At 33.7% G+C, this 57,671-nt stretch carries 49 protein-coding genes, 1 tRNA gene and 2 pseudogenes (2 of these 52 only partly in view); 40 read left to right on the plus strand and 12 right to left on the minus strand.

The genetic code is table 11. The annotated features are described in order from the left end of the window. The 21 genes and pseudogenes from Y10_RS05125 to Y10_RS05220 all read left to right on the plus strand — a co-directional run. Window positions 1-733, plus strand: the 3' portion of a protein-coding gene (locus Y10_RS05125; protein WP_281764289.1) for a sulfotransferase domain-containing protein. The gene continues 257 nt to the left of window position 1, outside the view; 733 of the gene's 990 nt are visible here — the last part of the coding sequence; its start codon lies beyond the left edge, outside the window; it ends in the stop codon at window positions 731-733. Then, window positions 726-1,730: a sulfotransferase domain-containing protein gene (locus Y10_RS05130; protein WP_281764290.1), complete on the plus strand. Its 1,005-nt coding sequence runs from the start codon at window positions 726-728 to the stop codon at window positions 1,728-1,730. Before Y10_RS05125 ends, Y10_RS05130 begins: the two co-directional genes overlap by 8 nt. 52 nt (window positions 1,731-1,782) lie before the next feature. Beyond that, window positions 1,783-2,739, plus strand: coding sequence for an O-fucosyltransferase family protein (locus tag Y10_RS05135; protein ID WP_281764291.1), 957 nt, complete (start codon window positions 1,783-1,785; stop codon window positions 2,737-2,739). 63 nt (window positions 2,740-2,802) lie between these two features. Then, on the plus strand, window positions 2,803-3,816 hold the full coding sequence (locus Y10_RS05140) for an NAD-dependent epimerase (RefSeq protein ID WP_281764292.1): 1,014 nt from the start codon (window positions 2,803-2,805) through the stop codon (window positions 3,814-3,816). 39 nt (window positions 3,817-3,855) lie between these two features. Beyond that, window positions 3,856-4,842 carry a hypothetical protein gene (locus Y10_RS05145; RefSeq protein ID WP_281764293.1) on the plus strand — a complete coding sequence of 329 codons (987 nt, stop codon included), beginning with the start codon at window positions 3,856-3,858 and terminating at the stop codon, window positions 4,840-4,842. Window positions 4,843-4,867: 25 nt separating this feature from the next. Further along, a pseudogene (locus Y10_RS16975) lies at window positions 4,868-5,155 on the plus strand (hypothetical protein); the annotation flags it as partial. Between the two features lie 120 nt (window positions 5,156-5,275). Beyond that, a pseudogene (locus tag Y10_RS16955) lies at window positions 5,276-5,488 on the plus strand (CatB-related O-acetyltransferase); the annotation flags it as partial. A 53-nt stretch (window positions 5,489-5,541) separates the two neighbouring features. Then, the gene (locus Y10_RS05155) at window positions 5,542-6,150 is read left to right on the plus strand and encodes an acyltransferase (protein ID WP_281764295.1); all 609 of its coding nucleotides are present in this window, start codon (window positions 5,542-5,544) and stop codon (window positions 6,148-6,150) included. Then, entirely contained in the window at window positions 6,147-7,409 is a 1,263-nt protein-coding gene (locus tag Y10_RS05160; protein ID WP_281764296.1) for a hypothetical protein, read from the plus strand. Before Y10_RS05155 ends, Y10_RS05160 begins: the two co-directional genes overlap by 4 nt. Beyond that, window positions 7,406-8,230 carry a glycosyltransferase family 2 protein gene (locus Y10_RS05165; RefSeq protein WP_281764297.1) on the plus strand — a complete coding sequence of 275 codons (825 nt, stop codon included), beginning with the start codon at window positions 7,406-7,408 and terminating at the stop codon, window positions 8,228-8,230. The genes Y10_RS05160 and Y10_RS05165 overlap by 4 nt, the downstream gene beginning before the upstream one ends. Next, on the plus strand, window positions 8,221-9,081 hold the full coding sequence (locus Y10_RS05170; RefSeq protein ID WP_281764298.1) for a hypothetical protein: 861 nt from the start codon (window positions 8,221-8,223) through the stop codon (window positions 9,079-9,081). The genes Y10_RS05165 and Y10_RS05170 overlap by 10 nt, the downstream gene beginning before the upstream one ends. 5 nt (window positions 9,082-9,086) lie before the next feature. Beyond that, window positions 9,087-10,196: a glycosyltransferase gene (locus tag Y10_RS05175; protein WP_281764299.1), complete on the plus strand. Its 1,110-nt coding sequence runs from the start codon at window positions 9,087-9,089 to the stop codon at window positions 10,194-10,196. A gap of 17 nt (window positions 10,197-10,213) precedes the next feature. Continuing rightward, on the plus strand, window positions 10,214-10,777 hold the full coding sequence (locus tag Y10_RS05180; protein WP_281764300.1) for an acyltransferase: 564 nt from the start codon (window positions 10,214-10,216) through the stop codon (window positions 10,775-10,777). Window positions 10,778-10,787: 10 nt separating this feature from the next. Beyond that, on the plus strand, window positions 10,788-11,819 hold the full coding sequence (locus Y10_RS05185; RefSeq protein ID WP_281764301.1) for an acyltransferase family protein: 1,032 nt from the start codon (window positions 10,788-10,790) through the stop codon (window positions 11,817-11,819). 17 nt (window positions 11,820-11,836) lie between these two features. Further along, on the plus strand, window positions 11,837-12,847 hold the full coding sequence (locus Y10_RS05190) for a glycosyltransferase family 10 domain-containing protein (protein WP_281764302.1): 1,011 nt from the start codon (window positions 11,837-11,839) through the stop codon (window positions 12,845-12,847). A 5-nt stretch (window positions 12,848-12,852) separates the two neighbouring features. Beyond that, the gene (locus tag Y10_RS05195) at window positions 12,853-14,154 is read left to right on the plus strand and encodes a hypothetical protein (RefSeq protein ID WP_281764303.1); all 1,302 of its coding nucleotides are present in this window, start codon (window positions 12,853-12,855) and stop codon (window positions 14,152-14,154) included. A gap of 6 nt (window positions 14,155-14,160) precedes the next feature. After that, window positions 14,161-14,994: a glycosyltransferase gene (locus Y10_RS05200; protein WP_281764304.1), complete on the plus strand. Its 834-nt coding sequence runs from the start codon at window positions 14,161-14,163 to the stop codon at window positions 14,992-14,994. A 114-nt stretch (window positions 14,995-15,108) separates the two neighbouring features. Next, window positions 15,109-15,879 carry a polysaccharide biosynthesis/export family protein gene (locus tag Y10_RS05205; protein WP_281764305.1) on the plus strand — a complete coding sequence of 257 codons (771 nt, stop codon included), beginning with the start codon at window positions 15,109-15,111 and terminating at the stop codon, window positions 15,877-15,879. A gap of 3 nt (window positions 15,880-15,882) precedes the next feature. Next, window positions 15,883-18,300: a GumC family protein gene (locus Y10_RS05210; RefSeq protein WP_281764306.1), complete on the plus strand. Its 2,418-nt coding sequence runs from the start codon at window positions 15,883-15,885 to the stop codon at window positions 18,298-18,300. Window positions 18,301-18,452: 152 nt separating this feature from the next. Next, window positions 18,453-19,385: a UDP-glucuronic acid decarboxylase family protein gene (locus tag Y10_RS05215; RefSeq protein WP_281764307.1), complete on the plus strand. Its 933-nt coding sequence runs from the start codon at window positions 18,453-18,455 to the stop codon at window positions 19,383-19,385. A gap of 36 nt (window positions 19,386-19,421) precedes the next feature. After that, complete coding sequence (locus Y10_RS05220; protein WP_281764308.1) at window positions 19,422-20,162, plus strand: tyrosine-protein phosphatase; 741 nt, start codon at window positions 19,422-19,424, stop codon at window positions 20,160-20,162. A 302-nt stretch (window positions 20,163-20,464) separates the two neighbouring features. Here the strand turns inward: Y10_RS05220 and Y10_RS05225 are convergent. Next, window positions 20,465-20,537, minus strand: a tRNA-Phe gene (locus Y10_RS05225). 101 nt (window positions 20,538-20,638) lie between these two features. Here Y10_RS05225 and Y10_RS05230 point away from each other — a divergent pair. The 7 genes from Y10_RS05230 (at window position 20,639) to Y10_RS05260 (ending at window position 29,005) form a co-directional block, all read left to right on the plus strand. Next, window positions 20,639-21,370 carry a type III pantothenate kinase gene (locus Y10_RS05230; protein ID WP_309297818.1) on the plus strand — a complete coding sequence of 244 codons (732 nt, stop codon included), beginning with the start codon at window positions 20,639-20,641 and terminating at the stop codon, window positions 21,368-21,370. Next, a complete protein-coding gene (locus Y10_RS05235) occupies window positions 21,367-22,641 on the plus strand; it encodes a hypothetical protein (RefSeq protein ID WP_281764309.1) in 1,275 nt (424 codons plus the stop codon). The genes Y10_RS05230 and Y10_RS05235 overlap by 4 nt, the downstream gene beginning before the upstream one ends. Window positions 22,642-22,654: 13 nt before the next feature. Further along, the gene (locus Y10_RS05240) at window positions 22,655-24,001 is read left to right on the plus strand and encodes a hypothetical protein (protein WP_281764310.1); all 1,347 of its coding nucleotides are present in this window, start codon (window positions 22,655-22,657) and stop codon (window positions 23,999-24,001) included. A gap of 1 nt (window position 24,002) precedes the next feature. Next, window positions 24,003-24,566 carry an LPS export ABC transporter periplasmic protein LptC gene (gene lptC, locus Y10_RS05245; protein WP_281764311.1) on the plus strand — a complete coding sequence of 188 codons (564 nt, stop codon included), beginning with the start codon at window positions 24,003-24,005 and terminating at the stop codon, window positions 24,564-24,566. A gap of 214 nt (window positions 24,567-24,780) precedes the next feature. After that, complete coding sequence (locus Y10_RS05250; RefSeq protein ID WP_281764312.1) at window positions 24,781-26,025, plus strand: hemolysin family protein; 1,245 nt, start codon at window positions 24,781-24,783, stop codon at window positions 26,023-26,025. 95 nt (window positions 26,026-26,120) lie between these two features. Then, window positions 26,121-28,217, plus strand: coding sequence for a peptidylprolyl isomerase (locus Y10_RS05255; RefSeq protein ID WP_281764313.1), 2,097 nt, complete (start codon window positions 26,121-26,123; stop codon window positions 28,215-28,217). A gap of 254 nt (window positions 28,218-28,471) precedes the next feature. Beyond that, window positions 28,472-29,005, plus strand: coding sequence for a hypothetical protein (locus Y10_RS05260; protein WP_281764314.1), 534 nt, complete (start codon window positions 28,472-28,474; stop codon window positions 29,003-29,005). Between the two features lie 4 nt (window positions 29,006-29,009). On the opposite strand, the gene Y10_RS05265 is transcribed toward Y10_RS05260, so the two are convergent. Then, on the minus strand, window positions 29,010-29,927 hold the full coding sequence (locus Y10_RS05265; protein ID WP_281764315.1) for a GYDIA family GHMP kinase: 918 nt from the start codon (window positions 29,925-29,927) through the stop codon (window positions 29,010-29,012). Continuing rightward, window positions 29,924-31,246 carry a hydroxymethylglutaryl-CoA reductase, degradative gene (locus Y10_RS05270; RefSeq protein WP_281764316.1) on the minus strand — a complete coding sequence of 441 codons (1,323 nt, stop codon included), beginning with the start codon at window positions 31,244-31,246 and terminating at the stop codon, window positions 29,924-29,926. Before Y10_RS05270 ends, Y10_RS05265 begins: the two co-directional genes overlap by 4 nt. 239 nt (window positions 31,247-31,485) lie before the next feature. Between Y10_RS05270 and Y10_RS05275 the strand changes: the two genes are divergently transcribed. From Y10_RS05275 to Y10_RS05290, 4 genes are read left to right on the plus strand one after another with little or no spacing between them, the layout of a single operon-like run. Continuing rightward, the gene (locus tag Y10_RS05275; protein ID WP_408733608.1) at window positions 31,486-33,651 is read left to right on the plus strand and encodes a S9 family peptidase; all 2,166 of its coding nucleotides are present in this window, start codon (window positions 31,486-31,488) and stop codon (window positions 33,649-33,651) included. A 19-nt stretch (window positions 33,652-33,670) separates the two neighbouring features. Beyond that, entirely contained in the window at window positions 33,671-35,236 is a 1,566-nt protein-coding gene (locus Y10_RS05280) for a peptide MFS transporter (protein ID WP_281764317.1), read from the plus strand. A gap of 38 nt (window positions 35,237-35,274) precedes the next feature. Then, window positions 35,275-36,846, plus strand: a complete 1,572-nt coding sequence (locus tag Y10_RS05285; protein WP_281764318.1) for a peptide MFS transporter — start codon at window positions 35,275-35,277, stop codon at window positions 36,844-36,846. A gap of 40 nt (window positions 36,847-36,886) precedes the next feature. Next, a complete protein-coding gene (locus tag Y10_RS05290; protein ID WP_281764319.1) occupies window positions 36,887-37,369 on the plus strand; it encodes a thioredoxin family protein in 483 nt (160 codons plus the stop codon). A 55-nt stretch (window positions 37,370-37,424) separates the two neighbouring features. Here Y10_RS05290 and Y10_RS05295 read toward each other — a convergent pair whose 3' ends face one another. Together Y10_RS05295 and Y10_RS05300 are read right to left on the minus strand one after the other, a co-directional pair. After that, window positions 37,425-39,452, minus strand: coding sequence for a ComEC/Rec2 family competence protein (locus tag Y10_RS05295; RefSeq protein WP_281764320.1), 2,028 nt, complete (start codon window positions 39,450-39,452; stop codon window positions 37,425-37,427). Between the two features lie 51 nt (window positions 39,453-39,503). Then, a complete protein-coding gene (locus tag Y10_RS05300; protein WP_281764321.1) occupies window positions 39,504-40,046 on the minus strand; it encodes a DUF4833 domain-containing protein in 543 nt (180 codons plus the stop codon). A gap of 346 nt (window positions 40,047-40,392) precedes the next feature. Here Y10_RS05300 and Y10_RS05305 point away from each other — a divergent pair, with 346 nt between their 5' ends. The 4 genes from Y10_RS05305 to Y10_RS05320 all read left to right on the plus strand — a co-directional run bounded on the left by Y10_RS05305 (window position 40,393) and on the right by Y10_RS05320 (window position 42,134). Then, window positions 40,393-40,755 carry a hypothetical protein gene (locus tag Y10_RS05305; protein WP_281764322.1) on the plus strand — a complete coding sequence of 121 codons (363 nt, stop codon included), beginning with the start codon at window positions 40,393-40,395 and terminating at the stop codon, window positions 40,753-40,755. 236 nt (window positions 40,756-40,991) lie between these two features. Next, window positions 40,992-41,282 carry a hypothetical protein gene (locus tag Y10_RS05310; RefSeq protein WP_281764323.1) on the plus strand — a complete coding sequence of 97 codons (291 nt, stop codon included), beginning with the start codon at window positions 40,992-40,994 and terminating at the stop codon, window positions 41,280-41,282. A 251-nt stretch (window positions 41,283-41,533) separates the two neighbouring features. Continuing rightward, window positions 41,534-41,716 (plus strand): type II toxin-antitoxin system HicA family toxin, encoded by a 183-nt coding sequence (locus tag Y10_RS05315; RefSeq protein ID WP_281764324.1) that lies wholly within the window; start codon window positions 41,534-41,536, stop codon window positions 41,714-41,716. A gap of 7 nt (window positions 41,717-41,723) precedes the next feature. Then, window positions 41,724-42,134, plus strand: a complete 411-nt coding sequence (locus tag Y10_RS05320) for a type II toxin-antitoxin system HicB family antitoxin (RefSeq protein WP_281764325.1) — start codon at window positions 41,724-41,726, stop codon at window positions 42,132-42,134. A 120-nt stretch (window positions 42,135-42,254) separates the two neighbouring features. Here Y10_RS05320 and cas13b read toward each other — a convergent pair whose 3' ends face one another. The 4 genes from cas13b to Y10_RS05340 all read right to left on the minus strand — a co-directional run bounded on the left by cas13b (window position 42,255) and on the right by Y10_RS05340 (window position 50,691). After that, window positions 42,255-45,743: a type VI-B CRISPR-associated RNA-guided ribonuclease Cas13b gene (gene cas13b, locus Y10_RS05325; RefSeq protein ID WP_281764326.1), complete on the minus strand. Its 3,489-nt coding sequence runs from the start codon at window positions 45,741-45,743 to the stop codon at window positions 42,255-42,257. A gap of 1,184 nt (window positions 45,744-46,927) precedes the next feature. Then, a complete protein-coding gene (locus Y10_RS05330) occupies window positions 46,928-47,209 on the minus strand; it encodes a GIY-YIG nuclease family protein (RefSeq protein WP_281764327.1) in 282 nt (93 codons plus the stop codon). A gap of 190 nt (window positions 47,210-47,399) precedes the next feature. Then, window positions 47,400-48,509 carry an ABC transporter permease gene (locus tag Y10_RS05335; RefSeq protein WP_281764328.1) on the minus strand — a complete coding sequence of 370 codons (1,110 nt, stop codon included), beginning with the start codon at window positions 48,507-48,509 and terminating at the stop codon, window positions 47,400-47,402. A 10-nt stretch (window positions 48,510-48,519) separates the two neighbouring features. Further along, window positions 48,520-50,691 carry a carboxy terminal-processing peptidase gene (locus Y10_RS05340; protein ID WP_281764329.1) on the minus strand — a complete coding sequence of 724 codons (2,172 nt, stop codon included), beginning with the start codon at window positions 50,689-50,691 and terminating at the stop codon, window positions 48,520-48,522. 236 nt (window positions 50,692-50,927) lie between these two features. Between Y10_RS05340 and surE the strand changes: the two genes are divergently transcribed. From surE to Y10_RS05360, 4 genes are read left to right on the plus strand one after another with little or no spacing between them, the layout of a single operon-like run. Then, on the plus strand, window positions 50,928-51,710 hold the full coding sequence (gene surE, locus Y10_RS05345) for a 5'/3'-nucleotidase SurE (RefSeq protein WP_281764330.1): 783 nt from the start codon (window positions 50,928-50,930) through the stop codon (window positions 51,708-51,710). Continuing rightward, complete coding sequence (locus Y10_RS05350) at window positions 51,703-51,996, plus strand: hypothetical protein (RefSeq protein ID WP_281764331.1); 294 nt, start codon at window positions 51,703-51,705, stop codon at window positions 51,994-51,996. Before surE ends, Y10_RS05350 begins: the two co-directional genes overlap by 8 nt. A 2-nt stretch (window positions 51,997-51,998) precedes the next feature. After that, entirely contained in the window at window positions 51,999-53,111 is a 1,113-nt protein-coding gene (gene lpxB, locus Y10_RS05355) for a lipid-A-disaccharide synthase (RefSeq protein WP_281764332.1), read from the plus strand. A 38-nt stretch (window positions 53,112-53,149) separates the two neighbouring features. Continuing rightward, window positions 53,150-53,767 (plus strand): C40 family peptidase, encoded by a 618-nt coding sequence (locus tag Y10_RS05360; protein ID WP_281764333.1) that lies wholly within the window; start codon window positions 53,150-53,152, stop codon window positions 53,765-53,767. Between the two features lie 37 nt (window positions 53,768-53,804). Here the strand turns inward: Y10_RS05360 and Y10_RS05365 are convergent, their stop codons facing one another. The 3 genes from Y10_RS05365 to mrdA form a co-directional block, all read right to left on the minus strand. Beyond that, window positions 53,805-54,848 (minus strand): serine hydrolase domain-containing protein, encoded by a 1,044-nt coding sequence (locus Y10_RS05365; RefSeq protein ID WP_281764334.1) that lies wholly within the window; start codon window positions 54,846-54,848, stop codon window positions 53,805-53,807. Window positions 54,849-54,993: 145 nt separating this feature from the next. Next, window positions 54,994-56,280, minus strand: a complete 1,287-nt coding sequence (gene rodA, locus Y10_RS05370; protein ID WP_281764335.1) for a rod shape-determining protein RodA — start codon at window positions 56,278-56,280, stop codon at window positions 54,994-54,996. Then, window positions 56,277-57,671: the 3' portion of a penicillin-binding protein 2 gene (gene mrdA, locus Y10_RS05375; RefSeq protein ID WP_281764336.1), read on the minus strand. It continues 483 nt past the right edge of the window; 1,395 of the gene's 1,878 nt are visible here — the last part of the coding sequence; the start codon falls outside the window, past its right edge; the stop codon is at window positions 56,277-56,279. The genes rodA and mrdA overlap by 4 nt, the downstream gene beginning before the upstream one ends.

The raw sequence follows: 57,671 nt of genomic DNA on the forward strand, positions 1-57,671 counted from the left end.
TTCTGTGAGATATTCTCAACTAGAATGGAATGATATGAACTCTAATGCTAAGCATAATAGCCATACTATTAAAGAATTTTTTAAACCCATTTTTGACGATATAGAAATTTTATTTTCAGTAAGAAATCAGGTTAGTATCGTAGCTTCTTATTGTACCGAAATTTATAACCGTATTGTTGATTTGTCTGAAGAAGATAGTTTAGGGAGGTGGATGTCAACAAATATTTTTAATAAGGAAGAGAAAGATGTGCTATTTAATTATAATGAGCTTTATAATGTTTATATAAAGAACTTTGATGAAACTAAAGTGCATATTCTCTTATATGAAGATTTAAAAAATGATAAACCTAGTTACATTAAAGTATTAACTGAGGTTTTTAAATTATCGGAGGAAATTATTGCAAATCATTTAGAAGGTAATGCGAAACACACTACAGCAAAACAAAATGATAAATCTGTTAATTTAAGCCATACTCTTAGTGGTAAATTATCAAAATATACTTCCTTAATACGAAAAATGCCTTTCGTTTTTAAGTTCCTTCAAAGTTGTTATCGTTTGGTGGTACCTGAAAAGGTTCGGCTAAAGCCTGTTAATGATAAATACTTGATAAGACAACAAACGGATAAAGAGTCGAGTTTAATTTTTGATAAATACAAAACTTCTAATGCTGCTTTTGCTCGTAAGTTAAGTTTAGATATGAATAAAATGATTAGATACAAATATTTTGAATAGAAGTATGAAAAAGCTAATAATACATATAGGTTACCCAAAAACTGCTTCTACAACTATTCAATTAAATGTATTTAAAAGTCTTTATAAAAATGGTGAGGTAGAGTATTTAAACCATATAGGTGCTCATTCTGAAGATTTGGGAAGTTATATAGTTAAGGATATTTTTGAATATAGTACAGGATTTACCACTGTCTTGCCCGTTAAGGAATTGGAATTGCTAAAAAATATAGAGTTACCAATTTCTATATTGTCAAATGAAAGTTTATCACATGTGTCTGCAAATTGTCCTAATCCATCTTACAGAAGAGGAGTTTATGATAATTTAGAAAGGCTACATAATGCTTTTAAGCCATATTATGATAAAATTGAATTGGTAATGGTAATTAGGGATCAATCTACAATGATTCATTCTTATTATACTCAAGAATTTTTCAATATTGTTAGAGAAGATAGTCGTTATTCAGATATGAAACTTTGGATACAAGACAATTTTGGAGCAGCTATAGATCAAGAGGAATTGATGTTTAATTACTTTAAGATGTATCAGTCTGCGGTTAGCTATTTTGGAGAAGACAATACACACGTGTTGCTTTATGAAGACTTAATTCATAATAAAGAGAAATTCATGACTCAATGGGCTTCAATACTTGGTAAAGATTCAACTGTAATAAAAGATCTGTTTGATAAGAAGGCTCAAAATGTAACGGTGAGAAAATCAAATTCACGATCTACAGATAAGCCTAGTATAGGTAGTAAGCTTAGTCTTTTAAGTAGACAGCTTAAAGTGCCTAAAGGGGCTAGGAAGTTTGTGAAAACATTAGTGCCTAAGAAGCTTACGAGTTTAAAGATGGGGAAGGAAGTGGAAATGCAGAATTTATCTAAGGATGATATTGAATTAATAAATAAGCAATTTGGAGCATCTAATTTGCAATTGAGTAAACAGGCAGAATTAAATATAGAACAATTAAAATCTTTTGGTTATCCAATAGGTTCGTAATAGTTAACCAAGGCTTAATAATACTATTTGTATGAATGTTTATCTTAACAAGTTGAGAAGGAAGGTATGGAGTACTTTAGGTTCTCGTTTAAGGGGTACTAATTTATATGGCTATTTATATAAATCATACTGGCACTCAGTATTTAATAAAAGTAATGAAAATAATGACGGAGAAACTACTTGTTATTTAAGTGCAGTGCCCAACCCAGGTGCAGGTATAGGACATCAGTTAGCAAACTGGATTGCTGGTTATTGGTGGGCTAAGCAATTTGGGTTAAAATTTGCTCATATACCTTTTGGTTCAGATTCATGGGAACATGTTTTAGGCTTTGGAGAGGGAGATGTTACTTTAACTCAATTAAAAAAAGAAGGTTATAAAGTTAGAAAGCTACCATTATTTGATGAAGATAGACCTAATGAGGTAAGTAATATTAAACGTATTATTTCATCTTACAAGGGTAACAAAGTTGTTTTTTTGTGTGAGCAGGATCAATTTTATAAAAATCAATATGGTGTTATAAAAGATATTCAAAATAAATTTTTTAACGCTCCGGCAAGAGCAGAAGATAAGTTAATTTTTGATGATAATAATTATAATATAGCAATACATGTTAGGCGAGGAGATATAATGACAGATCCTTCTAATCCTAATTTAGCAATGCGATATATTTCAAATGATTACTTTGAAAAGGTGTTGAGTAATGTGTTACATCACGTAGTTAAAACCAATAAGCCTGTACACATTTATTTCTTTTCGCAAGGAAAGGTGTCAGATTTTCAAGAGTTCGAGAAGTTTGAGAACTTACATTGGTGTTTAGATATGGGAGCAAAAGATTCTTTTCTTCATATGGTATATGCAGATGCTTTAATAACAAGCAAGAGTTCTTTTTCTTATAAGCCTGCATTATTGAATAAAGGTATTAAAGTATGTCCAGAGAATTTTTGGCATAGTTACCCAAAATCAAAAGACTGGGTTTTAGTTAATGATAATGGCGATTTTATAAGTTAGTAGAATTTATAAGGTTATTTAAAAGAATAATTTAAGGGTTGAATATTTTTAAATACATATAAAATGAAAGTATTAGTTACCGGAGCTGCAGGTTTTATTGGATATCATTTATCTAAAAGATTAATGGGAGAAGGGCACATAGTAGTTGGTTTAGATAACATTAACGATTATTATGATGTTAATTTAAAATATGCTAGACTAAATGAATTAGGAATCCAGAGAGGTGATGCTGAAAGGTGGAATGTGCTTTGTGAATCTGATAAGTTTAAAGGGAGTTTTACTTTTGTTAGGATGCATTTAGAAAATAGAGATGAGTTACCAACATTATTTAAAAATGAAGGTTTTGATGTAGTATGTAACCTAGCAGCTCAGGCTGGTGTAAGGTATAGTTTAGAAAACCCTGAAGCTTACATAGATAGTAATGTAGTTGGTTTTTTAAATATATTAGAATCTTGTAGGCATAATAATATAAAGCACTTATTATATGCGAGTAGCTCTAGCGTGTATGGAGAGAGTAATAAGCCAGTGTTTTCTGTAGATGATAACGTAGATTATCCTATTAGTTTATATGCTGCCACCAAAAAAAGTAATGAGTTAATGGCATTTACATATAGCCATTTATATGGTATACCAACCACAGGATTACGATTTTTTACGGTTTATGGCCCGTGGGGAAGACCTGACATGGCAATGTTTTTATTTACTAAAGCTATTTCCGAAAATAATCCGATTAAAGTATTTAATAATGGGGATATGAGCAGAGATTTTACTTATATAGATGACATTATTAATGGAATTACTATAGCACTAAATAATTTACCCGAAAATAAAGTTCCATATCGTTTAACAAATATAGGTAATGGAAATCCGCAATCTTTAATGGAGTTTATAGAAGCTATTGAAGAGCATATGGGTAAAGAGGCAGAGAAAGTATTTTTGCCAATGCAAGCAGGAGACGTACCTAGAACAGCAGCTGATACAAGTGAATTAGAGAAGCTGGGTTACAAAAGTACTACCAGTATTAACGAAGGTGTAAAGGCTTTTATAGATTGGTATAAAGGATTCTATAATATCTAGTTTTATCACTTAATTGAAAGAATTAATAGAATATTTGTTATGAATAAAAACATTCTATATACATTAAAGGCTTTTAGAAAGTTATACACTAAGATTGTTGGAGATAAGGAGTCTGCTAAAATAAACTGTGAACAAGACCCTGATGTGGCATCAGATTATCTTTTTCAAGAAATGAATAATGAGAAACCTTCTATGATAGCAAGGTTTGGTAGTACAGAGTTAACTACAATGGTTAATTATTTGGGGGTTAATCAAACCAATAAGAGTGCTTTAGGTTACATAACGGGGAAAAATCTTCAGTGGTGGTGGAATGAGAATACGCTGCAGCAGATGAATAGATGGAGTGGTTTTTTTCCGCCAACTAAAGAAAAGGTTTCTGAGTTTTGTGAGTTAATGATGAAAGATATGAAGCTGGTGGATGTATTAGGGAGCTGGGTGCCAGATGAAAAGTACTTTGTTGATAGTATGAGTTGCAAAGTGGTTCATTTGAGATTATTAGAGCCATTTTGGGCAAAAAATCCATGGACTAAAGCATTAGAAGGTAAAAAGGTGTTAGTTGTACATCCTTTTGCATCAACAATTTTAGAACAGTATAAGCGAAGAGATCTTTTATTTGACAATCCGGACGTTTTGCCCAAATTTGAATCTTTAGGAGTTATACAGGCTGTACAAACATTAGGAAGTTCTGATACCGAATTTAAAGACTGGTTTGATGCTTTAGATAGCATGAAACGTAAAATAGATAACTCTGATTACGATGTTTGCCTAATAGGAGCCGGAGCTTATGGTTTTCCATTGGCAGCTCATGTAAAAAGACAAGGAAAAAAAGCGGTGCATTTAGGAGGAGCTCTACAACTTCTTTTTGGTATAAAAGGAAAGCGATGGGAAGACCCTAACTATGGAGTTAAAGAATGGGGGATACCATATGGTTCCTATTCAGAGTTAATGAACGAATATTGGGTTAGACCACAAATTACAGAGAAGCCTAAAACTGCAGATGCCGTTGAGGGAGCATGTTATTGGTAAATTAAGGTAAATCTATTGAGAGTTTATGATAAGTAATAGAATAAAATATATCCCAAAGGGTATTATTAATGGCGTTAAGAACTTCATTATAAAGACCACAAGAGATATTGAAAATAAGAAAAGATATCCGCAATCAATTATTGATGAGGGTGTAACACTTACTAAAGAAACCATTTTAGGAGAAAGTACCCATATTTTATCCAATTCTATTATAAATCAATGCAAGATAGGTAAGTATAGTTATGTTGGTAGAAATTGTTTAATTCAAAATTGTACTATAGGTAATTATTGTTCTATTGCTAATGATGTAATGATTGGTTTGGGGCAACATCCAATAGACAGAGTATCAACATCTCCATTGTTTTATAGAGTTAAAAATACATTTAACCTAAGTGTTGTTAAGAGCGATTTAGATTTTGAAGAGTACAAGCCTATTACCATTGGGCACGATGTGTGGATAGGTGCTAGGGTTACAATTATGGATGGTGTAACCATTGGTACGGGAGCTGTAATAGCATCGGGTGCTGTGGTAACTAAAAATGTAGCGCCTTACTCTATTGTAGGTGGTGTGCCAGCTAAGGTTATTAAACAGAGATTTGAAGCAGAAAGAATGGATGACTTACTTCACTCTGAATGGTGGAAATTACAACCTCAGGAGGCTTTAGAATATATGAACTCTGTTAATTTATAATTGATTATATGTTTAGTTTAGTTTATAAGGCAACCAGAAAGATATACGGAACATTTCTAAAGTTTTTAGAAAAGATAGTAACACTTGTAGTTTTAAAAGGGAATAAGGTTATTTTTTCAAGTGTTAATTCAGTAGGGGTGCCTTATGTAGTGGTAGCTAAAGGGGGTAGTCTTTCTTTAGGTGTTAATTTTTCAATGAATAACGGCATAAAGGGGAATCCAATAGGTTGTTACCAAAAGTGTACTTTTTTTGTAGATAGAGGTGCCGTAATGAAAATAGGCTCTAATGTTGGTATTTCACAAGCAGCGCTTATCTGTCATACACAAATAACCATAGGAGATAATGTGAAAATAGGAGGAGGAGTTAAAGTTTTTGATACAGATTTTCATTCCTTGGATCCTGTTATTAGAGCTAGTAAAGATGATTTTAAATATAAGGAGAAAGCTCCGGTAGAGATTAAAAGTAATGCTTTTATAGGTGCTGATTCTATTATATTAAAAGGGGTTACAATAGGATGTAATTCTATTGTTGGCGCAGGTTCTTTAGTTGCAAAATCAATTCCAGACAATCAAATATGGGCTGGAAATCCTGCAAAGTTTATTAAGAATATTGAATGAAGTTAAGTAGTATAGTATATAAATTATTGCCGTATGCTGTAATTTTAATTACAGTTTCTTCTATAGTACCATGGGCTAAGATACCTATTGGTAATACCTATATTTGGTATACTATTTATGTGCTTATTTTACGATTACTTTTTTTAGGTAAAAGATTTTTTAACTGTACAAAAAAGAAAGAAGTATGGGTTATTAATTTGTTCTTATTTTGTGTGGTAGCATCTTTTGTACATGGAATAGTAATATCAGAGAATTATTGGGATTGGAAGCAGTTGATGCGGAATTTTATGATTTTTCTGTTACCTATAACTGTGTATTCGTATAGTAATCCTGAATTATTGGTCAAAACTTTAAAATTTTGGTTGAAATACGGATTGGCACTTTTTCCTGTTTTTTTTCTGTTTGTAGGTACTGAGGCCTATGGTAAATATTTGTTACCCATAAGTTTCTTAATGCTTTTTTTTCCTAAAGTGCCTAGGGTTTGGAAGCTGATAGGTTTGGGAGTTATTTTATTTTTAATAATAATAGCACCAGACTCACGTAGTAATGTAATTAAGTTTGTGGTTCCATTAGGGTTCTCGCTTCTTTTATTTTTAAAAGGAGCTGTGCTAAAGAATATATTAGTACTTGGTAGGGTTGTCTTTTTAAGCTTACCATTTGTTTTATTTGCTTTAGCAGCTTCGGGTATATTTAATGTATTTAATATGTCTGAGTATTTAGGAGGGATAAGTGAAGATGCAGTTATTATAAATGATGAAGGTAGAGAACAGTCATTACTAAATGATACTCGAACATTTTTATATATAGAGGAAATTTCTTCTGCCTTAAAAAATGATTATTGGTTATTTGGTAGGTCTATGGCTAGAGGATATGATACTGTTTCTTTTGCAAAGTTTGGAAATATTATGCAAGAGGAAACTAATAGAAATGAGCGGCCAAGTTCAGAAGTATCCATCTTAAATATTTTTAATTATTTTGGAATTGTTGGAGTACTCTTATACTTTTTCATTTTTGTAGCAGCTTCTTATTATGCCATTAGCAAATCAAATAATAAATATATAAAGTTAATAGGTCTTTATGTCTCGTTTAGGTGGGCGTATGCATGGGTAGAAGATTTTAACAGTTTTGATTTGAATTATTTTCTGCTTTGGGTAATTGTAGGTATTTGTTTTTCTGTGGCCTACAGAGGCATGACAAACCGAGAATTTGAAAATTGGTTAAATAGTATTTTAGGAACAAAAAGATGGGTGTTTAAATGAAACTAATAGCAGCACTTCTAACAGTATATAATAGAAAAGATAAAACTCTAAAATGTTTAGAGCAATTGTTTAATAACAATATGCCTCAGGGATATTTATTAGATGTGTATTTAGTAGATGATGGGTCTACCGATGGTACAGCAGAAGCAGTTAAAAATAATTTTCCGCAAGTAAATATTATTACTGGTAGTGGAAATTTGTTTTGGAATCGTGGAATGCACCGAGCATGGGAAGGTGCTGTTGCAGCTAAAACATACGACTTTTATCTTTGGTTAAATGACGATACCTTTATTTTTAATGATACTGTTGAACATTTATTAAAATGTTCTGAGGAATTAAATTATAAGTCTATTGTTTGTGGGGCTTTATGCTCAGAAAACGACCCTTCTAAGGTAACTTATGGGCCTAGAACTAAAAATACGCTTATAGTGCCTAATGGAACTTTACAAGAGGCTTTTTTGATTAACGGAAATGTGGTTTTAGTACCTAAAGTAGTTTATGATAATGTAGGGATGCTAGATCCTATATTTCCGCATGCAATAGGAGATTTTGACTATGGATTACGAGCCAAACGTAAAGGGTTTAAAAGTTATTCTACAAAGAAGTTTATAGGTACTTGTGAGAATAATGTAAGTTTACCAAAGTGGTGTTATGCTAAAACACCTATAAGAGAAAGATTTAAGGCTTTGTATTCGCCATTAGGTAATGCACATCCTAGATACTTTTTTATTTATGAAAATAGGAATTTTGGTTTTTTACAAGCTTTTAAACATTATATATCTATTCATTTAAGAGTAATATTACCGCAATTATGGAAGTAAATAATAGGCCTTATGTTTTTCAAGTAGATTCAGATCTTGTAAAAGATGTGTATAAGACTCGTGATAACTATAAAATAGTGCATGATGATTCTTGTATAGATAAGTCCTTATGTGCTATTTATTTTAGTAGTAACGATATTTATTATCCAAATGAGGCGGCTGTTTTTAAAGCAAGAATAGTAGATAAAGATGCTTTTGAGTGGTATGGTACGCGTGTACAAGGTGCTTATAAACATATATTTATTAGAGATGTTTTTAAGCAGTGGTATCTTCATGGGATTAATAGTGAGTTAAATTCTATAGAAAAAGTTTTAGAGTTTTTAAAAAGAGAAACCGAAGGTAAAGAAGTGGTTATTGTTGGTAGTTCTGCTGGGGGATATGCAGGGATGCTTTTTGGTCAGTTATTGCAGGCAAAAAAGATTATTTCTTTTAATGGGCAAACACAATTATATGATTTGTTAGAAACTACCTCTGAAGATAAGAACCCTATAGTTTTTAGAGAACAGGATAATTCAATTATAAATAAGTATTATTCAATTTTAAAGTTTGTCAATAATCCTAAGTCTATTTTTTATTTTTATTCAAATAAAAGTGCTTGGGATTTAATTCAATACAACCATATTAAAGAGAAAGAAATAACTTTTCTTAGTTATAAAACTAAAAATCATGGAATTCCTTTTGTTAAGATTAGCTTACCTAAGGTTATAAATTTACCAGAGGAAGAGTTAGTTAAATTATCTAATAAGGAGCAACATCCAATTATGTTTTCTATAAAAATTAATGGCTTGATACCTGTTTATAAGGCATTGAAAAGTCAAGTGATTAAAAAGTTAAAAAGTAAACTAAGGTAAGTTTTATGGAAAAACCAAAAGCAATCATATTTTTTCAGTACTTACCCCCGTGGCGTATTGATGTTTTTAATTCAATGGCTAAGTTTTATAATTTAACCATTGCTTTTACTAATGCAAATTCAGAAGGCTTTACCTATAATAGAGAAGAGCTTTTAAAAAGGTTAGATAGAAGTATTGATACCATATTTTTAGATAATGGATTTGAAGTGGGGCATTATAAGTTTAGGTTTGGAGTATATAAACTTATAAAGCGTATTCAACCTGCCATTATATTTTCTCATGAATACAACCCTACAAGCATTATTTTAGCGCTATATCGTAAATTAGGGTTATGCTCTTTTAAGTATGTTATAACTACTTCAGATAATTTGAGTATTGCTCAAAAAGTTGGTGGAGCAAAGGCAAAAGCTAGGAAATTTGTATTAGAGAATTCAAATGGTATAGTAGTTTATAGTGAAGATGTAAAAAAATGGTATCAAGGGGCTTTTAAAAACCTTGAAGTAAAGATTTGTCCTAATATACAGAATCCTCAAACCTTGTTAAGTTTTAGAAACCAATTTCCTCCAATTGTAGAGACATACAAGGAAGACTATGCTCTTAACAATTGTAACGTGTTATTGTATACAGGTAGGCTTGTAGATGTAAAGGGATTAGATTTATTACTAGATGCTTTTGCAAAGTCTGATAATGATAATTGGAAATTAGTAATTGTAGGGGAAGGTAAAGAGTTAGAGTCTCTAAAGCAACAGTGTAATAGGCTACATATAACTGAAAAAGTTGAATATGTAGGTTTCTGTTCAGGTGTTAATTTGTATGCGTGGTATGATGTAGCAGATTTTTATGTTTTACCAAGTAGGTTTGAGCCTTTTGGAGCAGTTATTAACGAGGCTTTGGTGTTTGGCGTGCCAGTATTGGCAAGTAAATACATTGGTGCTGTTGATTTTGTAAAGCATAGTAATGGTGTATTGTTTGATCCGTTAAACGAAACAGAATTTGTTGCTGAGCTTAATAGTTTTTATAAACGTGTTTCTAATGAGAGTAGCTTTAAAAGTAAAGAGAATTTAATGCCAGTTTCTTTTGAAAGCTATGTTAGTGTATTTAATGAATTTTTATAAGTATAAATCTTGTTTTAATGTTTAATATTCAATTTACAAATATGCCAAAAGGCGCCAATAAGCTTTCATTTATAGCTAATTATATAATGAACAAGGTGCGTACTTGGATTATTTTTAAGCTAAAATACCGTTGGGTTAAGTATAATGGTTTTGTTAGAATTAAATGGGATACTCAAATATTAAAGGGAGATGTAAAAATAGGAGACAGAGTTCAGTTTGGTAGAGAGTGTAAAGTTTCTTCAGATGTTCATTTTGGCAATCACATACTTATGGGTGGTTCTGTAAGTTTTGTAGGTAGGGCAGATCATACCTTTGATGTACCTGGTAGGTATATATGGGATGGTCCAAGAGGAGAATCTAAAATTACTGTGGTAGAAGATGATGTATGGATTGGTTTTGGAACTATAGTTTTATCAGGGGTAACTATTGGTAAGGGTTCAATAGTAGCTTCTGGTTCTATTGTTACTAAAGATATTCCTCCATGTGAAATTTGGGGAGGAAGCCCGGCAAAGAAAATTAAAGATAGATTTGAATCTTTAGAGGATAGCAATAAACATTTAGAGTTTATAGAGTCAAAATAATATAAAAATTATGAGCGCAACTAATAGAATTCATCATATAGATGTGTTAAAAGGAATTGCTATTTTTTTAGTGGTTTTTGGGCATACTATACGTCAAACAGAAAGTTTGGTTTTTATTTATTCATTTCACATGCCTTTGTTTTTTATTATTTCAGGTTTGTTTTTTAATGAAAAGAAATTTCAAAATTTTGGAGATGTAATTATTAAAAAAGCGCGAACATTATTATTGCCTTATGTTACCTTTTATGTATTAGGCTATTTATATTGGTTTTTTGTTGAAAAGAATGTTAGACCAGGGCTTGATCTGCCTTTTTACAATCCGTTGGTAGCCTTTTTATATGGCTCTGATATTGGAGAGTTTAAAAGTGTAAATGGTATTTTGTGGTTTCTTCCGGCACTTTTTGCTGCGGAGAGTATATTGTATTTGTTATTACAACTCAATAAAAGAATTCTTATAATTATAGGACTTATATTTTCTTTAGTTGTAGCTGCTGTACTTTCTTATATTAAAACATTGCATTTGCCTTTTTGTTTAGGAGCCTCTTTTGTAGCTGTTTTCTTTATGGGGGTTGGTTATTATGGCAAAGGTTTGTTAACATTAGATTTAGCTATAAAAAAGAGAATTATCTACTTTATCATTTCTATGGTACTTTTTGTAGTTACTTTTAAGGTTGCTCAATATAATCCCGGGATTAATGTGAAATATGCAGGGCTTCAAAACCCTTTATTATTTGTAGTTACTTCATTTACAGGTTCTATAGCAACTATGTTGTTAGCATTTGCAGTTTTTAAAATGCCATTGTTAGAGTACTTTGGCCGAAACACTTTATATTTTATAGGTTTTTCAGAGCCGATAAAAAGAGTGGTAATTTATTTAAGTGCTAAAATATCACCTCTAAGTGTCGAAGAATTAAGATCGTCAGTACCGTTTTCATTAGGAATGGTTATAGTCTGTTTTATATTAATGGTGCCAGTTATATTTATTTTTAATAAATACTTATTCTTTGCAGTGGGTAAAAGAAAAAAGAAAATAGCTGTATAAAAAAGATAAAGAAAAATATGAGTTCAAAGATGTATAAAGTTAAATTATCAATAGCTAACGACAATAAAGGCTGTGCTAGGCAAACCCCTTCTGGTAAAGCGCAATGGGGTAATTATCAGTTTTACATTAATCAAGAAGTTCAAGACCCTGATTTTTGGGCGGTTTACAGTAAAGGTGAGCGTAAAACAGAAACTTGTTTTATAGCACCAGAAAATACCGTGTTTGTTACTGGCGAACCTGAAACTGTATATCATTATTCTAAAGGGTATGTAAATCAGTTTGGTAAAATTGTGGTTTGTCAAAATGGGTTAATGCATCCTAACCAATTACCATATCAGCCAGCGCAACCATGGCATATTGGTAAAATTACGGGTAAAGACGGTAATGTTACTTTTACAAAGAATTATGATGATTTAAAATCGACTAAACCTGAAAAAACGAAGTTGATTTCTGTTATATCTAGTAATAAGGCCTTTACCAAGGGCCATCAAGAGCGTATAGATTTTGTGCAAAAATTGAAAGCTCACTTTGGAGATCAGTTAGATTTATTTGGGCATGGATTTAATTCCTTTGATGACAAATGGGATGTTATGGCGCCTTATAAATATCATATTGTTTTAGAGAATTCATCCTATGCTGATTATTGGACAGAAAAGTTAGCTGATTGTTATCTTGGCAATACATTTCCTATATATTATGGTTGTACCAATGTAGATAAGTATTTCAATAAAGAAGCTTATGTAAACATTGATATTAAGAACTTTGACGCAGCTGTTAAAACAATTGAAGAAGTTATTGAGAATGACTATTACGGAAAACGAGAAGCATTAATTGACGAAGCTAAAAATTTGGTGTTAGATAAGTACAATTTGTTTCAAGTATTAGCAGAGCAGTTTGACCAAATGAACCCAGAGGCTCCGAAGAAAGAAGTTACATTAAAGCATGACACAGCCTTTATGGACCTCGCTAAAATACGTATCATGATTATATCGCGTATTGTAAACAAACTAAAAATGAAACTAAAATAATTGTAATGGCAACTTACAGTAAAAAAGAGAGAATAATAGCTTCTGTGTTATCTGCAACACCTGGATTAAAATTGTTTATAAAGGATATGTATATCAGGGTAAATGCGATAGCTTTTAAAAAGAATTATCGAGTTAAGCTGATGGAAAGTCCGGTAGCTATAAATATTGAAGATCCGCTACAATCTTATCATCCAGATAAAGATGCTTTTGGCGGTTATTATGATATAGCTACTTTAAATAGTAACGGGTTGTTGCTAACGCATGTGAGTACTAATTTATCATCGGTAAAGTTGCCATCTGCTGATAAGCCTGTTGATATTGTTGTAACTAATGTGTTTACTGGAGAATCTGAGAAAGTAGCAGAAACTTCTGCTTATAATTGGCAACAGGGAGCCCGTTTACATTGGGTTACAGATGATTTATTTATGTTCAATAGTTTTGATGCAAGGAGTAGGGCTTATAAAACAAAAGTGTATTCGCTTGCAGCTAAAGCAGTAGTTAAAGAGTTTGATTACCCTGTTCAAGCATCTTATAAAACCGATTATTTTTTATCTATCAGCTATCGTCGTCTTTTAAATATGCGTCCTGATTATGGGTATCGTGATTTGCCTTTGTTGTCTAATGAAGAAATGCATGATTTAGAGAATGATGGAATCTGGAAAACAGATTACAATACAGGGCAAACTACTATGTTACATACTTTAAAAGAAGTAGCTTCAATAGCTCCTAAAGATATATTTGATAAATGTACTCATAAGGTAAATCACTTAATTATTAGTCCTGATGGAAAAGGGTTTATGTTTATTCACCGTTATTATTTAGGAAAGAGACGTTTTGATAGATTGATGTATTCAGATTTTAAATCATTACGCGTATTGATTGATGAGGAATATGTGAGTCATTGTTTTTGGGTAGATACAAATACTATAGTAGGATATTTAAAAGCCCATGGAGAAAATGGATATTATTTTCTAGATTTAAAAACGGGTGAGGCTACTTTGTGCAAAGAAATGAGTAGTTTAAACTTAGGAGATGGCCATCCTTCTGTATTTAAAGATTGGATAGTGTTTGACTCTTACCCTGATAAAAGTAGAATGCAACGTTTGTTAGTTTTTAATTATAAAACAAAACAATTGTGTGAGTTGGCAGAATTATATCAGAGCACAAAATATAAAGGTGAAACCCGAGTAGATTTACATCCGAGATTTTCTACTGATGGAAAGTTTATCAGTTTTGATGGTGTTCATGAGAATAAGCGTAGACAATACATAACTAATATTGAATCGTTAATAGCTCAAAAAAAATAGATGTTTATGAATAACAGTAGTGTTGCGGTTTTAATGTCTGTATATCGCAAGGAGCAGCCTAAATATTTAGATTTGGCTATGCATAGTATTTGGACAGATCAGGTTTTAAAACCAACTCAAATTATTTTGGTAGAGGATGGTGCACTTACACCAGAACTATATGACTCATTAGAGCGATGGAAACAAGAGTTAGGAGATGTTCTGATAATTCATAAGAATAAAGAGAATTTAGGACTTACTAAATCTTTAAATATAGGTATTACTTATGTGACTGCTAAATACGTTGCTCGTATGGACTCTGATGATGTTTCGCTACCAGAACGTTTTTCTAAACAAGTAGCCTTTTTAGAAGCGCATAAAGATATTTCTGTAGTAGGGGCAAATGCACAAGAAATAGATGAAGATAATAATTACACAGATATTAGAGTGTACCCTGAAACAAATGATAAAATTTTGAGTTATATATGTAAAGCAACACCTTTGCAGCACTCTTTAGTAATGATTAGGAGAAGTATTTTTGATGAGGGTATTAAGTATAATGAAGAATACAGAATGACTCAGGATTTGGCACTATGGTTTGATGTGTTAGCAGCAGGGCATAAAATAGCTAATATTCCTGAAATTTTGTTTCTTTTTAGAATTACCAAAGATACTTTTTCAAGAAGGAATAAATCTAAAGCCTTTCATGAATTTAAAATTTATATGAAAGGGATAGCTAAGCTTAAGGGCTTTAGTTTAAGATATATTTACCCCATTAGCAGATTGATTTTAAGGTTGATGCCTCAAAAAATAATAAAGCTAGTTTACGATAGTAAATTTAGGAAGCAAGTTTTAAAATAATAGTTGAAAATAACTTGTATTAAAAGAACTATTGGTGTAATTACAGTTAGTTACATTTAGTAGTTTATTAATTAAAACCGTTATATTTGTCTGAACATGAAAACAAGATTAACCATGAAAAGAAGGTTTTATTTTCTTCTTGTAGTTTCCATTTTTTTAATGCAGTCATGTGTTTCAAAAAAAGAAGTAGTTTATTTTCAAGATGCCAATGAATCTGAACAAGCAATTCCTGTTATTTCTACTAAAATAGAACCAAATGATATTTTGAGTATTCAGGTGAGTGCACAAGATCCTATTGCTGCTGCACCTTATAATTTAGGGTCTGGTAATGCCACAGGCGGGGCTTTAAATAATATAGAAATCTTAAAATTAAATGGATATTTAGTATCTCCAGAGGGGATGGTGACATTACCTGTTTTAGGTGAATATGAAGCAAAAGGTAAAAATATTGAAGAGATACGACTAGAGATAGAAAATATGCTTATCGAAGGAGGGCATTTAGTAGCTCCCACTGTTAATGTTAGACTTTTAAATGCAAAGGTTACTGTTATGGGAGAGGTAAAAGTGCCAGGTACATATACTTTTACTGAACAAAGAATAACATTACCTCAAGCTCTTGGTTATGCTGGAGATTTAACCATTAATGGTAAGAGAGATGATATTTTAATAATAAGAGAAGAAGACGGTAAAAGAACTATGAAGAGAATTGATATGACCACAACAGATTGGTTTAATTCTCCTTATTTTTATATCAAACAGAATGATGTAATTGTTGTTAGTCCAAATAATGCTAAAGTAAAAAGTGCTGGTTTAATAGGTAATGCAGCGACAGTTCTTACTGCTGTATCGGTTATGTTAAGTGCTATAGTGATAATTACAAGATAATCTATGAAAAAGAATCAAGATTTTTCCTTGTCGGAAGTACAAGATGATACGACTATAGATATTAAGGAAATACTTTTTAGGTATTTATCTTTTTGGCCATGGTTTGTTCTTAGTTGCATGATTAGTTTAGTATGTGCATTTGTGTATATATACTATACACCTAATGTATATAATTCTGAAGCTAAAATTAAAGTGATAGATGACTCTAATGAAATGGAAGTAGCATTTGACTACAGGTCTTTATTAGGGGGCTCGCGTATTAATCTAGATAATGAGATAGCGGTTTTAACTTCATTTAGACTATTAGATCGGGTTGTAGATTCGTTAGATTTGGATGTAAGGTACAGAGCAGAAGGAAAAATTAAGAGTGCAGAACTTTTTAAAGCACCCTTTGTTGTAGAGAAAATAGAACCTGAAAATGGAGGCGATGTAAGTGGGTTATTTACTATTAATTTAAAGCCAGATCATTTTGAAATTACAGACGTTGAAGATTTAGTATACAAAGTTCCGTATACTGATAATAATGTTGAAGGATTACCATTTACTATTGATTTATTAAGGGAAGTTGATAATGTTGAGAAGTATTTTGAAACTAAATACCTTGTTTATCTTACAACAAATAAGCGGGCAGTACTCTCTTTAAGAGGGGGGTTAAATGTTAGGCCTACTACTCAAGAAAGTGAGATTTTAACTTTGAGTTTGGCGGGTGAGAATCCAAGAAGAACAGAAGAAATATTAAATACCATTGTTTACGAGTTTAATCTTGATGGGGTTCGTGATAGGCAATTGGTAAGTAAGCGTACAATTGATTTTATTGATAGTCGTTTTAGTGGTTTAGTAGAGGAATTAGATTCTATTGAGGTAGAAAAAGAAGATTATAAAAAGAATAGTGATTTATCTTTTATCGAGGCAGATGTGCAGGCTACAATTGAAAAACGAGCTGCTTTAGATGATCAATATTATACACTGCAAACTCAAATTTCTTTGGTGAAGTTATTGAAAGATTCTTTAGAAGAGGAGCCAGAGTTTTCTTTGTTACCAGCCGATATAGGTATAGAAAACCCTTCTGTTAATACTCAGGTTACAGAGTATAATGCGTTGGTTTTAAATCGTCAGAAGTTATTAGATGTTGGTGCTGGTGAAAATAATCCGGAGATTAAAAGTCTAACATTTCAATTACAAACTCTACGAAAAAATATTATAGCGTCTTTAAAGGTTTATAGAGAGCAGTTAAATGTTAGTTTAAAACAAGTTAAAGATATTAGAGGTGGGGCTTATGGTGCTTTTTCTAATATACCTAAAAAGGAAAGGGTTTTAAGAGAAATTGTAAGACAACAAAATCTTAAAGAAGCCTTGTATCTTATGTTGCTACAAAAAAGAGAAGAGGCAGCCATTAGTTATGCTGTTACTGCACCTTCAATAAAAGTTGTAGATTACGCAGTAACTAATGATGTTCCAGTATCTCCAAAGAAAAAGATTATACTGGCAATAGGTTTAATTTTTGGACTAGCCGTTCCTTTTGTAATTATCAATGTAATTTTTCTCTTGGATAATAAAGTGCATGATAGAGTTGATGTTGAAAAAGAAAACCCTGAAATACCTGTATTGGCAGAAATTCCTTTTATTCCAGACGATAATAAGATGTTCAATACTGTTGATGACCGTTCTGTTTTAGCCGAATCATTCAGGATTTTGTCTACTAACGTAGATTATGTGTTGGGTAATAAAAATGAAGATGGTACTGGTAAAGTAGTTTTTGTAACTTCTACTATTAAAGGAGAAGGTAAAACCTTTGCTGCTATAAATATGTCGTTGGCTTTTGCAAGTGTTAATCATAAGGTGCTGTTAATTGGAGCAGATTTACGTAACCCGCAGCTTCATAAATATTTTAAAGTAAGTAAAGATCATAACCGTGGACTTAGTGCGTATTTACATAGTAACGATATGGATTTTGATGAGTGTGTTACTAAGCAAATAGGAATTAGTGAATATTTTGATGTGTGTTTTAGCGGGATAGTGCCTCCTAATGCACCTCAGTTATTAACTAGTGCACGCTTTGCTCAATTTGTAGAAGAAGCTAAACAGCGTTATGATTATGTGATTTTTGATTTAGCACCTACATTGTTGGTTACAGATACACTTATTGTGTCTAAATATGCAGACGAAACTGTGTACTTAGTTAGAGCAGGATATACAGAGAAGAAAATATTGAAATTCTCTAAAGACCTTAATCATAGAAACAAGCTTAATAATATGGCTTATATTATCAATAATGTTGGAGAGAAGAAGTCTTACAAGTATGGTTATGAGTATGGTTATAATTATAGCTATAGTTATAATTATGGATATGGATATGGATATGGTAATGATGTGAGGCAAAGAAAAAAACCTTGGTATAAAAGGTTGTTCGGAATTAAATAACACAAAGTTTTTCATAAAAAAACCTCATTGAATCATTTCATTGAGGTTTTTTTATTTTTAATCGATTAGATTTGTATTGAAGGTATAATTTCACTTATAAATATTAAAATTGTACCTAATTGTTTTTTAAATCTTAATCATTTTTTTCAGGCATGAGGATATTAGTTACCGGAGGTGTTGGTTTTATTGGGTCTCATTTATGTGAAACATTGTTAAACCAAGGACATGAGGTATTGTGTTTAGATAATTATTTTACAGGTTCTAAACGTAACATTGTTCATTTGTTAGAGCACCCTTATTTTGAACTTATAAGACACGATGTAACGAGTCCGTATTATGCAGAGGTAGATCAGATTTATAATTTAGCTTGTCCGGCAAGCCCAATTCATTATCAGCATAACCCTATTAAAACGGTTAAAACATCGGTTATAGGGGCTATAAATATGCTAGGGTTAGCCAAAAGGGTAGGAGCTACCATTTTACAGGCTAGTACAAGTGAGGTGTATGGCGATCCGTTAATTAATCCTCAGGTAGAGTCTTATTGGGGTAATGTGAACCCTATAGGTGCAAGATCATGCTACGATGAAGGTAAAAGATGTGCTGAAACATTGTTTGTTAATTATCACGAACAAAATAATGTAGATGTTAGAATTGTGAGAATATTTAATACCTACGGACCAAACATGAGTGTGAATGATGGTAGAGTGGTTTCTAATTTTATAATTCAGGCCCTAAAGAATGAGCCGATAACTATTTTTGGAGACGGACAGCAAACACGTTCTTTTCAGTATGTTGATGATTTGGTGAATGGAATGATGTTGATGATGAATAATGATGGTTTTACAGGGCCCGTTAATATTGGTAATCCTGGTGAGTTTACAATGATTGAGTTGGCAGAGAAAATAATTCAATTAACAGGGTCTGCTTCTAAGCTTAGCTTTTTACCATTGCCACAAGATGATCCTAAGCAAAGAAAACCAGATATTACACTTGCAAAAGAGAAATTGGGTTGGGAGCCTACTGTGCCCCTTGAGGCTGGCTTAATTAAAACAATTTCTTATTTTGATAAAGTGTTGTCAGAGTAAAAATAAAGGAGTAATTGACGAAAGAAGTTTAGCGGTATGTTGTTTGGTTTTAAGAAAAAGTATCTTTTAAAAGATGTGTTATTAGATAATTATGTAGATATTCATTCTCATATTTTACCAGGAATAGATGATGGGGCCGATTCGGTAGAAACTTCTGAGGATCTGTTGAAGTCCATGCGGTCTTTGGGTTTTTCAAGAATAATAACTACGCCTCATACATTACCAAATGTTTGGGATAATACAACAGAATCTATTACTGGTGCTTATACTAAGCTCATAAAGGAAAAACAAGATTTAACTAGCCAAGTACAGCTAAAGGTAGCCTCTGAGTATTTTTTAGATAATGAGTTTTTAGAAAAAACCTTGGAGCAGAATAATCTGTTAACATTAAAAGATAATTATCTTTTGGTAGAGTTGTCTTATTTAAATCCGCCGATAGCCTTAAATGAGATATTGTTTGCCATACAAATGAAGGGCTATCAGCCCGTTTTAGCGCACCCAGAGCGCTATTTGTACTATCACAATACAAAGGACACCTATGAGGCTTTAAAAAATGCAGGTTGTCTATTTCAGTTAAATTTACTTTCGGTTGTTGGGTACTATGGTAAAGGTGTTATGGAAACGGCAGATTACTTGCTGAAAAATGGTTTTATAGATTTCACAGGCTCAGATATACACCATAAGAGGCATATTGCAGCTTTTGACAGGAAGGTGATGATAAAATCGATAGAGGCATTAAAAGTGGCTATGAGTAAGAATCAGTTTTTTGCTGACTAAATTCTTAGCATCCTTATTTATTCTTAATCTTTCACTTTAAAGCGTAGCCTTGACCTTTTAAAATGTTTTTAAAAGGTTTCTATTGTTGTTTCTGTTATTTAGATGCTGAAATAGTTTTACTTCTATTTGTTTTAACTTTCGTTTAATGTTTATGTAAGCTTCTATTGAGGGTTAGAAATTGTACTAATTTATTATTATTGAAAGTATTAGTGAACGGAGTTTCTGTTTTCTAATAGGTAGGGTGTATTTGGGGTAGCTATATAATAAAAAAACCTGATAACAGTGTTATCAGGTTTTTTATGTGGTACCTCCAGGAATCGAACCAGGGACACAAGGATTTTCAGTCCTTTGCTCTACCAACTGAGCTAAGGTACCAGTTGATTGCTTATTGCGGGTGCAAATATAGGAGCAAATTTTAATTATGCAAAACATTTTGAAAAAAAAATGGTTTTGTACCTTTGGTTTTCTAACAAAACATGATGAATCTAATTATAGATATTGGAAATACGTTTTCCAAAGTTGCTGTTTTTCAAAATGATATGATAGTGTCCGTTGTTTCGGTGTCCTTTGGAGAACTGCAAAAAAAAATTTTAAAAATTTTTGAAACAAATTCTATTTCTCGTTCAATTGTATCTTCTGTAGCGGAAATTCCTTCAGATGTATTAGCATTGCTTAAATCAGAAACAGGAATGGTTTTAATGTCTAATGACTTAAAAATGCCATTTAGTAATAAGTATAAAACTCCTGAGACTTTAGGAGAGGATAGGTTGGCGTTAATTGCAGGGGCTGTAAAGAGCTATCCTAAAAAGAATGTTTTAGTAATAGATGCTGGTACATGCGTTACTTACGATTTTGTAAATAGTAATGCAGAGTATTTAGGTGGAGCTATTGCACCTGGTTTGCAAATGCGTTTAAATGCAATGCATGAATTGACTAAGAGATTGCCAAAGCTTGAGTTTTCTGAAATAGAATTTGTTACTGGTGCATCTACTAAAGAGTGTATGATGTCGGGTGCTGTAAATGGTCTTATTTATGAAATAAATGGGTTTATTTCAGATTACTATAATAATTTTAAAGATTTAACAGTTATTTTAACAGGAGGTAATGCCTTATTTTTGTCAAAAAGATTAAAAAATGGCATATTTGCCAATTCAAATTTCCTTTTAGAGGGTTTGAATTTTATTTTGGAATATAATAAACTCGAATGATTAAAAGATTAATAGCAATTGTAGCCTTTATAGTATTGGGGAATATTACTGCTACAGCGCAAGTAGGAACAGCATCTCCTTATTCATTTTACGGAATAGGAAGTTTGAAGTTTCAAGGAACGATGGAGAATAGAGCTATGGGCGGGTTAAGCCTTTATCCAGATAGTTTATCGTTAAGTATTCAAAACCCAGCTTCGCTTGGCGAGCTTAATATGACGAACTACTCCGTAGGAGCAACTTTTACAAGATTGAATTTGGAAAGTGATTTTGGAGATGAGACGGCTAAGTCTGCTTCTTTTGATTATTTAACCTTGGGTTTTCCTATTAGCCGTAAACTAGGTGTTAGTTTTGGGCTTTTACCTTATACTTCTGTGGGGTATGCTATACAAAGTATTACTGGAGAAGATGGAAGTCAAGAATTGACAAGGCTTGAAGGAGAAGGAGGAATGAATAAAGTTTTTGTTGCCTTTGGGTATGAGATTACCAAGAATTTAAGTATTGGTGCTAGAGGTAGCTATGATTTTGGTAAGATAGATAATAGTATTATTAATAGTGTTCAGGGTGTAGAGTTAGGTACTAAGGAAATTAACTCTTCATCTTTGAGTGGTTTAGATTATACCATTGCTTTAAATTATTCTCAGCCTTTAAAGAATGATTATGTTTTGTATAGTACAGTACAATATACACCAGAGGCTAAGATAAGTTCTACTAACGATAGATATTTTCAGACTATTTCTATATATGATAACGGGGCTGAAGATGTGCGAGAAGAGTATGATGTTGATTTAGACGCCTTAGGTTTAGCTGAAACCGACGTAACACTGCCATCAAGAGGAACCTTTGGTTTAGGGGTTGGTAAAAGAAATGTATGGTTTTTTGGTGGAGAGTATGAATATGTAAACACCAGTAATTTATCTAATCCGTTTCTTTCTGTAAATGGTGTAGATTATCAAGATGGTTCTGAGTTTAGATTTGGAGGAATGTTTACGCCTGATTATGATTCTTATTCAAGTTACTTTAAACGAGCAACTTACCGTGCGGGTGTTAAGTTTCAGAATACCGGGATGATAATAAATGGTGAAGAGGTAAATGACTTTGGCATATCTTTTGGAGTAGGATTACCGGTTGGAAAAATTTCTAAACTTAATTTAGGGTTAGAAATAGGTTCTAGAGGAACTACTAACAGTTCTTTAATTCAAGAAAATTATGTGAATTTTAGAGTTGGATTGTCGTTATTAGACAGATGGTTTATAAAGAATAGAATTAATTAATTATATATTTTTAATGATGAAAAACAGATTTGCATTATTGATGGTTGCCTTAATTGGGTTTTTAGGTGCATTCAGTGCTAATGCTCAAGATGATTGTAACACAAACCTATCGTTGTTTTATAACGATGCGAAAGTGAAGAATTATGAGTCTGCATACCCAACATGGAAAAAGGTATTTGATAACTGTCCTCAAGACTTTCACGTGGCGGTATATGCTTACGGAGATAAAATTCTTGAGTACAAAATGGAAAATGACGCGGCAAACAGAGCTGAATATGTAAAGCTGTTGTTGGAGCTTTACGATAGATATCATGCAAATTTCCCAACGGGGAAATATGAGTATACGTATGCTGAAATGGTTATCGATAAAACGAAATTAATGAAGCAGGAAGGTATGCTTACCGATGAGGAGCTTTATAATATGTATAAAGATGCTTTTGAAAAAGATAAAGCAAACTTTAATAGTGAAGTTTCTTTGTATTCGTACTTTACAACTACTGTAGATTTATACAAGGCTGAAAAATTAGATCTTCAAACGGTGTTTGATACTTATGATGGAGTAGGTTCAAAAATTGAAGAGTTAAGAAATGAGCAGTCTGAAATTATGAATCCATTATTAGAGGCTCAAGAAGCGGGTACAACATTAACTGCTAAACAAGAAAAGTCTTTAGGTAGAGCTCAAAAAAGAATGAGTAACTACGAAGGTATTTCTGAGAGCTTAGAAGCTTACATGGGGCAATTAGGTAACTGTGAAAACTTGATTCCTTTGTTTACTAAGAATTTTGAAGCAAATAAAGATAATGAGGAGTGGTTAAATAGAGCTGCAAATGCTATGACAGAGAAAGAGTGTACAGGTGATCCTTTATACGCTCGGATTGTTGAAAAATTACACAACTTACACCCTTCTGCTAAGTCTGCAAAATACTTAGGTGTATTAGAGTATAAGAAAGGTAATAATGCTAAGGCTAAAGAGTGGTTTAAGGAATCTGTAGATTTAGAAACAGATAAATTTGAAAAGTCTAAAACTTTAGTAACTGTAGCTAGTTTGTCTTCAGGTTCTACTGCTGCAAGTTATGCTTACCAAGCATTGAAGTTTAACCCTTCAAACAAAAAAGCCTACGAAGTTATAGCTAGAGCTTACGCTGCATCTGCAAACAGTTGTGGTAGTACACCTTTCGAAAAAAGAGCTGTATACTGGTTAGCAGAAGAAATGGCTAATAAAGCAGGTAATAGTTCTTTAGCTAGTTCTTATAAAGGGTTAGCGCCAAGTAAATCAGATATTTTTAATTCTGGTATGGCTGGTAAAACTATTAAAGTTGGATGTTGGATTAACAAATCTGTAAAAGTTCCTAACTTATAAGATGTTCCGCATCATTAAATATAAATTTATTTGCATTGTCACAGTTTTTGCTGTGACAATGTTTTTTTCTTGCGAAAATAATTTGGGAGCTTTGCAAAAGTTAACCTTACAGGAAAAATTTCCTATGGGAGAGGCTACCAATTTCACGCTTACCTATACTGACTCTCTTAGAGTTGTTGCTATCTTAAAAAGTCCGTTAAATTATGATTACGGAAATCAAGAGTTTCCTTATTCTGAATTTCCTGATGGGGTGCATATTGATTTTTTTAATGAACAAGAAAATAAAACTACGGTAGATGCTAGGTTTGGTATTTTGTATAATAATACCGATTTGGTTGAATTACGAGATAGTGTGGTTATTAAAACGCATGAAGGAAAAATATTAAAGACTGATCTTTTGTATTGGGATCAGCGAACGGAATGGATTTATACCGATGATCCGTTTACATTTACAGATCCGGTAGAGGGTACTGTAATGAATGGTGTTGGTATGGATTTTAATAAAGATTTTACGGTAGTTAATGCACATAAAACAACTGGTGTAATTTCTATTAAGGGAGAATAAATATGGTTAAGTATTTAAAATTTTTCGAAATAGTATATTTGATAATCGCTATTATTTCTATCTTCGAAGTGATTAGAGAGTATATAAGTTTTCAACAGATAAACTATTTATTTTTAATGTTTGGTGTGGTATCTATTGGTATGTACTTCTTTAGGAGGTTTATGCGTAAGAAGATGGAGCGCCGAAACCAGGAATAGTTTAAATTTAATAAGTTATGGAGATTTCCATTATTGTAATTTGTTTGGTTTTATCTGCGTTTTTTTCGGGGATGGAGATAGCTTATGTGTCTTCTAACAAAATACATTTGGAGATTGAGAAAAAGCAAGAAACCTTACTTGCTAAGGTGTTAACATGGTTAACACGCCGTCCATCAAAGTATATTGCTACTATGTTAGTAGGTAATAACTTGGCTTTGGTGATTTACGGTTTTTACATGGGAGATTTAATTACTACAATGCTCCCAATGCATTTGCAAAATCTTTTGGTGCAAACAATTATTTCAACCATTGTAATTTTAATTACAGCAGAGTTTTTGCCTAAAGTATTCTTTCAGATTTATGCTAATAATTTTTTAAAGATATTATTACTGCCTGCATTTGTTTTCTATTTACTTTTTTGGCCAATTACTGAGTTTATCATCTGGATGTCTGATATTATTTTAAAATATGTGTTTAAGTCAGATGGTGATAATGTGCAGCTTGCGTTTACAAAATTAGAGTTAGGAGATTATATTTCTGAACAAATGGAGTCTGTGGATGAGGATGAGAATGTAGATTCAGAGATACAGTTTTTTCAGAATGCGTTAGAGTTTTCTGAGGTAAAGGCTAGAGATGTGATGGTGCCTAGAACCGAGATATCGGCTGTTGATATAAACGAATCTATTCAAACAGTGCGTAATGTTTTTATTGAGACGGGTTACTCTAAAGTATTGGTTTTTGATGAATCTATAGATGATATAGTGGGGTATGTGCACTCGTTTGATTTGTTTAAAAGGCCTCAAACAATTAAAGAAGTTTTAATGCCTGTGGGTTTTGTGCCAGAGACAATGTTGATAAGTGAAATTTTAAATGTGCTTATTAAAAAACGAAAGAGTATTGCTGTGGTTATTGATGAGTATGGTGGTACTAGTGGTATTTTAACGGTAGAAGATATTGTGGAGGAGCTGTTCGGAGAGATTGAAGATGAACATGATACGGTTGATTTTATAGAAGAACAGCTGGCAGATGATGAGTTTAAATTCTCGTGTAGATTAGAGGTGGATTACCTTAATGAAAAGTATAAGTTAGAGATACCAGAGAGTGAGAATTATGGTACTTTAGGTGGTTTTATTGTAAATGATATAGGCGAGATTCCGCAGTTGAATGAGGTTATTACTATTGAGAATTTCCGTTTTACAATTTTAGATGTTACTTACACTAAAATAAAATTAGTGCATCTTAAAATACTTGACACAGAGTAGTCTAATAAAAAAAATGTAATCCCTTATTTTATTTTTATTATTTCAAAGAAAATGGTATTTTCGCCCACATTAATTTTTATAATTGTTTAAGCACAATGGCAGTTTTAGAGAAAATAAGAAAGCGTTCCATGTTACTAATTGTAATTATTGGACTTTCGTTATTAGCGTTCATTTTATCTAGTTTAGTAGGTAAAGGAAGTTTTACCTTGTTTGGAGATGCAAATAAAATAGGTGAAGTAAATGGAGAGACTATTAGTTTAGCAGAATTTTCTAATTCTGTACAAGCAGTAACAAGTAATAATCCGAATGCGAGTATTATGAATGCTGTGAACTCTGTATGGAACCGTGAAGTAAATAACATTATATTAGAAAAGCAATTTGATGATTTAGGAATTCAAATTGATGGAGACCGTATTATGAATCTTGTAAAGCAAAATCCACAAATTGCTCAAGATCCAAGATTTTTAAATGAGAATGGGGTTTTTGATCCTCAAAAATTCAGAAATTTTATTGCTGATATGAAAGCTGGTGATCCTGCTGGTTATGAGCAATGGAAAGCTACAGAAGAAAATATTATTGCTTCTGCTAAGCAAAGTATTTTCTACGATTTAATTCAGGCTGGTTTAGGAGTAACTGAAAAAGAAGGTGAAGTGCGTTATGCAGAAGATAGTGATATGGTAAACTTTACATATGTACAAGTGCCTTACACTTCTATAGCAGATTCTACTGTTACCGTTTCTGATAGTGAAATAAAAAGCTATATCAATGAGCATAAAGAAGAGTTTGAAGAAGATGCAAAAAGAGATGTACGTTTTGTTGTTTTCGAAGAGAAGGCTTCTGAGGCTGACTTAAACACTATTAAGGATCGTTTAAATGAGATGTTAGTTGTAAAAGCAAATAGTGTAGATACTATTAATTTTGTGAATACAACTGATTTAGTTGGTTATACTGCTGAAAATTCTGAAATAAAGTTTGATTCTGCATATGTACAGAAAAGTGCTTTACCAAAACAATATGCTGATACTTTATATAGCTTAAAGGTGGGTCAAGTATACGGACCATATGAAGATGGAGATTACTTCAAAATTTCTAGAATGGTTAGCAAAAAAGCAAACGGAAATGTAAAGGCAAGTCATATTTTAATTGCTTATGATAGTATTCCGAATGCTCAGTTGAAAGAAGATAGAAGTGAGGCTCAAGCGGAAACCTTAGCTAATAGCTTAATGGCTAGAATTAAAAAAGGAGAAGATGTAAATGAGTTAGCTAAAGAGTTTTCTGAAGATCCTGGTGTGGCTTCAAATAATGGTACTTATGATAATATTAGACCAGGGCAAATGGTGCCTGAGTTTGATGAATTTATTTTTAATAATCCTGTTGGAAGTGTAGGAGTGGTTAAAACTCAGTTTGGTTTCCATGTTATTAAAGTAGAAGATCAGTACGAAACTGTTAGCTTAGCTACAGTTGCATTAAAGAAAGATGCGTCTCAAGAAACTATCAATGATACCTACAATGAGTCTAATAAGTTCTTATATGCTGTTACCGAAGAGGATAAAGATTTTGAGGCTACTGCTAAAGAATTCGGACAAGAGGTTAAGATAGATAAAGGTGTTGAGGAATTAGCTGCTGGCTTAACAGGTGTGGCAAATCAACGTTCTATTGTGAGATGGGCTTTTGAAGATGGAACGAGTGTTGGAGATATTAAAAAATTCAATGTAAGTGGTGGTTACGCAATTGTTCAAGTAACGGGAGTGACAAAAGAAGGTCTTGCTTCAGTTGAAAGCGCTAAGGCTAAAGTAATGCCTATTTTATTAAAAGAGAAAAAGGCTGCTAAAATCATAAACGAAGCTAAAGGTAAAAGCATGGAGGAGATTGAGGCTCTTTATAATATTAGACGTAGAAGTGCTACTGATGTTAGTTTGAGTAATCCTGCTATTTCTGGAGCTGGTGCTGAACCTAAAGTTGTGGGTACTGCATTTGGTTTAAATGAAGGTGGAAAGAGTGGGCTTATTGAAGGAGAGAAAGGTGTTTATATGGTAGAAGTTACTAAGAAAGAAGATTCTCCTAAGCTAGCTAACTATACTAGTTATAGAAATTCTTTAAGACAAACTAATATTCAAAAATACAGCCAGTCTGTGATAGAGGCACTTAAAAAGTCTGTTGAGATTGAAGATAACAGAGCTAAGTTTTACTAGAATTTAGTTTATAATATTTTTAAAACCTCCTTTTATAGGAGGTTTTTTTTATGTCTATACTTCGCGGTTATGTTTATAAAATCACCCTTATGGCTGTTTTTGTAATTGATACTTTTGTTAAATTGCCTTACATTTACTCTATTATTTTGCTTAAGGTTGCTGAAAACCTTTGTGTTTAAATTTTAGATAAACTCTAGTAATATGCTGGAGTTGATTATTACAAAACCAAATTAACCTAACTAACTATTTACTACATGAAAAATCCCCTATGGCTTAGTGCTGCTGTTTGTCTTTTTGCGTTATTTGCTACTGCTCAAGAAAATGCACTTACGAAATCTCAACTGTATAAAACTAAGTTTAATGATTATACGTTTCTTGAGTTAAAAAAAACAGAGGCTAATGTTGAAAAACTTACCAAACTAATAGAGTTTCCCTTGAGTATAAGAGAAGGTAAAGGAGGTATTGGCGAAGGATGGGTTCGTTATAAGTTTGATGGTGGCTTAGTGGTAGGTTTTATTGATACGCAGTCACAAGAGTATACAATTGGGCTTGACTATATTAAGGCTAATGCTATAACCCTAGATGGTGTAACTGTAAAGGTTGGTGAATCTGTAGAAGCATTAAGTAAAGTATATACTACTGTTCAATTGGAAGATAAAACATGGGCTATAAAGTTTGTGATTGACGAAGAGTATTGTTGCCCGGTATTGGTTAAATTTAATCCAGAAACTGATGTGGTTACTGAAATAACCTATAAAGTGAATGGAGAAAAAAGATATAGTTTTTAGTGATTTAAACTAAAATCATTTCGTTATAAGAAAGTATGGTGGTGTAACCTTTTTGTTCAAAATACCCCATACTTTTTTTGTTTCCTGTTGCTAAAATAAAATCTCCTCCCCAAGCGCCTAAGCTTTTTACCGATCCGTTGTAGTCAGAAAAGTAAAGGTCTTTTACTTTGGGTTGTTCAAGGTGTTTAGAAAGTATGTCTTCATGAGTGTTTACTAGACTCTCGAATGCTTCTAAAGAAGATGCTTTAATAATCTCTTCTGTGATGCTAGATAGTTCTTTAACTAAGGTTTTCTTTTTGTTGCCTAACTTTCTGTAGTGTGCTATCCCTTCTTTGCTATTCTGTTTTTTATTTAAGTGGATGAAGAATAAATCATCTGTAAAGTTGGGTGAAAAAGAAATAGGGTTTACAGCAGGTTTATTTTGGGTTATTTGATAGGTTATAGGGGTGTTGTTTTGTGCGCAAGCAATATCGTAGCCACTTCCTTTAAAAGAGTTCCATAAAAGCTCAAACGCATCTATTTGCGCCCACGAAGCAATGTTGTTTATGAGTGTGGAAGAAGTGCCTAGCCCCCAATTGTTAGGGAAGCTCAATTGGGTGATAACATCAGCGCCTTTAGTTAAAAAAGCTGGATTAGCTTTTTTTGCAGTGTTTAGAATGTCTAGTAACGTAATTGCTTTTTCAGTGTCTGAAGTTTCAATAATGCTGCGAGTGCCTTTAGAAAGTTTATTTAAATCTAAGGTAATAGAGAGCCACTCCTTATTTAAATGGTCAAAGCTAGTCCATTTTAAAAGTGAATTATTGGTTTCTGTAACTTTTAGATTTTGTCCAAATTTGGTGGGTAAAGCAAAGCTTAGTGCACCATCTAGAACTCCATATTCTCCCGTTATTAAAAGTTTTCCGTTACTGTAGTATGTTTTCATGAGGTAGCTCTTAATTGTTCAAAAGCTGCTACTACAGCACTATGTGTAGCTGTTTTGTCTTTAAAGTAATTTACAAAATAGGCCTTTTCTTTTTCGGTAGCTCCTAATTGGTTTAAAATGTTTAAAAGGTGCATCTTCATGTGTCCTTTTTGAATACCGCTGGTAATTAAGCTTCTTACTGCACCAAAATTTTGCGCTAAGCCAGCAACAGCTGTAATTTCCATAAGCTTTTTAGCATCTGGATGGCCTAGCATTTCTAAAGCAACTTTTACCATGGGGTGTAATTTGGTTAAACCTCCAACGGTTCCTAAAGCAAGAGGAATTTCTATCCAAAATCTAAAAATTCCGTTTTCTACTTTAGCATGTGTTAAGCTGCTATAAGTTCCGTTTTTAGCCGCATAGGCATGAGCGCCTGCTTCTATAGCTCTAAAGTCGTTACCGGTGGCAATAACCACAGAATCTATACCATTCATAATTCCCTTATTATGGGTTACAGCACGGTATGGCTCTACTTCGGCTATGCTTACAGCTCTAACGAATTTCTCTGCAAATTCTTCCGGAGTTAATTCTTTGTCTTCATTTAAGTCTTCTACCTTACAACTAACCTCTGCTTTTACTAAGCAGTTAGGTACGTAATTAGATAAAATACTCATTACTATCTGGATGTCTTTTTCAGTTTCGTTAAAACTATTGTAGTTTAAGGCTTCCGCTTTAAAGGTTTTAGCAAACGATTCTAAACAGCTATTGATGAAATTAGCGCCCATAGCATCTAGTGTTTCAAAAGCACAATGTAATTGATAGTAGTTAGGGATGCTATTCGTTTTGTCCTTTAGCGTAATGCCTGTTACACCGCCACCACGTTTTTCCATGTTCTGGGTAATGTCGGCTGCATTTTCTAGCATTAAAGGGGTTACACTCTTGAAAAATTCTTTTAATTTTTCTACATCACCATGATACATAAAGTGAACCTGACCAATTTTTTCGGTGCCAATAATTTCGGTTTTAAATCCGCCACGGTCAATCCAAAACTTTGCAGCTTTACTAGCTGCAGCTACAACAGAACTCTCTTCAATAGCCATAGGTATGGCATAAAGTTGATCGTTTATTTTAAAGTTAGGTGCAATACCTATAGGTAGTAGAAAATTACTAATGGTGTTTTCTATAAACTCATCGTGTAGTTTTTGAACTTCAGCATCGGTATGCCAGTACTTTTTTAAAATTTCTATGCCCTCTTCAGGGTTTTTAAAACTATGTTCTGCAATCCAGTTAATTTTTTCTTCTTTGGTAAGTTTAGAAAATCCTTGTACCGGTTGTTTCATGGGTGTAACTTTTTAAAGCTGTAAAGATACATTTTTTAGAAGACAGTGGTTAATGTAAAAGTGTTACTTGGTAGGAAGAATGAGGGGGTGTTATCAAATATCTTTACTATTTCTATTTTTATAACGTTTCTAAAAAAGAAGTGTATAAAAGCCTTTAAAAGTTAACGTTTAACCAAAAAAGTTTAATAAATTGTGAAATTATTAGTAAACTTGGAATCTTTTAAAATATAGTACTATTAATGAATAAGTATAGAGCATTTTTATTTGCATTCGTAGCTGTTTCCGCTCAGCTATTCGCACAAACCAAACAAATTACATTAGAAGAAATATGGAGTGGAGCCTTCAGAACCGAAGGAATGGATGAATTGAATTCTTTACAGAATGGTAAGCAATATGCAGTGCTGAATTTTGATCGTGCTTCGCGTTCAACTTCTGTAGATAAATATGATTATAAAACCTTAGAGAAGACCGAAACAATTGTAAGCTCTAAAGATTTAGACGGAGTTAATTATTTTCTGTCGTATGAGTTTAGCGCAGACGAAAGTAAATTATTATTAGCAGCAGACCTGCAACCTATTTTTAGACACTCAACTTTGGGTGTTTATTTTGTTTATGACGTAGCTACTAAGAAACTTACCAGAGTAGCAGATGAACATATTCAAGAGCCTACCTTTTCTCCTGATGCTACAAAAGTAGCGTATGTTAAAGATAACAATATTTATATTAAAAGCTTAACTGATGGTAGCGTTACCCAAGTAACTGCCGATGGCAAAAACAACGCTATTATTAACGGTGTTACTGACTGGGTGTATGAAGAGGAATTTGCTTTTGTAAGAGCTTTTGAATGGAATAAGGCGAGTAACCGCATAGCTTATTTAAAGTTTGATGAGTCTGAAGTACCTGAGTTTTCTATGGATGTTTATGGTAAAGAATTGTATCCATCGCAGTATGAGTTTAAATATCCTAAGGCAGGTGAGAAAAATTCTGATGTAACTTTACATGTGTATAATGTAGATACAAAAGAAAACAGTGACCTTTCTGTTGGTTCGTATGAATACATACCTAGAATTGAGTTTACCGAAGACCCTGCTATTGTTGCCGTACAAACTTTAAACAGACACCAAAATGATTTGAATTTATATTTCTGTAATGTAGATACAAAGGAGTCTAAAGTGGTATTGCATGAAACCGATAAAGCTTATATTGATGTTACCGATAACTTAACGTTTTTAGAAGATAATAGTTTTATCTGGACTTCTGAAAAAGATGGTTACAATCACATTTACTGGTATGATGCTACCGGGAAATTGAAAAACCAAATTACAGAAGGACCGTGGGAAGTAACCGCTTATTATGGGTATAGTGCTAAAGATAAAAGAATCTATTACCAGTCAGTAGAAGAAGGTTCTATTTACCGTGATGTATATTCTATTAAAACAAACGGAAAAGGGAAGAAAAAGTTAACTTCTAAAAAAGGAACTAACAGCGCTACCTTTAGTGCAGACTTTAGTTACTTTATTAACAACTACTCTAGTGCTACAACACCAACCATGTACACTTTAAACAGTGCAAAAGATGGAGAAGAGTTAAAAGTGATTGTAGACAATAAAGCAGCAAAACAAAAATTTGACTCTTACGGAATTACACCTAAAGAGTATAGTACTATTACCGTAAACGGTAACGAGCTTAATATGTATATGATTAAGCCAGCTGATTTTGATGCTACTAAAAAATACCCAATGTTTATGTATCAGTACAGTGGCCCGGGTTCTCAAGAGGTTTCAGATAGCTGGTACGGATATAATGATTACTGGCACTTTATGTTAGCACAACAAGGATATATTGTAGTATGTGTAGATGGTAGAGGTACTGGTTTTAAAGGGGCAGCCTTTAAAAAAGTAACGCAAAAAGAACTAGGTAAGTTTGAAGTGGAAGATCAAATTGAAGCGGCTCGTATTTTAGGAAAAAGAAATTACATAGATGCAGATAGAATTGGTATCTGGGGATGGAGCTTTGGAGGTTTCATGAGTAGTAATTGTATTTTAAAAGGAAACGATGTTTTCTCAATGGCAATTGCCGTAGCACCTGTTACTAGCTGGAGATTCTATGACTCTGTATATACTGAAAGATACATGACTACTCCGCAAGAAAACGCTAGTGGGTATGATGATAATAGTCCGTTAAACTTTGCAGACCAATTAGAAGGTGCTTACCTTTTAGTACATGGTACTGGAGATGATAATGTGCATGTACAAAACTCTATGCGTATGATAGAAGAATTAGTACAGGCAAACAAGCAGTTTGATTGGGCAATTTACCCAGATAAAAACCACGGTATTTATGGTGGTAACACGCGTTTACACTTGTTTACAAAGCTAACCAACTTTGTAAAAGAAAACTTATAATAAAACTAACTAACAATATATGAGTCACGTTATTGATAAACATGAAAAGGAACTCTTCGGACATCCGGTAGGGTTGTATATACTATTTTTTACCGAAATGTGGGAGCGTTTTTCGTATTACGGAATGCGTGCATTGCTTACCCTATATATGACGGCTTCTACTTTAGGAACAGATGATAGAGGAGCAGGATTAGGATGGACAGAATCTGAAGCTTTGGCTTTGTATGGTTGGTATACCATGTTGGTGTATGTCATGTCTATACCTGGAGGGATGATAGCCGATAAATTAATAGGGCAGAAAAAATCTGTACTTGTTGGAGCTATTATTTTATGTATAGGACATGGTGTTTTGGTATTAACAGATACTTGGGCATTCTACACAGGTTTAGGATTGGTAATTTTAGGTGTTGGTTTATTGAAACCTAATATCTCTACGATGGTAGGAGGTTTGTATAGACAAGGAGATATTAGAAGAGATAAAGGATTTAGTATTTTCTATATAGGTATTAATACAGGGTCTTTATTAGCAACCATTTTTGTTGGGCTAGTAGTAGCTGAGTGGGGATGGCATGCTGGTTTTGGATTGGCTGGTATTGCTATGGTACTTGGTTTAATTGTGTATATCTGGGGACAAAGGTTTCTTACACATGTGGGAAATTTAGATTCAGGCTCTAAAGATGAAGTAGATGAAGTCTCTTACCCACATTTATACTCAGATCTTTTTAAATCGCCATTACAATTAGGTATTAGTGTTTTATTAGTAGTGTTGAGTGGTATTGGTTGGTATTTTATGGACTGGGGCTACGGAATGCTGTTTTTATTCATTACAGCAATTGCAGCTTTAATGATGATGATTTATAAAGAATTACCAAATCAAATTTATAAAGATAGGTTTGTAGTAATGTTATTATCATTTATCATGGTAATCATATTCTGGGGTGCTTTTGAACAGGCTGGAGGTTTAATGAACTTATATACCGATGAAAAAACCAATCGTGTGTTATTTGGGTACGAAATTCCTACCGTAATGTTCCAGAGTTTAAATGCTGGTTTTATTATCATTTTTGCTACCATCGTAGCAGGTATTTGGGCTAAAAGAAAGCTGAAAGGAAAAGAATCTTCTTCACTATTTAAAATGGCTATAGGTATCATTATTATGGGATTTGGTTTCCTATTTATGGTGTTTGCAGCTATGGAATATCAAAAAACGGGGACTTCTAATTTGTTATGGTTAGTATTTGCATACTTATTCCATACGTTAGGGGAGTTGTGTATATCGCCAGTGGCATTGTCTTTTATTACCAAATTAACACCAGTAAAATATGCTTCGTTAATGATGGGGGTTTATTTTGCTGCTACAGGGTTAGGGAATAAAGTAGCCGGAATTATTGGAGAGTCTGCTTCTGAATTTGGTGAGTATTCTGTGTTCTTAGGTATTTTAGTATTTACAGTAGTTATAGGTGGATTGTTTGTGGCAATTAAAAAACCGTTAATTCGTCTTACGCACGGTGCTGAAGATAATGAACATGATTTGTCTCACGAAGACAATAAGGGGCCGGAATTAGAAAAATTTGAAGAAGCTTAGATTAATATAAAGAGATTATTATTTCGTTTTGAAAGATTATGAATACAAAAAGTAACGAAGAAGTTTTTAGTTTACTTGGACATAAACCAAGTTTATTTGTTCTGTTTTTTACAGAAATGTGGGAGCGTTTTTCTTATTATGGAATGCGTGCTCTTTTAGTATTGTTTTTAACAACATCATTAACCGATGGTGGATGGGCTTGGAGTAATGAAGATGCGCTATCGCTATATGGTATTTATACGGGGCTTGTATATTTAACCCCTATTATTGGAGGTGTTATAGCTGATAAGCTTTTAGGTTATCAAAAAGCAGTTGCTTTGGGTGCCTTAATTATGACTTTAGGTCATGCCTCTATGGCTTTGGAAACACCTATGTTTTTATATATTGGTTTGGGATGTTTAATTATTGGTAACGGACTTTTTAAACCAAATGTTACTTCTATAGTTAGTGGATTGTATGATAAGCATCAAGAGAAAAAAGATGGTGCTTTTACTATTTTCTATATGGGGGTAAATGCTGGTGCATTCTTAGGAATAATGTTATGCGGATATATTGGCGAAAACTTTAGTTGGAGTCTAGGATTTGGATTAGCTGGTGTATTTATGTTGTTAGGGATGCTGCAATTTTGGTTTGGACGTACGATTTTTGAGGGTATTGGATTATCTCCAAAAGAAGATACACATCAAAAAGATTTAGAAGCAGAAGAGAAAAAACCTCATGATGCAAATGTTGAAGTAAAAGAAACACATGTGCCTGCAAAGGTTCAAGCCGATAGATACATTGTAGTTGGAGTGTTAGCATTCTTTACAATTTTCTTCTGGGCAGCTTTTGAACAAGCAGGTGGTTCTATGACTATTTTTGCTAAGAATTATACAAATAGACTTTTAGAAGGTGATGCAGCTACAACTTTTAAAATAGTAGATGCTATCATAACACTAGTTCCACTAGTAGTGATAACGATTGTGATTTATAAGTTGTTTGTTCAAACATTTAAAAAAATTACCCTATCCAATATTATCTTAGGTTTCAGTTTTCTTATAATCTGGGGTATTGTACTTTGGAAAGTAACTAGAGAATTTAGTGCTGATTCTACAGAAGTACCTGCGTCATGGTTTGGTATTTTGAATTCCTTATTCATTATTACATTGGCACCGCTTATTTCTAAAATTTGGGAAAGTAAATACAATCCTTCTGCTGCAGTAAAATTTGGTGTCGGTTTGATTCTTTTAGGTGGTGGATTTGCTTTTTTAGCTTTCGGAGCGAACAGTATTCCTCAGGGTGCTGAAACAGCTGCAGTAAGTATGGTATGGCTTATTTTAGCATACTTACTACATACATTAGGTGAGTTATTTTTATCTCCGGTAGGGTTGTCTTATGTGAGTAAGCTTGTTCCTGCTAAATTGATTGGTCTAATGTTTGGTATATGGTATCTAGCAATTTTTATTGGAAATACTGCGGCAGGACAACTAGGAGGATTGATAGATAAGATTACAGCTGAGTATTCTTTAACAACGTTCTTCTTGATATTTACTATTGTTCCAGCAGTTGCAGGTTTCTTATTAATATTGGTGAACCCATTACTTAAAAAATTAATGCATGGTGTAAGGTAGTGATTCTTATGCCGTCTATACTTTTATAAAAAACTTATCTATGAAGAAATACGTATTACTATTATTGTTTGTTGGAGTGGTATCTTTAGGGTACGCCCAAGATAAATCTGAGTTAACTTGGCATACCGATTTTAATGATGCAAAAAGAATAGCTGAAAAAGAAAACAAGCCTTTAATGTTATTTTTTACCGGAAGTGATTGGTGCGGATGGTGTAAAAGACTTCAAAAAGAGGTTTTTCAACAACAAGATTTTGTTACATGGGCTAAAGAAAACGTAGTTCTTTTAGAGTTAGATTTTCCTAGAAGAAAACAATTGGAGAAACAACAACAATTACAGAACTATTTTTTACAGCAAAAGTTTGGTGTGAGAGGTTTTCCTACCATTTGGTTTGCTAGTTTTAAGACAACCGAAGGTCAAGATGATATTATACAAATTGATAAAGCGTTGGGTTCTGTTGGGTACGTAAGAGGTGGAGTTGATGCCTGGCTTCAAAGTGCTAATCAGATATTAGCTAAAAAATAAGTAAATATTATAATTCATAATATAGAATCCCGAAGTAATTATGCTTCGGGATTTTTTAGTTTATAACATAGGCTCCTTGTGTATTGGTGTTGTGAAAAGTGATGTGCCGCAACTCACATTCTTTTTGCCATCGTTTTAGTAAATAGGGGTAATTGTTGGCATCTGCAATGATGGTATTTGGTTGTATTGTGGTTAGTAGTCTCGCCATGTTTAGTTTAGGACTTTGGGTGAGTATTACAATATCAATGGGCTTATGGTTTAGTTGATATACTGCAGCGCTGTCTACCACTAGTATGTGCTGATTCTTGTACTGGTAGTAATGTTGTAATGGGTTTTGTTTTACAGTGTTTATATAGGCACCTGCTTTGTATTGCTTTAATAGGTAGTTGGAGTTTTCTAAGATTGATGTTGTATACAGGTGTAATGTTTGTTGATTTTGTATACCTACAGTATGACTTCCGTAGGTGTTAAATACAATCAGCTGTTGTTGCTGTTTGCTGTAATAATTTAAATAATACAGATAGCCTTGTAGTGCTAGCACTAGACATAAGGAGGAGTACAATAGTTTTTTATGTTTATAAGTAAAAGCTAGTATGGCTATAAATAATAGGCAGTAGGTTAAAATAAGCAGGTTGTTATCAAAATAAATATTTTCTAGGGTTCCATTTTTTACGGTTGCAATATTATTCACCAAGGTGTTCATGCTGTATATGCAATATGATAAGCCTTTTACCAGTATGGGACTGGTAATACCCAAAGCAGCTAGCAGAATTACTAGAAAACCATATCCTAGTAAAATACTCATAAAGGGAACAATACATAGGTTTCCAATAAAAAATAGCAAAGGATATTGATGAAAATAGTACAAACTTATGGGGAGCAGGGCTAGCTGTGCGGCAAGCATTACTGTAGTCATGTTCCAAAAATATAAGATGATGCTATTGCTGGGTCTCCATAGATGGGCTAGTAAGGGTTGTATAGTAAGAATACCTAGTACCGCAATATAGCTTAATTGAAAACTAGCCATAAACAGCATATTAGGCTTTATAAGCAATAAAAAGAAGGCGGAGGCCATAAGTGTATGTACGCTATTTTGAGGACGCTTTAAATGCAGCGCTATGGTAACAAAGGTAAACATGGTAACAGCTCTGGTAACCGAGGGCGATAGCCCTGTAATAAATGCAAAACACCAAAGTAGGATAACCATAAGTACACCGCTTATCCAAATTCCTGTGGTGGTGTTTCTCAGGGGTAGTAGCACATAATATAAAAGCATTACCAAAATGCTAATGTGCAAACCAGAAATAGCCAATAGGTGTATTACGCCGGCGTGTATATAGTCTTTATATAAATCTTCCGATATATTTTGTCTTTGTCCTAAAAATAAAGCTTTGGTTACTTCTAGTTCGTCTCCTGATAGTCGGGCTTTCTTGAGGTTATTAATGATCTTAGAGCGTAGTCTAGTTGCAAGTAGTGTTAAGTTGGTAGGTAAGGTATCTGTAATATAGTAGTTTTGTGAGGTTAAGTTACATTGTCCATACACCTGTTGATGTTGCATATAGCTTGCGTAGTTAAACTCATACGGATTTAAAGGTGGTGGAATCTTCTTTATTTCGGTATAGCAGAAGAGTCGTAATCCTAGTAAATTAGATTGTGTGCTATCTTTTGGCTGTTTCACTATTACTTTTCCGGTAGTTGATTGTCCGTTTATGTGAGTTATAGTACCAATATATTTATAGTAATAATCAGAGGGTTTTAAGGTTTCTGTAATTTCAATAGATAGTTTTTGAGGTGGGGAGGTTGTGTGATGGGTGTAGTGACTAGGGTATAATGTATCTTGATGAACCAAATAGGTAAACCAGCCGATTAATAGTGTAGCCAAAAAAATGGTAGCACCAAAGTAAATGGTTTGCTGAAATTTATTTGATGCTATCCGGTATAAGTATAGCGATGTGCCTAAAGTAATAGCTAGTAAAAAACTGATAACTTTAATAGAAACGCCAGAGAATAGGTGTGCCAAGCTAATACCTAAAATAAGTAGCAAGCATAGTTTAATAAGTGTAAAATGAAATAGGTGCTTCACATAGCTAAGCTACAGGAAGCCGTTATGGTAAAGAAGTGGTTATCCGTAAATTTAATTATCTAAAATTAACTTTTCAGTCACTTGTTCTCCTGTGTTATAGTCGGTACCGTAAAATAGAATGTAATCTGCTTTTATATGTAGCCCCCCACTTTTTAGTTCTATAAAAAGTTTGTCAATAAACATTTTTCTATGGTTAATAGTGGTGTATACTTTGGGTTGTTTTTCGTTGTTTAAACATAAATATAATTCAAGATCTTTAGATGCGGCCAAATGCATTTCGTACAGATTGTTATTAACACAATCAGATATAATTCCGTATGCCAATCTTCTTTGTATAGCGGTTAAGCTCTTTCGGGTACCAGTGTTTCCTTCATACACAATTCGGTATACATCAATTGGATCATTCTTGTCTATATGGTTGTTCGTAATCTTAGCATCATATACATAAGTGTTATGATTCTTGCTATGTTGAATATAAAACAGTCGGTTCTTATTGTAGGTTGGGGTAGGGTAGTTGTCTTGTGCTTGCATACCATAGCCTATACACATAAGCAGTACAAATAATAGGGTGTTGGTATGGTTGCTTTTAAGCATGCATTTTTTGTTTTAGATGTATCAAGGTACTCAAAAATATTAAAATAAAACAAGATGTGTATTTTTAGTTAAAAAAGGTTATTGTTTGGTATTCAAGTTTTTATATGGTTTTTAATTGAAAGCGATAGAGGTATAAAAATAGGGTAAACTTCTAATATATAATCATCTATGAAGAAAATGTGAAAAATAATAAGAATACTTATTTGTAGCTATTTTATATTGAAAGGAAAGGGCTATCTTTGAAAAAGAAAATTAAATAGTGCCGTTAGAACCGAAATCCACCCCCTAGCATAACGGAATTTTAGAAGAGTAGAGAATTATAATTATTAAACGAAAAGTTTAGATAATGAAAGTTGCTTTGTTTATAACGTTAGGGTTAATTATTTTGGTGGTATCACTTTGTTCGGTGATAAAATTATTGGTTATGGTAACCGATAGAGTAACCGAAAAACTAGCTAAAGCTTATTGTAACAAACACGGGTATCTTTACATACGCGTAGAGGTATTACCAGAAGACTATGTGCTACATTTTGAAGCACACGGACATATCTTTTTAGCCAATTTTAATATAGACAAAAACAAAAATCTTATTTGGACAGGTGCTAATCCCGAAAAGGTTATCGCTAATTATATAGAGAACGAAGGACTCCCTACTCCTGAAATGTTCAACGGAGTTTCTGCTCAAAAAATACTCAAGAACGTAGGCTAATAGCTGTAAGAAGTAAGATTTTACATTGAAAAAATAAAAATTTAAGAGATTGCCAATTTTATTTTTTCTATATTTATGTGCTTATATAAGTACTACCCGTCGATAGGTTTTTCATAATTCATGTAGCGTTATATAAGCGTTTGTTATTTATAATAAAGCTTTATATGGCTGTTTTAAGTATTCTTACATATCTCTTACTTGGGCTTTTTAGCGTCATCATTATCTTAATGCTAGCAATGAAATTTTGGGTATATGTGCAAGATAAAGAAGCTAGATTTATAATAGAAGAATATTGTAAGCTTCACGATTTTCAGTTTGAAACCATGTCGGTACATCCTAATCATTATCAAGTAGCAGCAACCAAAGGTGGTACAAAATTTATAGCTTCTTTTTCTATAGGTGAAGAAAACCGAATCATCTGGAATCAATTTTCGTTAGTAGATCAACACCGAAGAAAATTTAGCAAGGTAGTCCCTGCTAATATTCAAAATACCAATACACCTTCTGAACATATCAATGCGATGTAATTTAGTATGCTTACTCCCAAATGGAGATGCGTACGCCTAAGTGATACTGAAAGATGTTCAGCATGACGAGTTTGGTATTTGTTTGTATAGCAATGTTTCGTCACCTTGAACTTGATTCAAGGTCTCATCTGAGTAAGAATTCCCTTTTAAATATGGTAAACAGTATTCAAAGTCAAAATGTTACCTGTAAATTACAAGTAATAATTTTAATATAACATTTTTGTTATATAACTATTTTGTTATAATTTTACATGAAATCAAACGAGCTTATCAAGTTAATAGAGGCGGATGGATGGTTTTTGGTTAGAACTAAAGGGAGTCATCATCATTTTAAGCATGATGAAAAAAAGGGATTAGTCACTATACCACACCCAAAAAAGGATATCCCAACAGGAACAGCCAATGCCATTTTAAAACAAGCCGGACTTAAATAAAGGTGTTATGGAGAAGACAATTTATGTGTATGTAGAAAAGGCCGAGGACGGCACTTATTGGGGTACTTCTAAAAACATACCCGGAGTGGTAAGTGCTTTTGGAAACTCGCTAGAGGAGTTGAAAAGTAATTTTAAAACAGCTTTTGCCGATTATATCGAGGTTGCCACTGAAGAACAAGAAGATTGGTTAGCGGAGGTAGCCAATTGTACCAACTTTGTGTACGAGCTAGACTTAGCCTCTTTCTTTAAGCTAGTTCCTGAAATTAAAATCTCAGCCATAGCCAAAAAAGCAGGGGTAAATGCTTCCCTAATGCGTCAATATGTAACAGGTAAAGCCAATGCCTCAGAAGAACGTACCAAACAAATAGAACAAGCCATACACGAACTAGGTAAGGAGTTGTTATCGGTGAGCTTTTAGGTTTTTGGTAGCTGGATAGTTGAAAGTTCACGGTTGACAGTTTATGGTTGAAAGTACCCCAGAGCCGTCACCCTGAACTTGATTCAGGGTCTCAACAGAGTAAGCATCATTTTTCAGGGTTTAGTTTGATTGTACTAACTGAGCATTTACCGTTTCCTTTAGCTCCGTAATACTTTGTTGAACAAAGGAAAGAATTACTGCACTATAGGATTCTAAATTACTTTCCTGTACAAATGCTTTTATAAGATGATAGAACTCTTTTTTAGGAAGTTGATTGTGTGCAAATTTGTTTCGAATAAGTATTATTAAAAACATTTTCTGAACAAGGGTTGATTTACTTTCGACTTCTGAAATACTTATTTTTTTGAAAGAGTGTTTTTCATCGTTGTCCAACCAAGTAACTTCCTCCTCGTTTGCAAGCTTATATTTTTTTAAAATACCTTGAGACAGATATTTTTTGAAATTAGGGTTGCCATCCTGTTCTAATTCGGTTGGGTGGTTTGTACCGTTAAAGCCCCATTTTTGTAAAATCCATTGTTCAAACTCTTGAATTTCTTTGAATAATATATTCCTGCGGATTACCTCATACGAATAGTCTTTTATTTCTAGTTCTTCTTCTAGTGCTGTTTTTTCATAATATTTGGAGGTATCATAAGATAATAGTGTTTGTACTTTTTCGTCTTGCAGATACTTTTTAAATTTACCTAGTTCTTTAATCTTAACCGCAGGTTCTTTTATTTGTCCATGCTCATACGGAACCGTCATGCTCCATACAAAATTGGACTTTATAACATTGTCGCTTTTGTCTCCCACTTCGCGCTGGCTTTGTTCTCTGGCTTTCTTTTCTTCCGCTAAGCGTTCTTCTTGTGTTAAGTACAATTGCGCTAGCGTTATATGGGCAGCAGATCCAAAACTTTCTTTACATAAAGCATTGGCTATTAATAGCAAAAAGACATCTTGAATTTGTGTTTTTTTAATTTTAAGGTCTTGCTTTTGCTTGAAAGACTTAAAATTAGGGTCGTCTTGGGTTAGAAAAACATCTTGGTAATCTCTTGGGTAGCTATAAAAACGTTGGTAATTGGTATGATGGTAAAAATGACTGTACCAGTCAGCATACTGTTCTGGGTTATCGGCAATGTGTACCCCACGTATGTAAGTGGGTTTGGCATCAAAAATACCTCTCGGAAATACCAAAGGTTTTGCCAGTAATTTGTTTTTCTGATTTTCTAAACTGTCAATAGTATACAGGCGTTTATAGAAAATATCCCAAAGGTGTTGTTGCTTTACAAACTGTTTTAAGCGTTTGTTTTCATTTTTAAAGCCTTGTATTTGGGTTAGCAGAGCGTTCAATGTTTTTTGTCGGTTGCTGAGGTAGGCTCTATAAAAAGTATCAAAGAAACGCTGTTCAAATGCTGTGTAAATACCTGCGCTCCATGTATGTTGGTCTTGTTTAAAATTCCAAAATTGCTCTAGCAGATGTAACGCTTCTTTAGGTTTTTGCTGGTAATAGGCTAATAATTCCTGTAACTGACTATGGTGATACCCTTTCCACTGACTTCGGCCAGATGGCGGCATAAACCGTTTAAGGTCTTCTGCTAGCCAGGTGGCTTCCTGTCCCAATTCCCGATTGGTGAAAATTACTTTTCTTGTGTTTCTATAGTCTTTAAACGCTTTCGTATTATTATCAATAAGAGTTAGTTTTTCTTGGGTAACGTCTATTTCGGTTTGTATAGCAGCTATTAGCTTGTTGGTGTCTATGGTTTCTTGTGCCTTGGCTCTGCGTAAGTTTTTGGTAATCTCGGAAGAAGAAAGTGCATCAGTAGTTTTGTAATTACGAATGGTCTCATGCCGTTCTATCAGTTTTTTTACTAAGATGGTTTCAATTTCTTCTCCTGTTTTTTTGTGTACCAATAAATCATATAACAAAGCAGGGAGCTCGTTAAGCGAAAGCATGGCAGTGGGCATTCCCATTGCAATAGACTTATAACTTTTTGGTTTTAGGTCTTTATCTATAAAACCTGCAATCTGCTGTTTGGTAGGTTTGTCCTCTTTTCTTTTGCTATAAGTTTTAGTCTCTAAACCTCTTGCTTTTGATAGGTTTATATAGAGTTCTTTTGCTCCTGAAACATCGCTTTTACTTAAATCAATAAATACCGGAATATTATCTGCTACAAAGTTATATGACGGATTAGGAAACAGTTCCCAACCGGTATCTGCGGGCGCTTGGTCTTTTAAAAAATAGTCGGTTTTTAAATTGGTTACCTCCGATAGCTTGCCAAACACTTTTATTTTTTCTTTAATAACCCGTTCTGTACTATACTTGGTGCCCTCAATTTTTTTGGTACGGGCATCGTGCACGTAATTCCCTAAATGTAGTTGAAATTTTAGGGTAGGGAAATTGGCAAATTCATCTAAGTAGCGCAATACAAAATAGGCAAATTTGTTTTCGTATCGTTTTCTAATTACCGGATGTATTACCGTAGCGTCCTCTAAATTATGTATCTTTTTCCCTTCTGTAATGTATTGGTTTATATCCTCTACAAATTGGTCTTTTTGTGCTTGTGTAAAGGTTTGGTATAAAGCATCGGGTACTTTGCTTAACTCATCTATAATTTGTACCAAAAGTGTCTCTTGAGAGAATCCTGTGGTTAACCTGTTTTTAACCCCTTTAAAGCTTAAATGCCTAAACACCCAATGGGTAGCCATGTATTTTAAGCTATTATTGTTTCGGTCAATTTCTTTATCTTCATTTTTAACTACTTTGCCTTTAAACCCTCTAATGTTACTACGCAAATCTTCTCCTTGTTTGCGGGTTAAAAACAACCCTAGCAAAAACAGCAATCCGCTTTCAGAAATAGCAATGCCGTTTTCGGCAGGCGTGTCTCTATTGTAAGCCGATTGGTAATTGGCATTCACACCATCTTTATACGTAAGGTGCCAAAAGGCATCGTTTAGTACCCCGTTTTTAATAGCCAAGGGTTCTAGGTTTACTTTTTCCCCTTTTGCTTTCTGTTCTTTTAACGTAGCTAGTTTTAGTGTTTCAAGGGTTTCTAATTCCTTACCCAATTCCTTTTTAAGCAAATGTCTAGAGCCGTCCGATTTTACCTTGTACTTTTTCACGTCAGCAATGGTTTTTAAAAACAGTTCATCTAAAAGGTCATATACATCGGGGTTTATGTGTATAGGTGCATGGTAATGATGGGTGTAGAAATTACGTAAACTTTCTATAGTGCTTAAAAAGGTAAGCATACTGTTTTTAAAATGTGCTCTACGTAATTGATCTCTATTTCCTTTTTTAGCAAACTTTTCATGGTCTATAGGTAAGTACAGGTACTGCACCATTGGTAGGTGTTGTTTTAAAAAATCAACCCCAATTTCATAATCGGTAATGGTTTTTTGTTCGGTAAAATAAAGGTCAAATGCTCTTATATAATTTTTCTGTTTTTGGTCTCCTTTATTTTTAGGGTTAAAACGTTCCTCAAAAGCTGTAAAAACAGCATCTATATTATTTTGCGCTAAGTTTAAAAAACCTGCAAAATAATGCTTATCGGTAATGCTGGTATGCGTATAATAAATGCCTTTTCCAATAGGCTGGGTAGTATGTTCCATAGTAGTTTTTTGTTTTAGCTACCGTTAGTAACTGTAGGAGGCTGTAATTACTACAGCAGTTACCAACTGTACGAATCTTAAAGATACTAACTTTTTATAGAAGTAACGTAGTGTGTAAAAAATAAAAGGCGTAGCTGCGCTAAACAGCTACGCCTTTTTTTGTTGTGAATAGCCTACAAAATTAGACCAGTTACAACATCTATAACCGTAATGAGGTTAGAGCTTTAGTTGTGAATAGCCTACAAAATTAGACTAGTTACAACGGTGTATATAACAGCAAGGGCGAATTGATTGTTGTGAATAGCCTACAAAATTAGACCAGTTACAACGGTGTATATAACAGCAAGGGCGAATTGATTGTTGTGAATAGTCTACAAAATTAGACCAGTGACAACCAACGCCTGTTAATCCTAACGATGCAGTTAGTTGTGAATAGCCTACAAAATTAGACCAGTTACAACAGACATTGGGTAGTTCATCTGCTAATGTGAGTTGTGAATAGCCTACAAAATTAGACCAGTTACAACGGAAAGTTGAAAAATTTCAAAAGTGAATTAGTTGTGAATAGCCTACAAAATTAGACCAGTGACAACATACTTAAAATACCTCTAAAATTCTCTTTGTTTACAAGGGTATCCATAACTTCTTAGCATTTAAAAAATGAAACAATTAAGGTATTTGTTACTGCAAAGTACGGCATTTTTTTATTTCTATGAGAACTCTTTAACCCTTAAAGATTGGATAATACCGTGAAAACTTCCTATTCTCAATACAACAAATGTCTATCGAAATTCACCCGAACTGACGGGGTTTTCTGGTGTTTGTTAGTATCACAATGTTTCGTCACCCTGAACTTGATTCAGGGTCTCATTCGAGTAATCTAATCTGTACGTGAGCTACTTGTGCGATGCTGAATCGAGTTCAGCATGACGAGTTTGGTATTTGTTTGTATTGCAATGTTTCGTCACCCTGAACTTGATTCAGGGTCTCATCATAGTAAGCTAATTAGTACGTGAGCTACTTTTGAGATGCTGAATCAAGTTCAGCATGACGTTTTGGTATTTGTTTGTATTGCATAGTTTAGTCACCTTGAACTTGATTCAAGGTCTCATTCGAGTAATCTAATCAGTATTTAAGCTACCTGTGCGATGCTGAATCAAGTTCAGCATGACGAGTTTGAAATATTAAAAGATTTCAATTCTTTTCATTTTAGGGTTTTGTTTCTTAATAAGATTGACTTTCCAGTCTCTACGCCAATTTTTTAATTGTTTTTCCCGTGCAATAGCAAGTTTTATATTAGTGAATTCTTCATAATAGATGAGATCTGTTAAAGTGTATTTAGATGAGAATTTACTTCCAATCCCATTTATATGTTTGCTTATTCTTTCGTTTAGATTACTTGTTACTCCAACATAGAGAGTAGTTCTGTATTTGTTAGTTATTATGTATACATAAGATGTTTTCAAGATTCAGTGTTTTGTTTATGAAGATCTGTATATTTTGATTGTAATTATTACTGATATCCTTAATTAACAAAATGGAAACTAACGTCACCCTGAACTTGATTCAGGGTCTCATCTGAGTAAGTTAATCTGTACGTGAGTTACTTGTGCGATGCTGAATCAAGTTCAGCATGACGGTTAAAGTAGGAGACTTTTAATTCTTCACGTCAAAAGCATCTCTTAGGGCGTTGCCCACTAGCATAAAAGCCATTACCAGTGTCATAATAGCAATACCGGGTATTAGGGCTAAATAGGCTTTGCCTAGTATAATGTAGTTGTAATGATCTTTAATCATAGCACCCCAACTAGGTATAGGGGGTTGTGCGCCAATACCTAAAAAGCTAAGTCCGCTTTCTACTAAAATGGCTGCTGCAAAATTAGCTGCCGATATTACTATTACCGGTGCCAATATATTAGGTAGTATGTGTTTGGTTATAATGCGGGCGTGGCCATAGCCCAACGCCTTTGCTGCGGTAATGTATTGCATTTGTTTGGCACTTACCATTTGCCCACGTACCACACGGGCAACTTCTACCCACATGGTAAGCCCTACGGCTATAAATACTTGCCAAAAGCCTTTGCCTAAAGCTAGGGTAATACCAATAACCAATAACAGGGTAGGGATGCTCCAGGTTACATTAATAAGCCACATAATAAAAGCATCTACCTTACCACCAAAATATCCGGCAATACTTCCTAAGCTTACGCCCACTAATAACGATATAAACACAGCCACAAACCCTATAGAAAACGATATTCTGGTACCAATTAAAAGTCGGCTTAGTAAATCGCGTCCATATTTGTCGGTACCTAGTAAAAAGGTTTGTTGTTTAATATAAGTTTCTTCAATGTTTTTGGTGTTGGTAGTACTAAAGGTGGTTTGTAAAGCCGTTGCTTTTTCTAAGGCTTGGGTAGCTTCTGGGTTATATTCGGTATAATACAGGCTATCTTTGGTAAAACGGTAGGTGTTTATAGGTATTTCGGTACTTCCGTTTTGCTTGCCAAAAAAGGCGGTTTTTAAAAACGATTCTTCTACGGGTTTTTGTGTAGGTAAGGTAAGCATCTGTACACTAAACCCTGGTTTTTTAGAGTGAATGGACAAATGCATTTGGTTGGCATTCTCAGAATTGTCTGGTGCCAGTGCATACGCAAACACTGCTATAAGTCCGCATAGCACTACAATAGTCAAACTAAAAACGCCCCAAAAGTTCTTTTTAAACTTTTGGAGCGCCAATGTTGTTAATGAACCCTGTGCACTACTCATAAAGGGTAACTTATTGTGCGTTACGGGCTAATTTATTTTTTTTACCAAACGATACATGTAAATCTTCTAATACATTTACAGCCTCGTCAATGTAAACATCTTTCGTCATGCTTGTGTACCAACGTTCTCTTTTCTCTTTCAGTTCTTCGTCGGTTTCAAATTCTTTTTGCTCGTATGGTAATGCGTTAAATGTTAAGTCAGATTTGTAATCTTTTAAAACATCAAACTGTTTAGCAAAATTCTCATCTTTTTCAATTTCCGCAAGGTAAGCTTTATAGCTTAACGGAAACTCGTTATCGTCTTGCTGCTCTCTTATCCATTTAGCGTTGGTATCAATTAATGCTAATTGCTCATTGTTAGCCATACGTTTTTTGCTGTTAGCAATAGTTTGGTCATAATCTATATAACCTTCCCAAACATCGTAGGTTGCCGGAGCAATTTTATCGTATGGTAATGGGTTGCGTTGGTCTTTTTCACCTACTTCAATATAGCTATATCTGTCTGGTACTACTACATCACTTTTCACACCTTCTAATTGGGTAGATTCTCCGTTAATACGGTAGAACTTCTGGGTAGTAACCTTTAAAGCTCCTAAATCTCCTAAGGTATTGTTTTTGAAAAACTGATTTAAGTCGTAAATATTTTGTACGGTACCTTTACCATAAGTTTGTTTACTACCAATAATAATAGCACGTTGATAATCTTGCATAGCAGCAGCTAAAATTTCAGAAGCCGAAGCAGATAATTCATTTACTAAAATAACTAACGGACCATCCCATTGTACAGAAGAATCTTTGTCTTTTAAAACTTCTCTTCTTCCGTTGGTAGCTTTTACTTGTACTACAGGGCCATCTTTAATAAATAAACCTGCCATGTCTACCACGGTTTTAAGAGATCCACCTCCGTTATCTCTAAGGTCAATAATAAGACCTTCCATACCTTCAGCTTTTAAACGCTCAATTTCTTTAGCCATATCAGAAGCAGCGTTTCTGCTGTTCTTATAGTCGTCAAAATCTACATAAAATTGTGGAAGGTTTACGATACCAAATTTTCTTTTGTCTTTCTTAATTAAGGCTGTTTTAGCGTAACTCTCTTCTAAAACAACTTCATCTCTAATAATAGAAACAACCTCTATAGTACCATCTACACGTTTAACCGTTAATTTAACCTCGGTACCTTTAGGGCCTTTAATTAATTTTACGGCATCATCAATACGCATGCCTACTACATCTACAGGAGCTTCGTCTCCTTGTGCAACTTTCAGAATTTCGTCTCCTACTTCTAACGATTGCTCTTTCCATACAGGTCCACCAGAAATAACCTCAATAATGGTAATGTTATCTCTTTTCTTTTGTAGTCTTGCCCCAATACCTTCAAATTTACCACTCATACGAGTATCAAATTTTTCTTTGTCTTCTGGTGCAAAATAAAATGTATGTGGGTCAAATTCTTCTACAATTGCATTTAAGTAGATAGAAAACCAGTCTTTACGTTCAAAATCGTTTAGAATATCAAAGTAGTCATCTAAATTTTTAAGGGTAGATTCTCTCGCTTCTTTTTCATTTTCTTCAGCAGATTTTCCTGCTTCTGCAATGGTTTCCTCATCTACGTCATCTTTGCCTTCTTCAATAGCTTTTAGAGCAGCTTCTTTGTTGTCTAATCTACCAGCATAACTAGTGATGGTAGAAAATTTTAAAATTTTTCTCCAACGCTCTTTTAGCTCTTTTTCATTTTTAGCATATGGTAGCTCTTCATAGTCTACATTAATGGTTTCATTAACGGTAAAGTCAAAAGGTTTATCTAAAATTTCTTTATAAATTCCTTTCGCTTCTTCCATTCTAGCTAACAAACGGTCGTGAGTTAGGTTAAAGAAATCCAGGCTATAACTTTTAATTTCATCATCAAGCTGATCACGATAGGCATCAAACTCATCAATATCACTTTGTAAAAAGTAACGTTTTTGAGGGTCTAAGTTCATGATATAATTATCATAAACATCTGCCGAAAACGAATCGTTAATGTCTTTAGGGCTATAATGACCTTTTTCTAAAACATATGATATCAGCTCTATGAGTAGTTTATCCTTATCTGAATTTTCATTTTCAAACGACGTTGCTGTAAAGCTACAAGATGCCGCCGAAATTAAAACGGCAAATAGCAGGTAATACAAGTTCTTTTTCATTCTTCCGTGTGTTCTGTTAAAAAAATATTACTTCGTAATCTACAACAATTTTTATAGATTCTTCGAAATTACATAAAAAACCATGCCAGTAGTACATTGCGCTACTAATTTTTTGTTAAACCACAAAACATAACGTAATTGTTAAAAGAAAATCAGGGCTTTAGTTTTGAAACACCAGATACATTAAAAAACAATCTATATTTACTTACTTTTGTAATTAAAATTAGACCTTTTACATGGAAGCACAAGAAAGACCATTGATATTGGTAACCAATGATGATGGAATTACCGCACCAGGAATTCGTAAGTTAATAGAAATTATGAACCAGTTGGGAGATGTGGTAGTGGTAGCACCAGATAGTCCGCAAAGTGGCATGGGGCACGCTATTACTATCAACTCTACATTGTATTGTAGCCCGTTAACCATAGATGATGGTATGCAAATTGAATATAGTTGTAGTGGTACTCCTGTAGATTGTGTGAAGCTTGCTGTAAATGAGTTGCTAAACCGTAAACCAGATTTGTGTGTTAGTGGTATTAACCATGGCGCTAACTCATCTATCAATGTTATCTATAGTGGTACTATGAGTGCAGCGGTAGAGGCTGGTATAGAGGGGATTCCTGCTATAGGGTTCTCGTTATTAGATTACAATTGGGAAGCAGATTTTGGACAGGCAGAAGAATACATTAAGCGTATTGCAGAAACAGTACTTAAAAAAGGAATGCCTAGCGATGTGGTGCTGAATGTAAATATACCGAAACTTAAAAAAGAAGATATAAAAGGTATTAAAATATGCCGACAAGCAAAAGCATACTGGAAGGAAGAGTTTGACAAGCGTACCAATCCGCAAGGAAGAAATTATTATTGGCTTACCGGAAAGTTTGTGAATGAAGATAAAGGAGAAGATACCGATGAGTGGGCATTGGCTAACAACTATATTTCTGTAGTACCAGTACAGTTTGATTTAACTGCACACCATGCTATTCAACGTTTAAATACTTGGGGACTCAATGATTAAGAAAGAAGTTTTTATTGGTTTTATAGTAGGTATTATAGCCAATGTGTTTGGGGTATTGTTATACTGTTTAGTGGTATACGCTATTTACCATACGGGAATAGAAGAAACCATTACAAGGTCTAGAAGTCAAGGAAATTTATCTAAAGTAATTGCTTTAGGGGCTGTTGTAAATGTATTGGCTTTCTTTGGGTTTTTAAAAATAAAAAGAGATTACCGTGCCAGAGGTGTTATTTTGGCTACCATTTTTATGACCTTACTAACCTTTATTGAACACTATATTTTATAGTTATGAAATATTACATTATTGCCGGGGAGGCTTCGGGCGATTTACATGCGTCTAACTTAATGAAAGAATTAGTGGCTGAAGATGCCAATGCTGATTTTAGATTTTGGGGAGGCGATTTAATGCAACAAGTGGGCGGTACTTTGGTAAAGCATTACCGAGACCTTGCCTTTATGGGGTTTGTAGAAGTTGCAGTAAACCTTAAAACTATTTTAGGAAATATTAAATTTTGTAAAAAGGATATAGAAGCTTACCAGCCCGATGTAATTATTTTTGTAGACTACCCTGGGTTCAATTTTAGAATTATGGAGTGGGCTAAGGTAAAAGGGTTCCGTACGCATTACTATATTTCTCCACAAATTTGGGCTTGGAAAGAAAATAGAATAAAAGCTATTAAAAGAGATGTAGACGAAATGTATGTAATTCTTCCTTTTGAGAAAGAGTTTTACGAAAAGAAGCATCAGTTTCCAGTACATTTTGTTGGGCATCCGCTTATTGATGCTATTAGTAATAGAAAACAAGTAGACCCTGCTGTTTTTAGAAAAGAAAATGGGTTAGATGATAAACCAGTAATTGCTTTATTACCAGGTAGCCGTAAACAAGAGATTACTAAAAAGCTTTCAGTAATGCTTAGTGTTATCAACGATTTTAAAGCATATCAGTTTGTAATTGCGGGTGCACCTGGACAAGAACCTGCGTTTTATGAGCAGTTTATAGGCAATGCTAATGTACATTTTGTAACAGGCAAAACGTATGACTTACTTAGTATTGCAGAAGCGGCTTTGGTTACTAGTGGTACGGCTACTTTAGAAACGGCTTTGTTTAAAGTGCCAGAGGTGGTGTGCTATAAAAGTAGTTGGCTATCTTACCATATAGCAAAACGTGTAATTACCTTGAGTTATATTTCTTTGGTAAACCTTATTATGGATAAAGAGGTGGTGAAAGAATTAATTCAGGGCGATTTAAACACAGCTAATCTTACCAAAGAATTGAAGAAAATATTAGATCCTGAGTACAGAGAAAAAGTTTTCCTAGATTATTATGAACTTGAAAAGAAATTGGGTGGTAAGGGCGCTAGTAAAAAGACAGCCCAATTGATATTTTCAAAAATCACTTAGATTTAATATTTTTAAACCCCAATAACTAACAAACCTACATGAAAAAATTACTTTTTGTACTCCTTGGTGCATGTGTTGTTACCAGTTGCTCGTCTTCTAAAACTATAAAGACATCTAAAAGCTATAAGCAAACGCACAACACAAATACAACAGTAACAACTTCTACCAATGCACCTGACAATACACCATACTCTGTTACGGTGGGCGCTAATACCGGGAAAACTGTAAAAGGTAGAGGAGAGGCAAAGGGTGAACGTACTACTACAGAACTTCTAGTAATAGATAATATTATTAACGAGGCATTAGGTTATCTAGGTACCCGATATAAATATGGTGGAACAACGGATAAAGGGATGGATTGTTCTGGTTTAGTATACACTTCATTTTTAAGTCAGAATATTGCGGTGCAACGTTCTTCTTATTTGCTTTCAGAAGAAGGAAAATCAGTTTCTATCAAAGATGTTTTACCAGGTGATTTGTTATTTTTTATTACCGGTAAAGGGCGAAAAATTAATCATGTTGCCATGGTTATAGAAGCCTCTCCAAACGATGTGAAATTTATTCATAGTACCACTTCGAGAGGCGTTATTATATCTTCTATCCAAGAAGGCTATTGGGGGAGTGCTTTTAAATTTGCTCGTAGAATGCAGCTTTAATAATGTTATTGCCTTTTAGATTAAATCCAAAGAGTATTTATTGTTGACTGTCCAATAAGGTTTTTATAGTTTCTGTTAACACGTGTAAGTTTCCATTTTTTTGATTGGTGGCAAGTATAATGTATACGTCGTCTTCTAAATAGTGGGTTGCTAACGATTCAAAGTTTTGTGCCGACCCATGATGTTGATGTTTCACAAGCGTGTTTCCTTCCCACTTGGTACTACCCAAGGCTAATTGGGTATTGGCTGGTTGAGATAGTAATTGTAATGACTGTTTATTGATGATTTTTTCATTATCTAGTTGACGGAACCATTGATATAAATCGGTAGTGGTTAAGCTGAACAATATGTAAGGATAATTCATTTTAAAACGGTCAGCTTCAAAATTAGCGTTAAAAGGTTCGGCCATATTTTTACTATCGGAATACGGGAATTTTGCTGGAATTACTGCTCCGTTTAAGTTGTATGGTGTGAAAAGATGATTCTTTACATAGCTGTCAAAGTCTTCTCCTGCAATGCTGGTTACAATGCGGTTTAGTAAGATAGGACTGCAATTGGTGTATAGGTAATCGGTTCCTGGTTTAAATTGTAACGTAGCCTCATTTTTAATAAAACTCATTAAGTTGGTTTCATTGATTTCTGTGCCCTGCTGAAAAAAACGCCCCCATGGAATTTGTGGTAGACCAGTACTATAATTAAGTAGCTGGGCTATAGTAATTTGGTTACTCCATTCAGGTAAATTTTTTAAGTATTTGCTAATGGTATCAGTAACTTTTAATTGGTGCTGTTCTCTTAACTGCATAATAGCCGCTGCAGGGAATTCTTTGTAAATAGAACCAATGTTAAAACGGTAAGTCTCGGTAAGTAAATCTTTCTTATTGGCCGTGGCGTAACCATAAGATTTTTGCAGCAAAATGGTATTGTTTTTTACTACCAAGATGTTTCCGTTAAACTCATTTTTTTTGTGGTAGCTGCTAAGCAGTGAGTCAATTGATTTAGGTGTAGTAATGTTAGTTTTTTGAAAGGCTAACAACTGCAAAGGGAGTAGCAAAACAATAATTAAATGGTTTCTAAATTTCATAACGATTTCTGTTTTTTTGATTGTAATGATACCACTATTAGAGTAGTGTACATTATTAATGTTACAGTTTTTTCGTGTTAATTAAAAAATAGATATTTAATAGATGCATTGTAATTCAGTTGTTTATGGGTGGGGATGGCTGATTTTACATCCACTCATTAACCCTGTTGGCGTCTAATTTTAAAAATATAAAAAGTAAAATAGTAAAGCCCCACAGGCCAGAACCTCCATAACTAAAGAAGGGTAACGGAATACCAATAGTAGGTAATAAACCAATAACCATACCTATGTTTACCATAAAGTGTATGGTAATAATTCCGGCTACTGAATAGCCATAAATTCTACTAAACTGTAGCTTTTGCCGTTCTGCTAAATAGATGATTCGTAATATGAGTATAGAAAATAATACGACTACTGCAGTGGTTCCAAAAAGTCCCCATTCTTCTCCCACAACTGAGAAAATATAGTCGGTATGTTGCTCTGGTACATAATTACCTCTGGTACGTGTACCCTCTAAAAATCCTTTTCCAGATACGCCACCAGAACCAATAGCGGTTTCAGATTGGTAGGTATTATAACCAATATCTCTTTTTAACTGTTGTAGTTTTATGGGGTTTTGCTCAAGGCGTAGCCATAATCTAAAACGGTCTCTGTGGTGCTGTTTAAATACGTTTTTGTAAATAAGTGGCGTGCCTAAAGAGATGGTAGTACTCATTAAAAAAAACAAAACTAACGGCAGTATTTTTACCTTTCGGTCTCTGCTTTTTCTAAATATAAAATAATATGCGGTTAGCAGTAAAGCTATGGTAACAAGCGTAATTACCGAGCCAAATTTTATAGTAACAATAAATATAATAGCTAGTGATAACGCTAATAAAATATAAATACCTGGTAAGCCCTCTCTGTACATTACATAAATAAATATGCTATATACCAACGTGCTTCCTGGGTCTGGTTGTAGCAGTATTAAAAACGCAGGAATACCTATAATAATCAACGCTTTCAATTGGTCTTGCCAATGCTTTATATTGGTCTGTATATCGCTGAGGTATTTAGCAAAGGCTAATGAGGTAGCTATTTTAGCAAACTCAGAAGGTTGAATTGTGAAGCTTCCTATCCCATACCAAGCTCTAGCACCATTTACATTTTTACCTAATATAAAAAGTCCGGCTAACGATATCATTGCAACAATGTAAATAACACTGGCAAACCGTTCATAAAACTTAGCTTCAATGGCTAGTACAAATAATATAATAACAAGGCTTAGTCCAATAAATATAAGTTGTTTGCCGTAAACGCTATCAATATTGAATTGTTCAATTTCATCTAAGGGTACAGAAGCAGAGTAAATGTTTACCCAGCCAAATAAAACCAGAAGAACATAAATTAGAATACTTAACCAATCTATTTTTTTTACTACGGTACTGCTCATTCGTCTTTGTCGGTAAGGCCTTCAGGGTTTAAATATTTGTTGTATTCGTCTTCTAAACTACTGTTTAGCATTCGTTTTTCAAGGTCTGTTCTAGATATTTCACCATGAATATACTTCTCAATCATTAAAGAAGCAATAGGGGCAGCATAGGTAGAACCCCAATAACCATTTTCAACAAAAACAGCTACTGCAATTTGCGGGTCTTCAATAGGTGCAAATGCTATAAAAATAGAGTGATCTTTTAATTGGTATCGCTTACCGTCTATTACGGTAAAATTTTCTGCGGTACCGGTTTTACCACCAATATTAATACCAGCAATGCGAGCCCCTCTAGCTGTACCAATATTAGAATTATATACCTCAAACATTCCTTCTATAATAGCATCGTAATGTTCAGCGGCTATAGAGGTGTATTTAGGTTTGGTAAAATTCTCGTCGGTAATAGGTTGGTTGTTGATTTCTTTAATAATGTGAGGCGTATAATAATGCCCTCTGTTGGCTATGATAGCTGCCACATTAGCCAACTGAATAGGAGTAGTTAAAATTTCTCCTTGTCCAATAGAGTTAGAGATGCTATTAGTAGCAAACCAACGGTGTTTACCATACATGCGGTTGTAGGTGGCACTATCGGGTATTTTACCTTTTCTACCAGTGGCAAGGTCGTTATGTAAATAATCTCCTAGGCCAAAACTTTTCACGTGGTCAGACCATACTTGCATACCTTCGGCAGCAGTTGGATATTTTTCAATAGTTTTACGGTAAGCATTAGCAAAATAAGCATTACAACTTCTGGTAATACCATTTTTAAGATTGTTTACCGTACCGCTAGGGCAGTGACATGCCATAAATCTGTTTCTACCATAATGGTAGCCATGGTAGCAAGTAACTTTAGTATTTTGGTCTATAACGCCCTCTTCAAGAGCAATTAACCCATTGATAAGTTTAAACGGAGAACCTGGTGGGTACTCGGCTAATAAACCTCGGTCAAATAAGGGTTTTGCAATAGAGTCGTTATATAATTTGGTGTAGTTTTTAGAACGTTTTCTACCTACTAAAAGGTCAGGATCGTAGTAAGGAGCACTTACCAAAGCAAGTATTTCACCACTCTTTGGGTCAATAGCCACAATACCACCTCGTTTGTTTACCATTAGTTGTTCCCCATAAGATTCCAAGGTTTCGTCAATGGTAATGGTAAGGTCTCTACCTTGTACGGGGAGCGTATCGTAACGCCCGTTTTTGTACGGACCTATAACTCGGTTATAAATATCCTTTTGAATAAAGTTTACGCCTTTTTTACCACGTAAATCATCTTCGTATACTTTTTCTACACCGCTTCTACCAATAAGTTCTCCTTGTTGGTATCCTTTTTTATTTTTGGTTTCCCAATCGTT

Source organism: Neptunitalea lumnitzerae (assembly GCF_027924185.1).
Classification (GTDB): domain Bacteria; phylum Bacteroidota; class Bacteroidia; order Flavobacteriales; family Flavobacteriaceae; genus Neptunitalea; species Neptunitalea lumnitzerae.

What these genes read in the sequence shown, in the direction of transcription:
- Y10_RS05140 (WP_281764292.1), top strand. Translation starts at nt 2,803, where the DNA reads ATGAAAGTATTAGTTACCGGAGCTGCAGGTTTTATTGGATATCATTTA.
- Y10_RS05145 (WP_281764293.1), top strand. Translation starts at nt 3,856, where the DNA reads ATGAATAAAAACATTCTATATACATTAAAGGCTTTTAGAAAGTTATAC.
- Y10_RS05155 (WP_281764295.1), top strand. Translation starts at nt 5,542, where the DNA reads ATGTTTAGTTTAGTTTATAAGGCAACCAGAAAGATATACGGAACATTT.
- Y10_RS05160 (WP_281764296.1), top strand. Translation starts at nt 6,147, where the DNA reads ATGAAGTTAAGTAGTATAGTATATAAATTATTGCCGTATGCTGTAATT.
- Y10_RS05165 (WP_281764297.1), top strand. Translation starts at nt 7,406, where the DNA reads ATGAAACTAATAGCAGCACTTCTAACAGTATATAATAGAAAAGATAAA.
- Y10_RS05170 (WP_281764298.1), top strand. Translation starts at nt 8,221, where the DNA reads ATGGAAGTAAATAATAGGCCTTATGTTTTTCAAGTAGATTCAGATCTT.
- Y10_RS05175 (WP_281764299.1), top strand. Translation starts at nt 9,087, where the DNA reads ATGGAAAAACCAAAAGCAATCATATTTTTTCAGTACTTACCCCCGTGG.
- Y10_RS05180 (WP_281764300.1), top strand. Translation starts at nt 10,214, where the DNA reads ATGTTTAATATTCAATTTACAAATATGCCAAAAGGCGCCAATAAGCTT.
- Y10_RS05185 (WP_281764301.1), top strand. Translation starts at nt 10,788, where the DNA reads ATGAGCGCAACTAATAGAATTCATCATATAGATGTGTTAAAAGGAATT.
- Y10_RS05190 (WP_281764302.1), top strand. Translation starts at nt 11,837, where the DNA reads ATGAGTTCAAAGATGTATAAAGTTAAATTATCAATAGCTAACGACAAT.
- Y10_RS05195 (WP_281764303.1), top strand. Translation starts at nt 12,853, where the DNA reads ATGGCAACTTACAGTAAAAAAGAGAGAATAATAGCTTCTGTGTTATCT.
- Y10_RS05200 (WP_281764304.1), top strand. Translation starts at nt 14,161, where the DNA reads ATGAATAACAGTAGTGTTGCGGTTTTAATGTCTGTATATCGCAAGGAG.
- Y10_RS05205 (WP_281764305.1), top strand. Translation starts at nt 15,109, where the DNA reads ATGAAAAGAAGGTTTTATTTTCTTCTTGTAGTTTCCATTTTTTTAATG.
- Y10_RS05210 (WP_281764306.1), top strand. Translation starts at nt 15,883, where the DNA reads ATGAAAAAGAATCAAGATTTTTCCTTGTCGGAAGTACAAGATGATACG.
- Y10_RS05215 (WP_281764307.1), top strand. Translation starts at nt 18,453, where the DNA reads ATGAGGATATTAGTTACCGGAGGTGTTGGTTTTATTGGGTCTCATTTA.
- Y10_RS05220 (WP_281764308.1), top strand. Translation starts at nt 19,422, where the DNA reads ATGTTGTTTGGTTTTAAGAAAAAGTATCTTTTAAAAGATGTGTTATTA.
- Y10_RS05230 (WP_309297818.1), top strand. Translation starts at nt 20,639, where the DNA reads ATGATGAATCTAATTATAGATATTGGAAATACGTTTTCCAAAGTTGCT.
- Y10_RS05235 (WP_281764309.1), top strand. Translation starts at nt 21,367, where the DNA reads ATGATTAAAAGATTAATAGCAATTGTAGCCTTTATAGTATTGGGGAAT.
- Y10_RS05240 (WP_281764310.1), top strand. Translation starts at nt 22,655, where the DNA reads ATGATGAAAAACAGATTTGCATTATTGATGGTTGCCTTAATTGGGTTT.
- lptC (WP_281764311.1), top strand. Translation starts at nt 24,003, where the DNA reads ATGTTCCGCATCATTAAATATAAATTTATTTGCATTGTCACAGTTTTT.
- Y10_RS05250 (WP_281764312.1), top strand. Translation starts at nt 24,781, where the DNA reads ATGGAGATTTCCATTATTGTAATTTGTTTGGTTTTATCTGCGTTTTTT.
- Y10_RS05255 (WP_281764313.1), top strand. Translation starts at nt 26,121, where the DNA reads ATGGCAGTTTTAGAGAAAATAAGAAAGCGTTCCATGTTACTAATTGTA.
- Y10_RS05260 (WP_281764314.1), top strand. Translation starts at nt 28,472, where the DNA reads ATGAAAAATCCCCTATGGCTTAGTGCTGCTGTTTGTCTTTTTGCGTTA.
- Y10_RS05265 (WP_281764315.1), bottom strand. Translation starts at nt 29,927, where the DNA reads ATGAAAACATACTACAGTAACGGAAAACTTTTAATAACGGGAGAATAT.
- Y10_RS05270 (WP_281764316.1), bottom strand. Translation starts at nt 31,246, where the DNA reads ATGAAACAACCGGTACAAGGATTTTCTAAACTTACCAAAGAAGAAAAA.
- Y10_RS05275 (WP_408733608.1), top strand. Translation starts at nt 31,486, where the DNA reads ATGAATAAGTATAGAGCATTTTTATTTGCATTCGTAGCTGTTTCCGCT.
- Y10_RS05280 (WP_281764317.1), top strand. Translation starts at nt 33,671, where the DNA reads ATGAGTCACGTTATTGATAAACATGAAAAGGAACTCTTCGGACATCCG.
- Y10_RS05285 (WP_281764318.1), top strand. Translation starts at nt 35,275, where the DNA reads ATGAATACAAAAAGTAACGAAGAAGTTTTTAGTTTACTTGGACATAAA.
- Y10_RS05290 (WP_281764319.1), top strand. Translation starts at nt 36,887, where the DNA reads ATGAAGAAATACGTATTACTATTATTGTTTGTTGGAGTGGTATCTTTA.
- Y10_RS05300 (WP_281764321.1), bottom strand. Translation starts at nt 40,046, where the DNA reads ATGCTTAAAAGCAACCATACCAACACCCTATTATTTGTACTGCTTATG.
- Y10_RS05305 (WP_281764322.1), top strand. Translation starts at nt 40,393, where the DNA reads ATGAAAGTTGCTTTGTTTATAACGTTAGGGTTAATTATTTTGGTGGTA.
- Y10_RS05310 (WP_281764323.1), top strand. Translation starts at nt 40,992, where the DNA reads ATGAAATTTTGGGTATATGTGCAAGATAAAGAAGCTAGATTTATAATA.
- Y10_RS05315 (WP_281764324.1), top strand. Translation starts at nt 41,534, where the DNA reads ATGAAATCAAACGAGCTTATCAAGTTAATAGAGGCGGATGGATGGTTT.
- Y10_RS05320 (WP_281764325.1), top strand. Translation starts at nt 41,724, where the DNA reads ATGGAGAAGACAATTTATGTGTATGTAGAAAAGGCCGAGGACGGCACT.
- cas13b (WP_281764326.1), bottom strand. Translation starts at nt 45,743, where the DNA reads ATGGAACATACTACCCAGCCTATTGGAAAAGGCATTTATTATACGCAT.
- Y10_RS05335 (WP_281764328.1), bottom strand. Translation starts at nt 48,509, where the DNA reads ATGAGTAGTGCACAGGGTTCATTAACAACATTGGCGCTCCAAAAGTTT.
- Y10_RS05340 (WP_281764329.1), bottom strand. Translation starts at nt 50,691, where the DNA reads ATGAAAAAGAACTTGTATTACCTGCTATTTGCCGTTTTAATTTCGGCG.
- surE (WP_281764330.1), top strand. Translation starts at nt 50,928, where the DNA reads ATGGAAGCACAAGAAAGACCATTGATATTGGTAACCAATGATGATGGA.
- Y10_RS05350 (WP_281764331.1), top strand. Translation starts at nt 51,703, where the DNA reads ATGATTAAGAAAGAAGTTTTTATTGGTTTTATAGTAGGTATTATAGCC.
- lpxB (WP_281764332.1), top strand. Translation starts at nt 51,999, where the DNA reads ATGAAATATTACATTATTGCCGGGGAGGCTTCGGGCGATTTACATGCG.
- Y10_RS05360 (WP_281764333.1), top strand. Translation starts at nt 53,150, where the DNA reads ATGAAAAAATTACTTTTTGTACTCCTTGGTGCATGTGTTGTTACCAGT.
- Y10_RS05365 (WP_281764334.1), bottom strand. Translation starts at nt 54,848, where the DNA reads ATGAAATTTAGAAACCATTTAATTATTGTTTTGCTACTCCCTTTGCAG.
- rodA (WP_281764335.1), bottom strand. Translation starts at nt 56,280, where the DNA reads ATGAGCAGTACCGTAGTAAAAAAAATAGATTGGTTAAGTATTCTAATT.